The 57,671-nt window shown below is 41.1% G+C and carries 54 protein-coding genes and 1 pseudogene (2 of these 55 running past the window's edge); 18 read left to right on the forward strand and 37 right to left on the reverse strand.

What is annotated here, in order from left to right; genetic code table 11:
• The 17 genes from WA1_RS40750 to WA1_RS40825 form a co-directional block, all read right to left on the reverse strand.
• Window positions 1-2,092, reverse strand: the 5' portion of a protein-coding gene (locus WA1_RS40750) for a putative baseplate assembly protein (RefSeq protein WP_017742787.1). It extends 515 nt beyond the left edge of the window; only the first 2,092 of its 2,607 coding nucleotides appear in the window; its start codon is at window positions 2,090-2,092; its stop codon lies beyond the left edge, outside the window.
• An 84-nt stretch (window positions 2,093-2,176) separates the two neighbouring features.
• Window positions 2,177-4,963 (reverse strand): baseplate J/gp47 family protein, encoded by a 2,787-nt coding sequence (locus tag WA1_RS40755; protein WP_017742788.1) that lies wholly within the window; start codon window positions 4,961-4,963, stop codon window positions 2,177-2,179.
• Window positions 4,964-5,060: 97 nt separating this feature from the next.
• Window positions 5,061-5,456 carry a GPW/gp25 family protein gene (locus WA1_RS40760; protein ID WP_017742789.1) on the reverse strand — a complete coding sequence of 132 codons (396 nt, stop codon included), beginning with the start codon at window positions 5,454-5,456 and terminating at the stop codon, window positions 5,061-5,063.
• 37 nt (window positions 5,457-5,493) lie between these two features.
• Window positions 5,494-5,835, reverse strand: coding sequence for a hypothetical protein (locus WA1_RS40765; protein ID WP_017742790.1), 342 nt, complete (start codon window positions 5,833-5,835; stop codon window positions 5,494-5,496).
• Entirely contained in the window at window positions 5,832-7,022 is a 1,191-nt protein-coding gene (locus tag WA1_RS40770) for a phage late control D family protein (protein WP_066613192.1), read from the reverse strand. The genes WA1_RS40765 and WA1_RS40770 overlap by 4 nt, the downstream gene beginning before the upstream one ends.
• Window positions 7,023-7,026: 4 nt before the next feature.
• On the reverse strand, window positions 7,027-7,659 hold the full coding sequence (locus tag WA1_RS40775; RefSeq protein WP_017742791.1) for a CIS tube protein: 633 nt from the start codon (window positions 7,657-7,659) through the stop codon (window positions 7,027-7,029).
• A 15-nt stretch (window positions 7,660-7,674) separates the two neighbouring features.
• Window positions 7,675-10,140, reverse strand: coding sequence for a hypothetical protein (locus WA1_RS40780; RefSeq protein ID WP_017742792.1), 2,466 nt, complete (start codon window positions 10,138-10,140; stop codon window positions 7,675-7,677).
• Between the two features lie 17 nt (window positions 10,141-10,157).
• Window positions 10,158-10,592 (reverse strand): phage tail protein, encoded by a 435-nt coding sequence (locus WA1_RS40785; RefSeq protein WP_017742793.1) that lies wholly within the window; start codon window positions 10,590-10,592, stop codon window positions 10,158-10,160.
• Window positions 10,593-10,616: 24 nt separating this feature from the next.
• Entirely contained in the window at window positions 10,617-10,763 is a 147-nt protein-coding gene (locus WA1_RS61455) for a DUF6760 family protein (protein ID WP_336389827.1), read from the reverse strand.
• Window positions 10,764-10,783: 20 nt separating this feature from the next.
• The gene (locus WA1_RS40790) at window positions 10,784-11,149 is read right to left on the reverse strand and encodes a hypothetical protein (RefSeq protein WP_017742794.1); all 366 of its coding nucleotides are present in this window, start codon (window positions 11,147-11,149) and stop codon (window positions 10,784-10,786) included.
• Window positions 11,150-11,182: 33 nt separating this feature from the next.
• Entirely contained in the window at window positions 11,183-11,653 is a 471-nt protein-coding gene (locus tag WA1_RS40795) for a phage tail protein (protein ID WP_017742795.1), read from the reverse strand.
• 54 nt (window positions 11,654-11,707) lie between these two features.
• Entirely contained in the window at window positions 11,708-12,844 is a 1,137-nt protein-coding gene (locus WA1_RS40800; RefSeq protein WP_148663034.1) for a phage tail sheath family protein, read from the reverse strand.
• Window positions 12,845-12,909: 65 nt separating this feature from the next.
• A complete protein-coding gene (locus tag WA1_RS40805; RefSeq protein WP_017742797.1) occupies window positions 12,910-14,130 on the reverse strand; it encodes a phage tail sheath family protein in 1,221 nt (406 codons plus the stop codon).
• A 95-nt stretch (window positions 14,131-14,225) separates the two neighbouring features.
• Window positions 14,226-14,846, reverse strand: coding sequence for a carboxypeptidase-like regulatory domain-containing protein (locus WA1_RS40810; RefSeq protein WP_017742798.1), 621 nt, complete (start codon window positions 14,844-14,846; stop codon window positions 14,226-14,228).
• A gap of 3 nt (window positions 14,847-14,849) precedes the next feature.
• A complete protein-coding gene (locus WA1_RS40815) occupies window positions 14,850-15,422 on the reverse strand; it encodes a Pvc16 family protein (protein WP_017742799.1) in 573 nt (190 codons plus the stop codon).
• Window positions 15,419-16,426 (reverse strand): hypothetical protein, encoded by a 1,008-nt coding sequence (locus tag WA1_RS40820; protein ID WP_017742800.1) that lies wholly within the window; start codon window positions 16,424-16,426, stop codon window positions 15,419-15,421. Before WA1_RS40820 ends, WA1_RS40815 begins: the two co-directional genes overlap by 4 nt.
• A 683-nt stretch (window positions 16,427-17,109) precedes the next feature.
• On the reverse strand, window positions 17,110-17,466 hold the full coding sequence (locus tag WA1_RS40825; protein ID WP_017742801.1) for a hypothetical protein: 357 nt from the start codon (window positions 17,464-17,466) through the stop codon (window positions 17,110-17,112).
• A 278-nt stretch (window positions 17,467-17,744) separates the two neighbouring features.
• Between WA1_RS40825 and uvrB the strand changes: the two genes are divergently transcribed.
• From uvrB to WA1_RS40850, 5 genes and pseudogenes are all read left to right on the forward strand, one after another.
• Window positions 17,745-19,745, forward strand: coding sequence for an excinuclease ABC subunit UvrB (gene uvrB / locus WA1_RS40830; RefSeq protein WP_017742802.1), 2,001 nt, complete (start codon window positions 17,745-17,747; stop codon window positions 19,743-19,745).
• A gap of 184 nt (window positions 19,746-19,929) precedes the next feature.
• Window positions 19,930-20,391, forward strand: a pseudogene (locus WA1_RS40835) (Uma2 family endonuclease); the annotation flags it as partial.
• Window positions 20,392-20,395: 4 nt separating this feature from the next.
• Entirely contained in the window at window positions 20,396-20,650 is a 255-nt protein-coding gene (locus WA1_RS40840) for a UPF0175 family protein (RefSeq protein ID WP_017742804.1), read from the forward strand.
• Window positions 20,643-21,101 carry a PIN domain-containing protein gene (locus tag WA1_RS40845; protein WP_026134574.1) on the forward strand — a complete coding sequence of 153 codons (459 nt, stop codon included), beginning with the start codon at window positions 20,643-20,645 and terminating at the stop codon, window positions 21,099-21,101. The genes WA1_RS40840 and WA1_RS40845 overlap by 8 nt, the downstream gene beginning before the upstream one ends.
• 495 nt (window positions 21,102-21,596) lie before the next feature.
• Complete coding sequence (locus WA1_RS40850) at window positions 21,597-23,270, forward strand: GMC oxidoreductase (protein WP_017742806.1); 1,674 nt, start codon at window positions 21,597-21,599, stop codon at window positions 23,268-23,270.
• Window positions 23,271-23,363: 93 nt separating this feature from the next.
• On the opposite strand, the gene WA1_RS40855 is transcribed toward WA1_RS40850, so the two are convergent.
• The 4 genes from WA1_RS40855 to WA1_RS40870 all read right to left on the reverse strand — a co-directional run bounded on the left by WA1_RS40855 (window position 23,364) and on the right by WA1_RS40870 (window position 27,494).
• Window positions 23,364-24,404 (reverse strand): sensor histidine kinase, encoded by a 1,041-nt coding sequence (locus tag WA1_RS40855; protein WP_017742807.1) that lies wholly within the window; start codon window positions 24,402-24,404, stop codon window positions 23,364-23,366.
• A 251-nt stretch (window positions 24,405-24,655) separates the two neighbouring features.
• Window positions 24,656-25,522 carry a tetratricopeptide repeat protein gene (locus WA1_RS40860; protein WP_017742808.1) on the reverse strand — a complete coding sequence of 289 codons (867 nt, stop codon included), beginning with the start codon at window positions 25,520-25,522 and terminating at the stop codon, window positions 24,656-24,658.
• A gap of 203 nt (window positions 25,523-25,725) precedes the next feature.
• On the reverse strand, window positions 25,726-26,481 hold the full coding sequence (locus WA1_RS40865; protein WP_017742809.1) for a hypothetical protein: 756 nt from the start codon (window positions 26,479-26,481) through the stop codon (window positions 25,726-25,728).
• Between the two features lie 41 nt (window positions 26,482-26,522).
• Window positions 26,523-27,494 (reverse strand): TRAFAC clade GTPase domain-containing protein, encoded by a 972-nt coding sequence (locus tag WA1_RS40870; protein WP_017742810.1) that lies wholly within the window; start codon window positions 27,492-27,494, stop codon window positions 26,523-26,525.
• Window positions 27,495-27,765: 271 nt separating this feature from the next.
• On the opposite strand from WA1_RS40870, the gene WA1_RS40880 reads away from it, so the two are divergent.
• Complete coding sequence (locus WA1_RS40880; RefSeq protein WP_017742812.1) at window positions 27,766-28,038, forward strand: hypothetical protein; 273 nt, start codon at window positions 27,766-27,768, stop codon at window positions 28,036-28,038.
• Window positions 28,035-28,403 carry a clan AA aspartic protease gene (locus WA1_RS40885; protein ID WP_017742813.1) on the forward strand — a complete coding sequence of 123 codons (369 nt, stop codon included), beginning with the start codon at window positions 28,035-28,037 and terminating at the stop codon, window positions 28,401-28,403. Before WA1_RS40880 ends, WA1_RS40885 begins: the two co-directional genes overlap by 4 nt.
• Window positions 28,404-28,541: 138 nt before the next feature.
• On the opposite strand, the gene WA1_RS40890 is transcribed toward WA1_RS40885, so the two are convergent.
• The gene (locus WA1_RS40890; protein WP_017742814.1) at window positions 28,542-30,716 is read right to left on the reverse strand and encodes a BAR domain-containing protein; all 2,175 of its coding nucleotides are present in this window, start codon (window positions 30,714-30,716) and stop codon (window positions 28,542-28,544) included.
• A 202-nt stretch (window positions 30,717-30,918) separates the two neighbouring features.
• Between WA1_RS40890 and WA1_RS40895 the strand changes: the two genes are divergently transcribed.
• Window positions 30,919-31,719, forward strand: coding sequence for an SDR family oxidoreductase (locus WA1_RS40895; RefSeq protein ID WP_017742815.1), 801 nt, complete (start codon window positions 30,919-30,921; stop codon window positions 31,717-31,719).
• A gap of 393 nt (window positions 31,720-32,112) precedes the next feature.
• Here WA1_RS40895 and WA1_RS40900 read toward each other — a convergent pair whose 3' ends face one another.
• Window positions 32,113-32,856: a DUF4386 domain-containing protein gene (locus WA1_RS40900; RefSeq protein WP_017742816.1), complete on the reverse strand. Its 744-nt coding sequence runs from the start codon at window positions 32,854-32,856 to the stop codon at window positions 32,113-32,115.
• Between the two features lie 72 nt (window positions 32,857-32,928).
• Complete coding sequence (locus tag WA1_RS40905) at window positions 32,929-33,537, reverse strand: cupin domain-containing protein (protein ID WP_017742817.1); 609 nt, start codon at window positions 33,535-33,537, stop codon at window positions 32,929-32,931.
• A gap of 442 nt (window positions 33,538-33,979) precedes the next feature.
• Between WA1_RS40905 and WA1_RS56040 the strand changes: the two genes are divergently transcribed.
• Together WA1_RS56040 and WA1_RS61980 are read left to right on the forward strand one after the other, a co-directional pair.
• Window positions 33,980-34,153 carry a hypothetical protein gene (locus tag WA1_RS56040; RefSeq protein WP_272819334.1) on the forward strand — a complete coding sequence of 58 codons (174 nt, stop codon included), beginning with the start codon at window positions 33,980-33,982 and terminating at the stop codon, window positions 34,151-34,153.
• A gap of 286 nt (window positions 34,154-34,439) precedes the next feature.
• Window positions 34,440-34,562: a DUF4351 domain-containing protein gene (locus WA1_RS61980; RefSeq protein ID WP_081403036.1), complete on the forward strand. Its 123-nt coding sequence runs from the start codon at window positions 34,440-34,442 to the stop codon at window positions 34,560-34,562.
• Here WA1_RS61980 and WA1_RS40910 read toward each other — a convergent pair.
• The 9 genes from WA1_RS40910 to WA1_RS40950 form a co-directional block, all read right to left on the reverse strand.
• On the reverse strand, window positions 34,553-35,314 hold the full coding sequence (locus WA1_RS40910; protein ID WP_017742818.1) for a hypothetical protein: 762 nt from the start codon (window positions 35,312-35,314) through the stop codon (window positions 34,553-34,555). The genes WA1_RS61980 and WA1_RS40910 overlap by 10 nt on opposite strands.
• Before the next feature lie 265 nt (window positions 35,315-35,579).
• Window positions 35,580-35,822, reverse strand: a complete 243-nt coding sequence (locus tag WA1_RS40915; RefSeq protein WP_017742819.1) for a DUF4926 domain-containing protein — start codon at window positions 35,820-35,822, stop codon at window positions 35,580-35,582.
• 25 nt (window positions 35,823-35,847) lie between these two features.
• Window positions 35,848-36,228, reverse strand: a complete 381-nt coding sequence (locus tag WA1_RS40920; protein WP_017742820.1) for a DUF6883 domain-containing protein — start codon at window positions 36,226-36,228, stop codon at window positions 35,848-35,850.
• A gap of 36 nt (window positions 36,229-36,264) precedes the next feature.
• On the reverse strand, window positions 36,265-38,439 hold the full coding sequence (locus WA1_RS40925) for a hypothetical protein (protein WP_017742821.1): 2,175 nt from the start codon (window positions 38,437-38,439) through the stop codon (window positions 36,265-36,267).
• Window positions 38,440-38,515: 76 nt separating this feature from the next.
• Window positions 38,516-40,675 (reverse strand): GumC family protein, encoded by a 2,160-nt coding sequence (locus tag WA1_RS40930; protein ID WP_017742822.1) that lies wholly within the window; start codon window positions 40,673-40,675, stop codon window positions 38,516-38,518.
• Window positions 40,676-40,799: 124 nt separating this feature from the next.
• Complete coding sequence (locus WA1_RS40935; protein WP_017742823.1) at window positions 40,800-42,179, reverse strand: polysaccharide biosynthesis/export family protein; 1,380 nt, start codon at window positions 42,177-42,179, stop codon at window positions 40,800-40,802.
• Window positions 42,180-42,283: 104 nt separating this feature from the next.
• On the reverse strand, window positions 42,284-43,066 hold the full coding sequence (locus WA1_RS40940; RefSeq protein ID WP_017742824.1) for a cyanoexosortase B system-associated protein: 783 nt from the start codon (window positions 43,064-43,066) through the stop codon (window positions 42,284-42,286).
• 3 nt (window positions 43,067-43,069) lie between these two features.
• The gene (gene crtB / locus WA1_RS40945) at window positions 43,070-43,957 is read right to left on the reverse strand and encodes a cyanoexosortase B (protein ID WP_017742825.1); all 888 of its coding nucleotides are present in this window, start codon (window positions 43,955-43,957) and stop codon (window positions 43,070-43,072) included.
• Between the two features lie 71 nt (window positions 43,958-44,028).
• Window positions 44,029-45,156, reverse strand: coding sequence for a DegT/DnrJ/EryC1/StrS family aminotransferase (locus tag WA1_RS40950; protein ID WP_017742826.1), 1,128 nt, complete (start codon window positions 45,154-45,156; stop codon window positions 44,029-44,031).
• A 911-nt stretch (window positions 45,157-46,067) separates the two neighbouring features.
• Here WA1_RS40950 and WA1_RS40955 point away from each other — a divergent pair.
• Together WA1_RS40955 and WA1_RS40960 are read left to right on the forward strand one after the other, a co-directional pair.
• Window positions 46,068-47,645 (forward strand): GAF domain-containing sensor histidine kinase, encoded by a 1,578-nt coding sequence (locus WA1_RS40955; protein WP_017742827.1) that lies wholly within the window; start codon window positions 46,068-46,070, stop codon window positions 47,643-47,645.
• A 282-nt stretch (window positions 47,646-47,927) separates the two neighbouring features.
• Complete coding sequence (locus tag WA1_RS40960; RefSeq protein ID WP_017742828.1) at window positions 47,928-49,313, forward strand: IctB family putative bicarbonate transporter; 1,386 nt, start codon at window positions 47,928-47,930, stop codon at window positions 49,311-49,313.
• A 147-nt stretch (window positions 49,314-49,460) separates the two neighbouring features.
• Here the strand turns inward: WA1_RS40960 and WA1_RS40965 are convergent, their stop codons facing one another.
• A complete protein-coding gene (locus tag WA1_RS40965; protein ID WP_017742829.1) occupies window positions 49,461-49,757 on the reverse strand; it encodes a WGxxGxxG family protein in 297 nt (98 codons plus the stop codon).
• A 426-nt stretch (window positions 49,758-50,183) separates the two neighbouring features.
• Between WA1_RS40965 and smpB the strand changes: the two genes are divergently transcribed.
• The 4 genes from smpB (at window position 50,184) to WA1_RS40990 (ending at window position 53,634) form a co-directional block, all read left to right on the forward strand.
• The gene (gene smpB, locus WA1_RS40970; protein WP_017742830.1) at window positions 50,184-50,651 is read left to right on the forward strand and encodes an SsrA-binding protein SmpB; all 468 of its coding nucleotides are present in this window, start codon (window positions 50,184-50,186) and stop codon (window positions 50,649-50,651) included.
• A 162-nt stretch (window positions 50,652-50,813) separates the two neighbouring features.
• Window positions 50,814-51,527, forward strand: a complete 714-nt coding sequence (locus WA1_RS40975; protein WP_026134577.1) for a rhomboid family intramembrane serine protease — start codon at window positions 50,814-50,816, stop codon at window positions 51,525-51,527.
• 211 nt (window positions 51,528-51,738) lie between these two features.
• Window positions 51,739-52,437, forward strand: a complete 699-nt coding sequence (locus WA1_RS40985; RefSeq protein WP_017742833.1) for a rhomboid family intramembrane serine protease — start codon at window positions 51,739-51,741, stop codon at window positions 52,435-52,437.
• A 90-nt stretch (window positions 52,438-52,527) separates the two neighbouring features.
• Window positions 52,528-53,634 (forward strand): peptidylprolyl isomerase, encoded by a 1,107-nt coding sequence (locus WA1_RS40990; protein WP_017742834.1) that lies wholly within the window; start codon window positions 52,528-52,530, stop codon window positions 53,632-53,634.
• 84 nt (window positions 53,635-53,718) lie between these two features.
• Here the strand turns inward: WA1_RS40990 and WA1_RS40995 are convergent, their stop codons facing one another.
• Window positions 53,719-54,291 (reverse strand): Uma2 family endonuclease, encoded by a 573-nt coding sequence (locus WA1_RS40995; RefSeq protein ID WP_017742835.1) that lies wholly within the window; start codon window positions 54,289-54,291, stop codon window positions 53,719-53,721.
• A 42-nt stretch (window positions 54,292-54,333) separates the two neighbouring features.
• On the opposite strand from WA1_RS40995, the gene thiL reads away from it, so the two are divergent.
• Entirely contained in the window at window positions 54,334-55,371 is a 1,038-nt protein-coding gene (gene thiL / locus WA1_RS41000; RefSeq protein ID WP_017742836.1) for a thiamine-phosphate kinase, read from the forward strand.
• A gap of 70 nt (window positions 55,372-55,441) precedes the next feature.
• Here thiL and WA1_RS41005 read toward each other — a convergent pair whose 3' ends face one another.
• A complete protein-coding gene (locus WA1_RS41005) occupies window positions 55,442-56,458 on the reverse strand; it encodes a type I glyceraldehyde-3-phosphate dehydrogenase (protein ID WP_017742837.1) in 1,017 nt (338 codons plus the stop codon).
• Between the two features lie 122 nt (window positions 56,459-56,580).
• Window positions 56,581-57,201, reverse strand: a complete 621-nt coding sequence (gene nadD / locus WA1_RS41010) for a nicotinate (nicotinamide) nucleotide adenylyltransferase (RefSeq protein ID WP_017742838.1) — start codon at window positions 57,199-57,201, stop codon at window positions 56,581-56,583.
• Window positions 57,202-57,542: 341 nt separating this feature from the next.
• Here nadD and murC point away from each other — a divergent pair, with 341 nt between their 5' ends.
• A protein-coding gene (gene murC, locus WA1_RS41015) for a UDP-N-acetylmuramate--L-alanine ligase (RefSeq protein WP_017742839.1) crosses the window boundary here: on the forward strand, window positions 57,543-57,671 show its beginning. It continues 1,335 nt past the right edge of the window; 129 of the gene's 1,464 nt are visible here — the first part of the coding sequence; its start codon is at window positions 57,543-57,545; the stop codon falls past the right edge of the window.

A 57,671-nucleotide genomic window follows, 5' to 3' on the forward strand; every position in this document is an offset into this window, starting at 1 on the left:
TCGCTTTAACTCTAGCTATGCGAAGTCCAGGAGTTGAAAGAGCTAATAACTCGAAATCTTCAGAAGTCACAGCTTGATTTATTTGCTTCAAGTTTTTTCTAGCACGTAGCTTTGCTTTTTCTAGTGTTTCTAACGGCGCACCCCCAGAGGCAGTTTCTTGGTTTTCTACTGTTAATTTTGTAGAATATATAAATTCTGTGTTTACTGAAGTAGAAACAGGATTCAAAATTTGATTAATTTTTTTAGCTTCAACATTACCTTTTTCTCCATCACTTGTTTGGCAAGAAACTACACAGATACTATACTCATCATCATAATCTAAAACCTGAGGAATATCGCCATTAATACTATCACCAAAATAAATTTCACCCTTTTCAGCATCTAATACATAATGTGGATCTTCTGGACTAGAAGCATCAAAATCCTTAACTTGAGTCCACTCCCTCCAAAGGTAATCTTTCTGAATTTGCTCTTTAACTTGAATTTTAAAACTTTCTGAAACGACTACAAATTGTTTGAGTGAGAAACTTTGACCAGGCAATCCATTGCTTTTACCAATAAAGCGTTGTTCATCGAATTCTTCTAAATAAGATATGAGTCTGATATTGTTCTTCCCTTTCGGTGGAATTTTCCGCCGAAAAGTCACTGTTATTGTTCCTGTGACAGAATTTTTCTCTAACCGATAATTTTGCCAATCTTTCCAGTATCCATATTGCATCTCATATTCATAAGATAAGACAACGCCTAACCAGAAAATTGGCTGTAAAAGTTCTAAGCGTGAGTTAAAAAATAATAACGTCAGCGTTAAAGGAAATTGTTTGACTTGAATGATGTTCTCACCTATTAGCGCCAGATAGGAAGCTGTAAATGATTGAATGCGTTGATGATAGCTAGAGTGAATTGTTACTTCGCTCAATGTGTGTTTTTCAGTAACTGAAATAGTATTTAATAAGATGTTATTTATCTTGGGTGGTAGTTCATACCCAGCTTCCTTAACAATTGCTCGCAACCAGAAAAGTTGTTCTGTAAAAGGGAAAATATTACGCACAGACAAATCTTGTGGTGCTGTAAACCACAGCCGACCACTCTGGGATAAATTCAGAGTTTCATCACGATTTACATCAAGTTTTTTCCAGAGGCGATCGCTACCCCAATATTCCCAAGCAAGAGTAGCTGAGGGAATAACTTTTACGAGTTCTTCTCCATATTTACCTTGCTTAACAGCATAACCTTCAAAGAGGTTAAAAGTTAGGGCAATGGATTTATCTATAGGAAAAGGTTGACCATATATACGCCTGCGATTATCTTCATTAACGACAATCAAATAAATTTCATCTGTAGTATCTTCATTAAAGGTGAGCTTCACCTTATTGTTAAGTTCATCAAGTTCTAAAGTGAGCCGTTGCTCGCCATTATTAATAATAATTTGTTTTCCATCATCATTTTTATAAATAGCGTCATTATCTATATTTCTAACCCAACTAAATCCAAGATACAGGTCTAAAAACTGCTTGAGTCTTTCGCTATGTGTGTTCCACCCTATACTAGGAAAATTATTCCAGTCGAATATATATAATTTGAAACCAAGATAAAGACAACTACCAGCTTCAGCATTTTCACCAAAAGCAAAAAACGAAAGCCCTTGCCGATCAATTGCTTCCTTATTGTCCTTCCGCCCTGATTTAGAAGAACTAATCGCCTTTTGTAGACTATCTGGAACTACTAGTAAGGAAGCATTAGTCTCAAATATGACCTGTTCGTTAGTAGTTAGCTTTGTCCCTTGAGGAACCAAAATCGGTGCAAGTTCCTGGCGATCGATAAAGGAAAATTTCACATCAGTTGTAGCTGAGGCAATATCTTTGGGTTGAATGCCAACAAGTTTCAGGAATTTAAGAAAACTCTCATCCCTAACCTGGTCTAGATAGTAACGCTGGAGTTCGGTCAGCCAAGCAAACAATTCGAGAAAAGTAATACCGGGGTCATGAGTATTATGATCCGTCCATTCAGGTGCATAACGAGGAATTAATTTCCGTGCATCCTCCATCAGCTGGGCAAAAGTTTTGTCATCTAATCGGGGTGAAGGTAGTGTCATTTTTACTGCTTCCTAACTGTTTGTTCAACTTTAAAAACGGTTTCTTACAAATGATTTTTTGTCTAGAAACCTGTTTTTTTTGTCTTAATTGATGTTGGCTTTGACATCAATTTGATGTTTGCCGTTACAAACTAATGCAAATGCGTAGGAAATCCTGTTGTTAGGGACAGGACGATCGGGCATCACTTGCCAAACACGGTTAGTGTCTGTATCTCTAACAGTCATAGATAAAGAATCAACACGATCTAAGTCAGGGATGGAACCCAACAAAGTATAAAAATCAGACAAGCAAGGTAGACGTTCAAATTCCCAACCTCGACCAAAGTCACCGCCAGTTAACGGATGCAGAAACGCATTGAGCTTTTGCATTGCCATCTGCTCTACAAAAGGTACTGCATCAAATTCACCAACAAACAGCGTTGCTTGAATGCTAATCTCAAGGTAAATCGGACCACAAACATGAAGATGTTTGGGTGAAGTAACAACATTTGCAGCGTGGTTCCGTAAGTATTTCTCCACTGTTTGTCTTAGCTGTAATGATGGTTGCGGTTGTACTTTGCTGCTCCTAGGGATAACAATCACCGTCACCCAACCGACTTGACTCTTTTTTTCATCATTAAAATTAGGCAAGCATTTGACTCGTGCAATGCTGCGATAAGCTTGACTTATCAAGCGTTCAAAATCTTCTTTTGTGACGGCGCGGTTGCGATGTTTCAAAATTTGTGAACCACGCTCTAGAGCCTTTTCTAATAATTCGGTATCCGAACCACCTTCAGCAGCTTCTGGGTTAGTAACGCTATTTATATAAGCAATAGAACTTGTTAGGCTATTGATTTCAAAGCTGTCAACATTACCTCGTTCTCCACCACCAAATTGATAATTAGCTATAATATTATTAGATCCTATCGGTGGGATTGCTCCTTCTGTACCGTTGCCAAACTTAATCTCCCCAAAAGTCCGGTCAATTTCATAATGTCGATCGACAGCAGTGGATTCCAACAGCTCTTCCTGTGGCTGCCATTTAATCCAAAACCCTATGGTATTGCCTTCATTATCCTTAACTTCGTTAACAAAAGGCTTACCCAACAGTTCTCTTCGTTCATCCGCAGACAAAGTACTCAACTCATTTACCCAAATTTCTTCTGCAATGACAGGAGATTTAAATAACTTGAAAGTTTGTTCGGCTTTGCCATCGCTAGAACCAAGAATTTCATTGTTAATACTCTGCGTTTGAGAAGCCCATGTTGTATTTAAATAAATTCCTTTGATTTTAGGAGTAGGAGCAAAGCCCTTTAACTGGGTATCTTTAGCAGTTACTTTCTCCAGTGATTGGAATTTATCGTTGATATCGATAGCTCGAATCCAATAAAGTGATTTACCAAAGTGTAGAATCTGAGCAAAATCTTGCACTCCTAAAAACTCAACTATTCCACTTTGAGTCAGGTTGTTGGTTCCATCTCCAACATCTAGCCTAGCCCACTCACCCTTACCGTTTTGTCGTCTGTAATATTCCCAATTTATGCGGGGCATATTTACCTGAATATAAGCCTGTATTTCTAGCGAAAAGAAAATACTAATTAGACCTTTTAGAGGAGGCGCATCGAAGCCTAAATAAAGAGCTTGATGCTCATCATCACTTAGAGGCTGGAAGGGCTGGAAATCTATACTAGTTTTACTTTCTTCAGTTTTATCCTCATATTGTAAATTATTAAAAATGAGACAATGGTCTAAAGTAACTGCGGGAGCCGCTGGATCGGGAGATACTCCTGTGGTTGTTTCACCTTCTGTCAAGGGTGTAGATATTACTTTAATATCTTTGATTGTTGGTAAATTTCTTTCTGGTAATTCATTAACAGTAATACAACGAATCCAGCGGCTTTTAATACCATTAATTTCTATCTCCTGAATTTCATCATTATTTTTTTTATCTAAAATGAGATTGCCAGATTCAAAGGTACAACTATCAAATTCATACCACTCTAAGGGTTTATTTTCTTGACCTCCCCAGTATTCCCATTGAACTAAATTAGAATTAGAATCTAAAAGTTCTATTTGCGAACCTGTTATTTCTAGTGTTATCCGAACACTAGCTGTAATATTAAATATCTCTTGATGTCCTAAATATAAGATATGTTCCTGTTTATTACTGCCTGTAAATAGTTCAAAAATTAAAACTTTTTCTACTAAAGTATCTGTATAATACTTAGCACTAAGTTTGTTTTTAATAGTAACTTTTTTATCGAAAACTTCACCTACTTCTGCATACTCAAAACTCGATAATGTATGAGTTTCTCCAATTTTGAGTATATCTCCTACCTTTAACTCTGTTGTCCGATCTAAAAATAAGTTTGTATCTTTCTGCTGTGCATCCCGGACTAACCTAGCAGAGAAAGGAGTTCGTTTCTCGACTGCTAAAAAATCTGGAGGTGCGAGGAAAATATCATCCTCTTTGTTATTGACACTATAGAGATCAACTAGCTTAGCTGGAGTAGCTACAATATTCCTTTCAGTCTCAAAAACGATGGGGTCACCTCCTCCTCTTGATTGAGCAGTCATTTGAGTCTTAGCCGGAATTAAGACTGTTGTTCTCACACCATCACTCAGCTTAAAGGTTACAGGTGCGCGAGACTGTGCAGCTGGTAATAGTTTGACACCAAGCATATCCAGGAAAGCAATGAAATTTTTCTCAGGTACTAAGTTGAATTGGTGAAGTGTACCTGTAAACATATGAGCAAAAATTTTAAGTAGCGCCGAACCCGAATCTTTATCATCAGAGACTATCCATTCTGGAGTGTAAAAAGGTATTAACTTCCGAATTTCTTGGAGAATCGTTTCAAAATTTCTATTGTCAATTTTTGGTGATGCTGGCATTTTCTTACCTATGAGAGTTACTTTTTCTCTGTGACCTCAGCGCCTCTGCGGTTCAAAAATAGCTAAAGCGTTATCTTTGACAACTTGGTATTACAATTCATCCTCCTTGGAGATAAAATGGATAAACTAAATTAAATTCAGTATTTGTTTTGCGAACATGATAATTAATGTCAATCCAGATTTTCCCAGTTTCTTTTTTATCCAATGAAACCTTAACCTGATTCAGATCGATTCTAGGTTCCCAACGGGTTAAGCCTTCTCTTACACTTAATTCTATGAGTCCTAGAGTTGCCATACTTAAAGTTGCAAACACAAAATTGTGGATACCACAACCAAAATCGGGTTGCATAATTCTTTCGCCTTTTGCTGTAGCCAGAATTATCCAAATTGCTTCTTGAATGTCTTGGTCATACTCAGACATTAATATTTTTCCAGTTGGGGTATCTACATTAACCGGAAATTTCCAACCTATGCCTAAAAACTCTTTCGCCACTGCTACCTCAATAAAAACTCTAAAAAAATCTAAAATTTCAATCTGTTGTATCTTTTACGATCGGCCAAACAAAACCAATGATAAAAGGATATTCAAAAACACCTTGTTCAAAGGCAACTAATACGACATCGTGAACTTCTATTTGAGGACGAGTATCTTTGTTACTTGTAATTACCCCTGCCCATATTCCATCATTTGTCGGTTCCTGTTTTCCCCCTTCATCATTTGTCGGTCTCTGTTTTCTCCAATGAAATTTTACTTTTACTTTGCCCTTGTCTAGCGCTGATGTATCAGTTACAGTTGCGAGGGTTACACCTCTAATCAGTGCGCCGCTACCTCTGTCTTCAGTTTGGAGTGAATAATTAAATAAATTAGTCATGATAAATTTGTAGTTTCTGATTTAACGTCGATTTGTTTTTCATCAGGTACTCTATTAACATCAAAGGTCGTTTTGTAACCTGAATTACTAATACTATGATTTGTTTTTTGAAGGTAATATTTCTGACTAAATTTACTACCTAACCCTAGAAGATTAATGTTTGTACCTGCTAATATGTCAGGGATACCGATTGATTCTCCACTACCTTTGAGTATATTTTCGTGCTTCTTAAGCAAAATAGCTCTTGCCATATGCTCAGCGTGTTCTTTAGATGTTACAGGTTGTTTTACCTGTTCGGAAACAAGTTGATTTGTTACAGTTCTTCCTTGTTGTTCTGCCTCAGTTTTTCTCTGAAACATCTTTTTTATTTCATCATTATCTATTTTTGCAGTAGCCTCAATATTTATTTTTTTTTCGGTATTTTGCCCCATAACCTTTACTTCAAAAACTCGCTCAGCAATATCAAATTCAGGAGAAAAACTGACTAGGCTTTTATTCCATTCCAAAATGACAACTGGATCTGATTCACGAGCCGGTTTTCGAAAATAAAGCGTATTTCTAAACACAAAGAATTCGTAATAATTCCTTTCAGCTAATCGCTTTAAAAATTCAAAGTCATTCTCTTTTTCTTGCTTAACAATTTGTGGATGTATTACTCCAGTCTCTTCTACACTTGCTTGGTTAGGAAATGGGTCATCATTATCAGTGTTGTTAATTTGTAGTTTGTATTCCTCAGCAATCACCTTTACGACTTCACTATCTTTTTTATCATTCCAATTGCGCGGTTTCATTTGTTTCATCATCCGATGGGAGACATCGAAACCACCTACTTCTACCTGAGGAGCACCGCCAGAAGGAAAAGATATTTTAACTGTTACTAATATACCAATCATCAGAGTTTTGAGTAGGCTGCCATATCCGAACCTTATCTCAACTGGTGCGTCAAAAACTAGTATTTCATCGACAAACGTTAGCAGTTCTCGCCTTGCAAGATCGAAAGCATTATTAACGGTAAATGAAAAAGTATCTGCACCATCTAATGTATTGTCAATGGTAACGCTAGAAATTTCTAAACTTTCCTTGGTATTATCTTCCCCAAGTGTCATAATATCTTTGCCATTAACTTTAATCTGAAAGACAGGAGCATAGAAATTTCCGTATTTTTTTTCTAATTCAACAATATCCATAACATTATTTTAAAACTGGAACAACAAGCTCTGTACCAACAGCTAGAATTCTCGGATTGCTAATTTTGTTAGCTGTAGCAATGGGACGCCATAAACCCGGTTCTTCGTATTCTTGATCGGCAATATGCCAGAGACGATCGCTTTGTTTTACAGTTATTCGTTTTGTGCGATCTCTAGATTCTTTTTTCACATCTATTATCTGTTCGCTCAAGGTTCTATATTCTTTGAAAGTAACACTGAGAGTTGCTCTGACTGGAATTCCCGACTCTAAAAATAGCGTAAATTTATGTGTTACTTGTTCTACAGTTGCTTTAAACTGTAGGGCTGGACTCCAATGAAACTCACAAATTGGTGGAGCATGAAGAGCGGGATCTATATCTAGCAATTTTGTGATTTTATCAGTGTATGTTCTAACATTTTCTTTTGTTTCATAGGAATCAAAAAATAAATCCATTGTTAGAGTTTCAGTATTACCACTAACGAATTGAGTAACGGGTGTTGATGTTCCTGGTATTGCTGTACGTTGAAATTGATTACTCACTTCAAGAGAATACTCTGTAGGATTAAACGAAACATTAATAATTTCGTCTTTCCTACTTCCGGTTAATATTTTAATAAAAGCTTTTTCTAAAGCCATTTTTATTTCCTCTACTTACAGCATTCCTCTTCTTTGTCGCTCTATTTTGAGCTTTTTCTCAATCAACTGATATACTTGTTCTGCGATGCGATTAACATTTATTGTTGGTATATCAGTTTGTACCTGCTTTACTATGTCATTTTTCCCCTTTACTTTATTCTCTCGATCGTTTTGAACGGTAGAAATGTTTGCTTTCGGCTGAACGAATTCCATCGTAAGTGTATTAGGGTAATTTTGCTTTGGCTGATTTTTGATAGTAGTGCGATCAACCTGCTGGTGGAGAACAAGATCTTCGGAACTTTGTAAATGCGTACTCAAGCTTCTCGTGCGTGTATGATGCGGTGCTAAACTTAACTCCTCCTGAGAATTAGTATAATTAGTAGCAAGTTTTCTATACTGCGAGATAGTTTGTGTTTCGATGCTCTGTAGCCTTTGAATAAGCTGAGAAGTTTTTTCAACTGTTGATGTTATCTGATTCATATTTGATAAATGAATCAACACAGGTTTTTTATTCTCAGTTAGTAACGTAGAACTTTGCGATCGTGAGACAAAAATCTGGGCTTGAGAGGCAGGTATTTCTAACTGTAAATTCTGAGTTGGGGAAGTGTTACTTTCAGGCTGTTGTAAACCAAACGAGCTTGGTGACTCAACAGCTATAGCGTCAGATTTCTTTTGGAATGACAAAACAGCTTGATTAGACTGCTCTTTTTGACTCACTTCTATGTTTTCTAGTTGATTCAGTTGGGGTAGTGATGTTTGAGTAATCAGAATTGTGTTACTTTGCGAGAAAGTCCCCCCGCCTGATTGAGAAATCTGAGATTTGCTCTCTCTTGATACAATTTGTTGCCTCGATATATTGTTGAATACGTTTGTACTCTGCTGCGTTTGATAAGTGATATTTGCGATCTGAGATATCGATGATGCAGGTATTTTTCCTCTGGTAATTCTTGGACTCAATGTATTGTAGAATACGATAGAATGAGTAGCAAGTTTTCTATACTGCAAGATAGTTTGTGTTTCGGTGTTCTGTAGCCTTTGAATAAGCTGAGAAGTTCCTTCAACCGTTGATGTTATCTGATTCATATTTAGTAAATGAATCAATACAGGTTTTTTCTTCTCAGTCAGTAACGTAGGACTTTGCGATCGCGAAATGAAAATCTGAAATTGAGAGGCAGGTATTTCTAACTGTAAATTCTGAGTTGGGGGAGTGTTACTTTCAGACTGTTGTAAATCAAACGAGCTTGGTAACTTAACAGCTATAGCATCAGATTTCTTTTGGAATGACAAAACAGCTTGATTAGACTGCTCTTTTTGCCTCACTTCTATGTTTTCTAGTTGATTCAGTTGGGGTAGCGATGTTTGAGTAATCAGAATTGTGTTACTTTGCGAGAAAGTCCACTCGCCTGACTGAGAAATCTGAGATTTGCTCTCCCTTGATGCAATTTGTTGCCTCGATATATTGTTGAATACGTTTGTACTCTGCTGCGTTTGATAAGTGATATTTGCGATCTGAGATATTGATGATATAGGTATTTTTTCCCTAGTAATTCTTGGACTCAATGTATTGTAGAATACGATAGAATGAGTAGCAAGTTTTCTATACTGCAAGATAGTTTGTGTTTCAGTGTTCTGTAGCCTTTGAATAAGCTGAGAAGTTCTTTCAACCGTTGATGTTATCTGATTCATATTTAGTAAATGAATCAATACAGGTTTTTTCTTCTCAGTCAGTAACGTAGAACTTTGCGATCGCGAAATGAAAATCTGAAATTGAGAGGCAGGTATTTCTAACTGTAAATTCTGAGTTGGGGGAGTGTTACTTTCAGACTGTTGTAAATCAAACGAGCTTGGTAACTTAACAGCTATAGCATCAGATTTCTTTTGGAATGACAAAACAGCTTGATTAGACTGCTCTTTTTGCCTCACTTCTATGTTTTCTAGTTGATTCAGTTGGGGTAGCGATGTTTGAGTAATCAGAATTGTGTTACTTTGCGAGAAAGTCCACTCGCCTGACTGAGAAATTTGAGATTTGCTCTCCCTTGATGCAAAAAATTGCATCAATCTAGTGTGTACTTGCTGATAAAGTCGGGATAGCGAAGTTTTGGTAATAGAAACTGTGCTGTTGTTCGAGAAAGTAAATCTGGTTGAGTGTAAATCTTGAGGTTTGCTCTCTCCTCCCACAAATCTTTGAACAACTGTATTTAAAAATAAAAGTATGTTCAAATTCAAATTTAGTTGGGTTGTAGAAAGTGGCACAGAAATGACTTGATTTTTGAAGATATGAGTTATATTAAATACATTCCAGGATCTGCTAACTCTTGGAAGTAGAGTGAGAGTCGGAAACTTAAATTTTCCCAGTTCTGCACCACTATATTTATCAGCAATGTGTTTGCTGAAATCAGCCAGCCCAAAGCCACGCAATTCTAAAATTTGCTTCCCTAATCTCCCACTTGCTATTGGAATAAATGGTTGAGCGCATCTCATAACAAATTAATTCAAGTTTAAGGTTTCCATAAACCATTGTGAGCAAGCTCTAATGTCTCTATGGCAACAGCATTACCATCTGCTTTCAAATCAGGACCAACCCACTTAACTGGATAGGCATCAAAGAAATTCCAACGCCACTTTGCAGTGTAGGTATTGTCTAAGAGAATGACAGAACCGTTGTGTCGCTCAATTTGCCCAGCAATGACCCTTTGATGCCATACCCAAAGCTCAAATGAGTCAGTAATACCCCGTTTGAGGACAAGATTGGGAAATTTTGTCACCTTTGGCAGCCGATGTACAAAATGATTCACGCCTCCTTCACGATAGTCTTCTACTTCTGTTTCTGCTTGCAAACCGGAAACTTCAGAAAAGCCTCCAACAACTAGACCGCGCATTGTGACTACACTGTGGATTTCAACTAAAAAGTTGAAAGCTGCATAGGGACTCATAATTTTTTCCCTCTCCTCCAACCTTTATTGGTCGTTTCCATTGTTATTCAACTTGCGATTGATCTTGGATATTTCCTCACACCACCTTTGGCGATCGCGATGTTCCATTTGCATAATGTCGTTATAAGACCAGGGAAAATGATATGCAATGAAAGCTACCTCTTCATACACTTTGTCTAAGGGGTAGCCGACTATGCTTCCCCCAAGCTGCTAACCTCCACCTCATGCTTATGTCCGCATTGGGGACAGACAGTTTTTATATTGGCGGTACCATCTTCGTTAATGCGACGGTAAAAGTCTTGCAGAAAAGCCATGTCAGCCGCAAACAGCCCTTCAACCACTTTCGGATTGATTGACTCTAGAGAACCCAAGCGGGTAATTACCCTAGATAAAAGGATGATGACTAGATAGCTTGGGTTGTTCTGCACGCGGGGGTCTTTCATGGGCGCAATCTCGTCAAAAGCTGTAGCTAAGCGCATCACACCTTCTCGGTGGAGATTGCCATCCGAATCCACATAGCCACGAGATAAAGTAAAAGGAAACTCTGTTTGCAGCATTAGCTTATAGTGCCTTCAGTTGGAACAGATTTTTTAACGGGCAACAGATTCTAAACGAGATTCTAAACGAACCCCTTCATGAGCTAATTCTAAAGTTTCGATCGCGACTTCGTTGGCTGTAGCGTTAAAGCTAGCGCCTGTCCATTTGGTAGGCCAAGCATTCCTTAAAATCCAATGTTTTTTGCGAACACCCAGATCGTCTACAAGAAAAATTGAGACTTCTATGCGCTGTAAGTTGCCCTCTACAGCTCTGGTTCGCCAGTTCCAAAGAGCATGATCGTCAGTTATGCCCCATTTAAGGGAGACATTAGAATATTTCACCAAACCGGGTAACTTGCGAACTGTTAAGAATGGTTCGTTACCTTCACGATATTCAATTGGGTCTTGGGCAGAATCTAATCCGGAACACTCTCTAAAACCCGCACTTGTGACCCCTTGGATTTCTACTATGAAGTTATAACCATTATAGGGATCTCTACGTGGTGGATTATTGCGCTCTGCCATAATCAAAACTCCTGAATAAAATAGGTTGACATGAAAACCAAAGAACTTAATGCCCTAAATAGGACTTGTCGAAATGACGCCTTCAGCATCTTGAACGATCCGAACCACGATAAATTCACCAGGAACGGTGGCAGCAAGACCAATCTCGATGACGACTTGCCCAATATTTCTAACCTCCGGGGGATTAATTTCTTCGTCGCATTTAATGTAAAAGGCTTCTGTGGGTGAACGACCCTTGAACGCACCTCGTTGAAACAAGTCATTGAGAAAAACAGTTAACTCGCGTTTGATAGTCGCCCATAACCTGCTATTGTTTGGTTCAAAAACCATGTTTGCCATGTTCAGCTCGATCCATCGTCTGACTGTCAAAAACAGTCGTCGCACGTTGATATAAAGCCACTCTCGATCGAGACTGAGTGTCCTCGCCCCCCAGACTCGAATGCCGCGTCCGGGAAATGACCGCAGGCAGTTAATACTTTGCGGATTGAGTTCATCTTGTTGGGCATTGGTGAGGTTAACTTCTAGGTCAACAACATCCTGCAAAATTTCGTTAGCAGGTGCTTTGTGAACGCCAATTTGCCGATCGCTGCGGGCGTACACACCGGCGATATGACCGCAGGGCGGAACGAAATAATTGCTTTGTTCTGGACCTTCAGGGATGCGAATCCAAGGATAGTACAAAGCACCGTAGCTCTCTGTTAATCTTTGCCTTTGCGCCTGAATTTGTTCCAGGTTAGCTCTAGGTAGAGAGTCTAGAATCGCAAAGCGATCGCCCAAACGACTGCAATGATTTAACACAGCAGCCTGCATCAGCTGTACCTCTTCAGGGTCAGTTTTTTCCGGAGGCGATCGCATGATATCGGGCGCACATACCAAGTCAATGGTATCTAGTTCTGCCAGTGCAACCAGTCCTTCAGACAATGCTTTTAGATTAGCATCTCGAATGCGTACTACATAACACAAACTACCCCCATTCTGGAAAAAGCCCCGCACGGCATAAGCCAAGTAACTATTGAGCAAAGGTTCCCCAAAGAAGTACTTGAATTCAGACCACAGTGTCAATAGCTGGGGCTGATTAACAGCAATCTCCGTCTTTTCACAGAGCCCCAGAAATGCTGGTACACCTGTAGGAAGTATAACCTGAGGCTCTGAGATTATATACTTCTGATAGACACCTGGAGTTTTATACATGGCTTTCATGATTTGGGAGTTGCGATCGGCGGGGCGAATGTCTATGGTCTTGAGGACGCGCTAGGCTATTGTTCCGGTCGAGCGTTAGCGTTGGTGTTAGCTTGTGGTCCTGCCCACTGACTGATGCGGAAGATGACAAACTCTGCTGGTTTGACAACTGCTACACCAATCTCTGTGATAACTTGACCCAAATCTCTAACTTCCGGTGGATTGGTTTCTTCGTCACACTTGACGAAGAAAGCTTCTTGTGGGCTATTGCCAAATAAAGCTCCATCCCGCCAGACAGTAGTTAGAAAAGCCGAAACATTACGTCGAATTCTAGCCCACAGTATATAGTCATTAGGCTCAAAGACTGCCCACTGAGTACCTTCGTCAATCGATTCGCGCAGGAAAAGGAATAGACGACGGACATTGATGTATATCCACTCTGCGTCTTGCCCACTCGCCAGAGTGCGGGCACCCCAGATCAGAATATTGTTGTTGCCGGGGAATTTGCGAATCACATTGATCCCTTCTGGATTCAATCCTGCCTGATCCGCCTTGGTCACAGTAACCTCAAGTCCTTCAGCACCACGAATGACTTCGTTAGCAGGCGCTTTATGCACTCCACGTTCAGTATCAACACGAGCGTAAACTCCAGCAATGTGACCGCTGGGAGAAATGTAAATATTTTTTTTAGTTATTGGATCGAAAACCTGAATCCTGGGAAAATAGATAGCACCATAGTCACTATCTCTTACACCTCCTTGAATAGCCTCTTTGGTGAGATTGAGATTAGTAACTCCTTCGTACCGACCGTCTAGAATTGCAAAGCGATCTTGTAGATATTGATCCTCGCAATGATCCAGCACAACGTTTTGAACTTCATCACTGACTGCACCAGGTACAACAACTAAGGCAATTTCGTCAATAGGCTTGAAAGTGTCTAAAGCTGCTCTGACATTTTCTACATTCAGTTCATCGGTAACACGAGTTATCCAACAACGGGTACCACCATTATTGAAAAAGCCGTATACAGCGTGAGCCAAAATTGCATTCCCCTCGTGAAAATCACCAAATGCGGCTTTGAACCTTTCCCAATTGGTAATCAATTGTGGTTGATTGACAGGAGCTAGGGGGTACGTTTCTGGTATCTCAGTAGGCTGTCTTGTTGGTTTATCTGGCATTTTGACATTATCGGCTACGCGACCAATAAATCCAGCAATACTGGTGCCAACACCAGCAATAGGCATAATACCTGAGGGTTTTTCCTCAACGTATACTCCCGGCGCTTGATACACGGGCATTATTTTTACTCCTTAATTCTCAATAATTAAGTTAATAGGGATGGGACGAATGGCTCGTTAAAGTTGGGGCATAGAGAAGAAATAAGTCATGAACATCATCCTTGTAAGACAAAGTTCAAAGGAGGTTGTGAAGTACCAGGCTGGTTGATGACTACCGATTGGGAGGTTGGTTGATAGCTCTGTGCAGAAACCAGCACCAGGCGCTCGATTTCTGATGCTTCTATAGAAAAGAGCGAGTAATGACCTTGGTCATTACTAAATGTGCTTTCTGTGTTGCCAAACTGCACTTGTGCCATCAAAACAGGTTCCTCATTCTGGTTAAATATCTTGCCTTGAAGGACTGTGGTTGGCACAGCCATATCAGCAGCAGTCACAATGACTTTGCCCTCAACTTTGGTAGGTACTGTAACTGTTAACATGGCTTTGCCATAGCGCCTAGCAGCATTTGGGACTGATGCAGTCAAAGTATATTCGCCCTCCGGTAGCTCTAAGAAATGGAAGTAACCATCATCAGCGGTTCTAGTCCGGTCGGGACGCTCAACCATCAAGTTCCAGCGATCGCCATACTGTAAAGATTTGAGTTTGAGCCAGTTGGTAAAAGCGGATGGTGCATTAGTAACGATGACTTCGGCGTTGGGGATCGCTCTGTTAGTTTGGGCATTCGTTACTCGACCAGCGATCGCTACTTGATGTCGAATGAGTTCCCACTTGAGCATTGACTAACTCTCCCTTGAACCATGCATCAGACGGAACTGAGCGTCTGTAACCAGTGGTGCTTCTACAGGTTTAGATGCATCTACACCAATAGTTACGGTGTAATTCAGAGATGCCTTTGGCTTACCACCGAGCGCCTGCCAAAATTCCCCTAAACTCTGCAAGCGACCGGGTTGTAGACTACTAGTTGGCAATAATGGCTCTTGTCCTGCTAGACTGCCTTCGAGTACGCTCTCTGGAAGCTTCGGATGCCGCAATAGCACTTTCATCACTTCACCCAGTAAACTGTGTTCGCTCAAAACGTCACCCGACCAAGCAGTCACTAGATAAGAACAGTCCACTCGCACTAGAGGCGGTTGTTTGCGAGCTATACCGTTACTCTGCCGCTCTACCAACCAATCATTGCTGCGTAGTTCTAGGTTCTCCCGCACGTCATAGAGAAAGAAATCAACTGTTCTCTGATTGGGATGAAATTTATCATCAGGTGTATCGAAGACAACTGTAACTTCCTCCGAAAAAACTCCCATCAATTCAGCCTCAAGAAGTTTTTTCAGGCTATTATCCAAATCTTTGATCATGTCGATTCATTCGTGGTACGAGAAGCTCTTGTGGGAATTCTTTCTGGTTCCTCCGCTTTTACAGGCAATGGACTAGCCTTGTAATCATATTGTTCTTTTAGCTGTTTTAGCTCAATATCCTGTGCCTCCCGGATAAATTGATCTCTACGGTTCTGCCTAAATTTGTCATAACTCTCCCGAGCCTTCTTTTCCTTTTCTACAATTTCCAGTGCGTTTTTATACCAATAAAAATATTTAAACACTGCCAGAGCATATTGCCTCAGATATTCTGTCAATTCACTCTTTAGCCATTCATGGTCTTTGACTATTAAATTTTGTGGATGCAACTTTGTATCATCTTTTTTCAGTTGTCTGGCTTGATGCAAAAGAGCAGCAAATTCTAGACCGTAGGCGTACAGTGCCTTGTAATTTTCTGTCTCAAGAAGAGGTTCTGCCTTCTTATATAAATCATCAAGCTGCTTGAACCAATTGGTAACTGTGTCCTTAAATTTTTTATAATTTTCAAAATTTTCCCCTGTTCTCTTTTTAAGTGCCAGCGCTTCTTCGCGGCGACAATAGTAACCATTTTCTAATTCTTTCCAGGCACATTCCCACTGCTCCTCGAGATTAGCCTCCACTTCCTCGTAGGATTCTTTTCTTAGTTCACTTATAGCTTTCCGGATTTCTGTACCTGGGTTATCATTGTCATTAGTCCAATTATAGAGCTTTTTGTAGTTCTCTTCAGCCTTAGGTAATTGTACTCTTAAAAAAGACTGAAAATACTCTTTTTGATACTCATCAACAATCTTCGGAATTTCTTCTCTATATCCTTTCTCAAGGATGTCAACATCTTTTTTGAACTCCTTGGTCGCTTCTGAATCTGGGTTTTCATGTAGCTCCTGCTGAAGTCTCTTTTGCAGGCGGTGAAGCAGACGACCAACTGTGAGTTCTTTGTCGAGTTTCCTCGCTTCTTCAACTTCACAAGAGTCGTTGTCGTAAATCACGATAATTGTCTCGATTCCCATATTAAAACCTTCCTACATTAAACTGCGAGATGGCGATTGCCCAAGGGGTAGTGCCCAGGGCAATCGCATCTTGTCAACAAAAGCCTTTCAATGTCAATAAAGCCCAAAATAATCGCATTAATGCCCGCTTATTGACAAGATTTTAAGCGATTGCCCGAAGGGCGGTGGGCTGAGCGCAAAGCGCACGCTCCGCGAACGCCCAATCGCTTAACCCGTAAAAGACCTGATACCAATAGCGATTGCCCTTTGGGCACTGCGCTTCGCGCAATCGCAGTTAATTACCTTTGATATTAGTTTTTCTCTTAGTCTGTGCAACTCATAAAACTCATCCCAGAACTCATAGAAAAACCCATGAAAAATAACATTTATAAATAGAAATGGCACTAAAATATTGTCAGTAGATCGAAAAGTTTAGCGATCGCTCTGAAGAATAGAGTAAAAATCAAACACAATCTTACTTTTGTCACCTTTATGTATTATTTATTACTAAAGGATTAGATAATCTTCTAGGGGAAAGGGAGTATCATTTTTAAATAATGCTGTTTGTTGTTTTTTTGGGATAATTTATTTCTTGGAAGTCCCTAATTTGTGTGGTCATTTTTAAAACTCAAGAATCTATGAAAAAACTCGGTTTTGCAAAGAACCGAGTTCAGAAAATTATATGTAATATTACTTATCTTTGTTTAATCAAGAAAACCCATGAGTGTTTCAGTCTCGCCAACTTCATTTGGAGCTACCGGACGATTACCCATAACAGAGTAGGTTTGAGAAACAACTAGTTCGCTGGAGCCAATTGGACGCACTCCAGATAGATTAAGAGTGTCAACAATCTCAAATGTATGTGCGCCAATAGGACGTACACCCATCACATTTCTTGTTTCTACAACTTGTAAATTACTAGCAGATATAGGACGAATACCAGAAATCGCCAGTGTGTTACGTACCTCTAGTGTACCTGGAGATTCTAATTGCACTGGCTTATCACCATTTTTTTCAACTGGCTCTGCGTTCACACTTTGACCTTGACTATTGTCTTCCACAATTGTTTCCCCCTTTTGCTTGGTACGATGTATATTTTGAACTGACTGCTTGACCAGGACGGATAAATTTTTATCTTGTGTTACCTGGAATTATTAACTTATTTTACAATACTCAGGAAATTCCAAATTTTTCCTTAACGTTCCGAGTGTAGCCTTGATAAACCTGCTATGGGTAAAAATATTTTTAAAGTTACACATAACTAAAATATATTATTAATTTATGTAAAATATAGGTGAGTAGGGAGTAATCCCTACTCCCTACTCTCAAGAAAAGATTTATGAAAGAGTTTTGTCTTCAAGCTCCCTTTCAACCAACAGGCGATCAACCACAAGCCATCGCTCAACTTGTGAAGAGTGTCAATGACAATAATCGGTATCAAACTTTACTGGGAGCTACGGGGACAGGAAAAACATTTACCATTGCGTCCGTCATCGAAAAAGTGGGGAAACCTACCCTAGTCCTAGCTCACAACAAAACTCTTGCTGCCCAACTTTGTAACGAGTTGCGCGAATTCTTTCCCAATAATGCTGTTGAGTACTTTATCAGCTATTACGATTATTACCAACCGGAAGCTTATATTCCCGTTAGTGATACCTATATAGAAAAAACAGCTTCAATCAACGATGAGATAGATATGTTGCGTCACTCCGCAACACGATCGCTCTTTGAACGCCGAGATGTCATCGTTGTTGCTTCCATTAGCTGCATCTACGGTTTGGGAATTCCTTCAGAATACTTGAAAGCTGCCATTCCTTTTCAAGTGGGGATGGAAGTTGACCAACGGGAAATACTGAAAGACTTAGTATCAGTTCAGTATGGTCGTAACGATATAGAAATGGGTCGCGGACGTTTTCGAGTTCGGGGAGATGTTTTAGAAATCGGTCCGGCATATGAAGACCGAATCATTCGTGTAGAATTTTTTGGGGATGAAATTGACGCAATTCGTTACGTCGATCCAGTTACGGGTGAAATTCTCAAGAGCGTAGAATTCGTCAATATTTACCCCGCACGTCACTTTGTCACCCCAGAAGAAAGGTTAGATGCGGCGTGTGATGCGATCGCAACAGAACTTAAAGAGCGGAGAGCACAATTAGAGGAAGCCGGAAAATTACTAGAAGCGCAACGTATAGACCAACGGACTCGTTATGACTTGGAGATGTTGCGGGAAGTAGGTTACTGCAATGGTGTGGAAAACTATTCCCGTCACCTAGCAGGACGAGAAGCAGGCGCACCTCCGGAGTGTTTGATTGATTATTTTCCCAAAGATTGGCTGTTGGTGATAGACGAATCTCACGTCACCGTACCGCAGATACGTGGAATGTATAACGGTGACCAAGCACGAAAGCAAGTGTTAATCGAGCATGGCTTTCGTCTTCCAAGTGCTGCTGATAACCGTCCGTTGAAAGCAGAGGAATTTTGGACAAAAGTAGACCAGTGTATTTTTGTGTCTGCGACTCCAGGAAATTGGGAATTAGAAATTTCTGACTCTCATGTGGCGGAACAGATCATTAGACCAACTGGAGTGATTGATCCAGAAATCATAGTGCGTCCTACAGAAGGGCAAATTGATGATTTATTAGGTGAAATTAGAGAGAGAATTGACCGCAGCGAACGGGTGCTGATTACAACGTTAACCAAGCGCATGGCAGAAGATTTAACTGAGTATTTAGAAGATAATGGCGTTCGAGTCAGATATCTGCATTCAGAGATTAATTCCATTCAGCGAATTGAGATTTTGCAAGATTTGCGTGATGGGAATTTTGATGTCTTGGTAGGTGTAAACTTGCTGCGGGAAGGTTTAGATTTACCGGAAGTTTCTCTTGTGGTAATTTTGGATGCTGATAAAGAAGGATTTTTGCGTGCAGAGCGCTCTTTGATTCAAACTATTGGTAGAGCAGCACGTCACATTCGAGGACAAGCCATTTTATATGCCGATAACTTCACCGACAGCATGAGCAAAGCCATTTCGGAAACTGAGAGGCGTCGCAGCATTCAGATAGCTTACAACGAAAAACACGGGATTACACCCAAACCAATTGTTAAAAAATCTAAAAATGCAATTTTGTCTTTTTTGGAAGTCTCAAGACGATTGAATGCGGCTGAGTTAGAAACAATTGAACAAAATGTAGATGATTTACCGTTAGAAGAGATTCCACAGGTGATTACTCAGCTAGAAGAATTAATGAAAGAAGCAGCAAAGAAACTGGAGTTTGAAGAAGCAGCAAAGTTACGCGATCGCATTAAGCAATTGCGAGACAAATTGGTAGGACATTCGTAGGTTGGGTTGAGGAACGAAACCCAACATTTATAGGCATTTGTTGAGTTTCTCCACAGCGATCCCAACCCACAAAAATTCGAGATACCTTGTAGTATTGGAGTTGGGAGGATCTACAACGCGTGAAATACTTGAAATGCCATTTTGTTGTTGCGTAAGTCCTAAGTAATATTATAAAGGAAGCATTATGGTTCAAACTTTACCAAAACCAGTCACTGTTGAAGAATTTGCCGCCTGGTATCCAGAAAATTCAGAACAGCGTTATGAACTACATAATGCAGCGATTGTTAAAATGCCTCTGCCAGTTGGCGAACATGAAGAAGTTGTTGGATTTTTAGCTACAAAATTGTCTCTAGAATATAGTCGGCTCAATCTGCCATACTTTATTCCCAAAACAGTTTTCGTTCAACCACCTCAAAATGAATCTAGTTACTCACCAGATATTTTGATATTAAATCGACCTAATTTAGTTAATGAACCAATCTGGAAAAAGCAATCAATAATCACTTTGGTTAAGTCGATTCCTTTGGTAGTTGAGGTAGTGAGTACCAACTGGCGTGATGATTATCACAAAAAATACGCGGACTATGAAGAAATGGGAATACCTGAATACTGGATTGTTGATTATGCTGCATTAGGTAGTAGGCAAGTCTATGACTGTACAAATTAGCATTGATCTTCCAGAAGGAGCTTTTTCAGCCCTACGCAGTAGTCCAGAAACTTTTGTTCAAGAAATGCGCTTAGCTGCTGCTGTCAAATGGTATGAAGTTGGGACACTTTCCCAATCAAAAGCTGCTGAGATAGCAGGTGTCAGTCGTCAAAAGTTTCTGGAAGCTCTTTCACGTTATCACGTTTCTCCCTTTCAAGTAACTCCTGAAGAATTGGCTGAGGAGTTGATGCGTGAGTAGGCGATGGGTGATTAATGCCTCTCCACTGATAGTTCTCGCCAAGATTTCCCAGATAAATCTTATCTTACAACTTTGTGCAGAGGTTGTAATTCCAAGTGGAGTAGTCCAAGAGATTAACACAGGACCCAACGATGACCCAGCTAAAATTTGGCTTAGTAACGAAGCAATTTCTTGGATTAGAGAAATAGAACAAATCGATCCACTAATTGCTTCTTGGGATTTGGGATTGGAAGAAAGTCACGTTCTTTCATGGGTATATAGCAATCCCGGTTATGAGGCGATTTTGGATGATCGGGCTGCCAAAAATGCAGCATTAGCCCTGAGAGTTCCAGTGCGCGGTACTTTGGGTGTTATTTTACTAGCTAAGCAAGAAGGCATAGTACCTGCGGCTAAACCTATTTTTGAGCAACTAGTTCAAATTGGATTTAGCGTCATATGCCTCAACGAATAATGCTCGTATTATACTTGTAGGGGCGCAAGGCATTGCGCCCCTACGGTAGGTGATGTTGGTTCTTATTCGTTCAACAATTAAACATTGAGGCGTTGAACGATCGCTAGACTAATAAGTCGTTTACTTATATCTTATATTGAGATGTAGCTGCTACACAAAAACCTCATGTAGCTGTCATATTTTTGACATAAAAACTACATCTCTTTGTTAAGTCACCAGTGTAATTTGACATACATAAATCGAAAATTTACTTAAAAGACTGATACAGTGTTTTGCTGAAAACTCACTGAAAGTTCTCCAAGCGTTTATTTGGAGTGAGTCAGTACGAGCAAAACATGGTAGTCATATTTGAGTTGTGAAAGGCTCTTTTGAGTCGTTGTCATGTGTATTCAGAAAAAGGCAAATGACAACCTCAATGGAAAATTGCACGCTTCATTTACGATGTCCATACCAGTAAATTTACTGTGAGTGATTAGTTGTCAGGACTGGAAATAAATGTTAGTGGATAGCTGTAAATTACCCAGAGATGAAGTTATTGAGACTGAAGTTTGTATTGTTGGTGCGGGACCAGCAGGGATTACACTAGCAAGAGAATTTATTGGTCAAAAGTTTCGAGTGTGTTTGCTAGAAAGTGGCGAGATTAACTTCAATCATAAAACACGATCTCTGAGTGAATGTGAAAATATTGGCTATCCTCCTTTTCTAGGTTTAAAAGATATGCGTCACCGACAGTATGGTGGACAAGCTAATTTATGGAATATTCAAATAAATGACCAGCAAATTGGTTTAAGACACGTACCCTTCGATGAGATAGATTTTGAAAAACGAGATTGGGTTCCTTATAGTGGTTGGCCTTTTAGTAGATCGCACCTGAATCCTTTTTATGAACGAGCTCAGAGTATCTGTAAGCTAGGAATTTTTGCTTATGAAGCTGAGGCTTGGGAAGATGTAGAATCTCCTCGAGTCTGCTTTAGGGGTGACAAATTGACGACCACAATGTTTCAGTTTGGACCTAGCGATATTTTTACAAAAGAATATCGCCATGAAATCAGTCAGTCTCCTAACATTACCACTTATATCAATGCAAATGTAGTAGAACTTGAAACTGATGAAACAGCAAAGATTGTAACTCGTGTAAGAGTTGCTTGTTTGTCAGGAAATAAATTTTGGGTAGCGGCTAAAATATTTATTCTAGCTGCTGGTGCTATTGAAAATGCACGTTTATTATTAATGTCAAACCAAAATCAAAAAGCTGGATTGGGTAATCACAATGATGTTGTTGGTCGATTTTTTATGGATCATCCCCTCATTCGTTGTGGAATGTTATTTCCTAAAAGTCGAAAAATTTTTAATTCCATGGCATTATACGATTTACGCCAAGTCAATAATTGCTCAGTTATGGGTAAGTTTACTTTAACTCAACAGGTGATGCGTCAAGAGAAATTACTCAATATGAGTGCATTATTATTTCCGAGAGATGAAAAATTTCAATTTTCAGGAAATGAAAGGGCTAAATCGGAGACAATAGCTTCTGTAAAGATATTAGTTTCGGCTATAAAGTATAACAAAATACCAAAAAAGGCTCTTTGGCATTTTGGGATTGCGATCGCAAACATCAACCATCTTTTAAGTTTTGGGTACGAAAATTATTTCAACCGAAAACAACAGTATTTGTTTCCTAATTTGAGTCAAGGAGGGTGGTCGTACAACAAAGATAACGAACAGAAATACGTAAAGTTTGAAGTTTTGAGTCAAACAGAACAGGCTCCAAATCGCAATAATCGAGTCACTCTCAGCGATATCAAAGATAGACTGGGTTATCCTCAACCGCGATTAACTTTTTACTGGAACGACATAAACACTGACAGTATCAAGCGAACACAAAAGATTTTTGCAGAAGAATTTGCGAACGCGGCACTAGGTGAGTTGCAAATCGAACCATTGGAGGGAAATGTAAAAATCAGCACGCATCATAATATGGGAACAACACGTATGCATCTCGATCCTAAGCAAGGTGTTGTGGATGAAAATTGTCAAGTTCATAATGTTTCTAATTTATTTATAGCAGGTAGCTCCGTTTTTCCCACAGGAGGCTATGCTAATCCCACACTGACTATTGTCGCTTTAGCAGTCCGATTGGCAGATCGGGTAAAAACTCTGTTTTCTTGAGAGCGTCCGACGGGCGGCGATCGCTACCCGTCATGCATGGAAGAAACACTCTTTCCCCCACTCCCTACTCCCTACTCCCCACTCCCCATTCTTTTATACCAATGGCAACGAAAATCGAAACGTACTTCCTTTGTTAAATTCGCTTTCTACTTGAATCTCACCTCGCTGTAATTGAACAAGACGCTGGGAGATAGCCAAACCCATCCCAGTTCCAGCAGGATGGCGGATACGCGATCGCTCCGACCGCCAAAATCGATTAAAGACAAAGGGTAAATCTTCTGCTTTCAAGCCATGACCTGTATCGATAACTGCAATCCATAACTTGGAAGGTTCGCTCCAAACTCGCACTGTAATCGAACCTTGTACGGTGTAGCGCACTGCATTGCCAAGTAAGTTGACCAAAATCTGTTCTACTCGTTCGGGGTCGGCGGAGACTAAAGGAGGATTGGGAGGACATTCTAAACGCAACTCTGGACCTTCTTCTAAAAGTTGATCGGAGAATCTTTGAATGAGAGAGAGGAGTAGTGGACGTATATCGAAGGGTTGGATATTAATAGGTAAATATCCGGCTTCAGCTTTTGAAAGTTCTTGCGTATCATTAACCAACCGATGCAATCGAGTTGTTTCTCTGGCTAATCTTTGAAACACTTCTGTTGAAGGTTCAATAGTCCCATCTGCCAAACCCTCCAAATAACCTTCCAAGATTGTCAGTGGTGTCCGCAGTTCGTGAGTTAAGTCTCCTACAAGTTCCCGACGGCGATGTTCTACACCTTTAAGGTTTGATGCCATTTGGTTAAAGCTAATGGCAAGGCGATTTAACTCAGGGATTTCCGTTTCCGGTACACGTGCTTTCAAGTCTCCCTGACCAAACTTTTGGGTAATTTTTTCCATCTCAACAAGAGGTTTGAGGATGTGCTTGGCAATTACATAACTCAAACCACTTGCTACAGTAACACTCGTTAGTAATGACCACCAAGCTCCCCACATTGAGGTTGCTTCAAATTCCTCAACTAGCTCGTAGCGAATTTTACCAATGTCAAACCCTCGCCCTTCCAGACGTTGTAAATGCAAATCAAAAACATGGAATGAAAATAACTTACTAACTATGACTAAAGTACTTAGCCCAGCTAGCATCACAACAATATGGGAGAATAGCAATCGAGATCGCAGGCTCTGTTTACTCACAATTTGTCCTGAATGACCGAGTCTTCAAATTTATAACCGACTCCAATCACAGTTTTAACATACGCGTACACACCGTAAAAATTCACGTTGTCTAGATCCCCGACTTCTTTGAGAAGTCGGGGATCTAACTTTTCACGAATGATTTAGATTTGTTATGTGACTGACAAAACCCGAGCAGTATTGATATGGTGGGCAGAATGTCAAGGGTTCCACTCAGCTATTTTGCTGAGCAAATCTTCTACCTGTCTCCTATCTTGAATCAGTTCCAAGTCAGGGTCAGTTTTGACAAATAATTGAAAATTCGGATTGATTTTTAAAGCTATTTCTAGGCTTTCAATTGCTAACGCTTCGTTTCCTACTTGGGCTGCACAACAAGCCGTGTTATATAAGGAGTACTCATCATCTGGGTTGAGTTCTGTTGCTTTTTGATATTTCTCAAGTGCTTCTTCATATCGACCTAGATATCTGAGAGTGTCTCCTTGCTTGTAATATACCCAAAATTCATCTGGGCGAAAATATTGTGCTTCATCATAACTTTTAAGCGCTTCTTCGTAGCGACTTAAATGTCTCAAAGCATCTCCCCGCCGCAACCATGCCCAGTAATCGTTAGAACGTCTGGACAAAGCTTTATCATAATTGGAAATTGCATCTTCATAGCGATCCAAATGTCTCAAGGCTTCGGCTCGACGGAACCATGCCCAGTAGTCACGGGGACGGATTTCGAGTGCCTTATCAAAATTTGCGATCGCTTCCTCAAACAATTCCAAATCCTCTAGTGCAACATAGCCCCGGTTATACCATCCCCAGTAATCATCGGGACGAATAGAGAGCGCTTGATCGTAACTCACGATCGCCGCCTCATACTGACCCAATTCCCGTAAAGCACTGCCTCTGTCATACCATACCCAGTAGTTATCGGGGCAAGCTGCCAGAGCTTTATCGTAATACACAATTGCTTCTTCATAACGCTCTTGTTTGTCGAGCTGCTTGCCCTGCTGATACCAGTATTTGTAGTCTTCAGAGACGAGTGAAGATGTATTTGCCCCTATCCTGACCGCTTGACTCATCGTCGATTCCCCAAACAGTTACATACGTTACAGACAATCACACCTTATATATTATTTGCAGTTTGATAAATCCACTAAGGGACTTCCAAATAAAAAAATATCCCAAAATTTCTTGTGGTGCGGGCGTCCCCGCCCGCCACTAGCATAGGACGGGCGAGGACGCCCATCCCACAATCACCGGATAATTTATTTCTTGGAAGTCCCTAACGAATAAACAGAAATAAAATCATGAATACTGGGATGACAGCAATCAACAAGATAACGAACACTAGCGAATTGTTCTTTTGATGCGTTTGGCTGCTGCTTGCAAGCGCTGACTCTGACGGGTAACTTTTATAGGGTTCAAGCCATCCCTCCCCCTGTACTAAATTAGATAACCCACGCCAGACATTTGCCTGTTTTAAAGCATTTACTGATTTGATACCAGTGACGACGACAAGGGGAATGTTATTGAAGCTATTACCTTTTGGCAAACACCGTTCTTCTAGCTCATAAGCTATATCGTTTCGTAAATACTCGGAATTTTTGCCAATTTTACTTTCTAATTTGGCATTAAAAAGTTTGACTTCATCTACCTTGAAGTGGCTAATGGTATCAAAACACACCTCAAACCCAGAATCGCCGCCAAATTTCACGGCTTTGTCAAGGTCAGTATCCAACAACCCGCGTAAAGCATAAGCTGCGATCGCTCGTAGCTTTTGCTCGTTGGCTTCACTATCTTCACCAACCCATGCTACGGAATTACGAATTTTCCTTCCCTGAAAATCTGTCCTTTCACTAGCCTCAAGACCAGTCACCAGTAATAGCAATTTATTGTCATAGCGCCCTAAAACAACCGAAGGGGATTCACTTTGAATGAGATCGTTAATTCGGTATTGTCTTAGAATAGGCGGTACTTCTGGCAACCAGCAGTAATCATAGTCTTGTGAAAAACCGCGACTTTGTACGTAAATTTTCATAAGGGAGTGGGGAGTAGGGAATGGGGAGTAGGGATTTTCTGTTAGACTTTTAATAAGTCTTCTCCTTGTAAAATAGCAAATCCATGACTCGCTTTACACTCACTGGCGAACTGACGAATGGCTTCTTTCAGGTAATAATCTCTACCCAATAAATCGCGCAGAAAATTAAATACGCCCCAATGACGCGTATCTAAATGAAGTTTTAATAAAAATCTCAAGAGATACCGCAAAGGTTGCTCGCTATCCGTGGGACTATAGGCTGCATCATGACTCGTTTTCCGAAAGAGAAAATGGGGTATGTTACTATCTATTTCTACTCTGGAAAAAACAACGCTTCCCACGGTTTGTACGGGAGTGACAACAACTGCGACTTTGGGTAGTAATACTGCTGAATTAAACAGGTCTATTAATTTTGCATATCCTTCTTTAATACGTATTAACAGTTCTTGAGCCGTTTTTTCATCTTTTAAATACTTCTCACATTTCACAGGCGCAAATATCACCAATCTTGGTGATTCTAACTCTTGATAAGCTGTTTTAAATAAATCGGTCATTTGTTGTACTCTATTAATTTGCTCGTGCCATTTCCCTTTTTGTTCCATTAAAGCAGGCGCATCTATAGCAATTAATACGGCAACACATTCTGTCAGCATTTTCTTAACAAATTGCTTTTTTTCAGGAGTGGCTTTAGCCGCGTGGTAACCTCCTGGATAATCCTGAAAGTGGAGTTCTAAAGAAGGTTTTTTACCTTTCTTTCCCAAACCAAAAACAAAAGACCGAAGATGTTCGGGTTCTCCTTCTGTCCCGCTAACTCCTCCTCTTGGTTCAAAATCATTCAACAGACTTTTGAGTTCCATTAAACGTTCTTGCAAAATTGCCGAACTTTCTTCGTCAGGTGTCAGTTGTAAATCTGTTTTACCAATCGTGTTTTCAAATTGTTCGTAGAGAGCGGTTAAAAGAGTTGTTTTACCTACGCCACTCGGTCCAAGCATTGTAATTTTCAGTTCGTCCATGTTTCCTAATATGTTATTGCAAAAATTGCAGAGGAGCTATTTAGAGGAGACTGTTGGCGAATGTTGGGTCAGACTCCCCACTCATTCCCTGGCTCCGTCTTGGAATTCCTTTCTAGGAGGCGGAGCCTCCACGAACGAAGAGCACCAGGGTAATTTTGAGGAGCATCAACGCAATTTTGAACGACATCAAATCCATGTCTTGCTTATCCTTGGTAAAGTTTATTTATTAGCCTATAGAATGAAAGTGTAACAACTTGAGCAGAGCACATCTATGCCCTATCCTACTTTCAGTGACGAAGAAATTGCTCGACGTGGCAAAGAGATTTACGAGAAGCAAATCCGCGCCCAAGTAGAAACAACAGAAAACATTGGCAAAATTATTTCGATCGATATTGAATCGGGTGATTACGAAATTGACGATGATTTGCTTATAACGTGTCGCCGCTTGCAGGCTCGACATATCAACGCTGTCCTCTGGACAGAGAGAATTGGGTTTAACGCAGTTTATGCAATCGGCGGCACGTTGACAAGGACTGCATTGTGATACACGGAACTGTTGTTGGACTTCAGGCAAGAATCAATATTATTCTCCGTTCTTCGGGACGAGCGGATGTAGAAATAGAGTGTGTTGTCGATACAGGTTTTGAAGGAGCTTTAACCTTACCGCCTCATATGGTTACTGCTCTCGATCTGCCCTATGTCACTCGTATCAGTGCCAATCTTGCTAATGACATGAATGTCATGACACAGGTTTATCTAGCAACTATTATTTGGCATGGGGTAGAGCGTGAGGTTGTGGTGCTGGCAATGGGTCGCCGTCCACTGATTGGGACTGCACTAATCAAGGATTATCACCTCAGTGTAGACTTTTACGAAGGTGGTTCAGTTGTGATTGATGAAATTTTGTAAGTTTGGGCGTGTTTACTTATAACGCGATATTTAGTGGTAATAAGGTGCTAAAAATCACAGCTTCTCACAAAACTACTGTACTGACGGCAAGTTGTCAACTAAAGGTGTGAGATTTAGAGAAGTCAGAAATCTTTTTTCTCACAAAATATCGTTAGCTATCATTGCCTTATCTACTGAGTGAAGCCACTCCCGACGCAATCGAGTGCGATCGCCAAGCTGTTCAAATTCATCATGCCAAACAATGGCTCTAATTTCTTCTAAAAAGATGCGCCATTCTGTTTTTGCTCCCTCAGCACGCAGTACGCGATCTACAAACTCTTCTACTATGGCAAATGCAGCAAGGCTGGGTTCGCATAGCAAATCTTCTAAAGCTGTTTCACAACCATATAAAGCTTCTGCATGAAGGGTTTTCAAGTTAGTTAAGATTTCTTTTGCAGAGGGAGATTTTGACAATTGCAGTGAGGTTTCGTCGGGTGTCAAACCGTCTAAATGCTTGCGGATGCGATGCTGGATGAGTCCCCGGTAGGAAATATCAAATTCTGCGAGGATTTGAAATCCTAACTTTAATTTTGGTAAGGATTCGGGTAACTGATTGGCTATTTCATTCAAAAATTCATAACCTCTGGCTTCTGTTAATCCCTCCAATCGTCCTTCATTTACCAGCACTTCTACCACTTGAGATTTGACTTTAAAAAGCAATTGCTTCAATCCGCTATCTAGGGCGAGGAAATGTTGTGACAGGTGGGAGCGAAGTTCATTTAAGTATTCATAGTAGGCGTTGGGATACCCGCCAACGCGATCGCGTCTTTTCTCAATCTCTTCTAAACTAGGGATAGCAGTGTCTGCACGACAAGCTTCAACAGCCGCTTCTACTTGCTGTTTAAAATAAATGTCTTGAGCGTTTCTTTGTTGTTTGAGATGTCTCAGCAGTTTTTCCAAACCACTGGTTACATCATTCCAAAGCTCGTCAAATAGCTGTAAGAAGACGGGAAACCAATTGTCTTGTTGTGCTGCTTCACCTAAAGCTTTCCGTGCTTTTTCTAATTCTGCGATCGCACCATTTTGGAGTTGCATTAACCTGTCTTGACACGAAGAGGCATATTGCTCATCTAATGAGGTAATGTTTTCGGCTAAGTAATTAAGTACCATCACCAAAACTACACTTGCTGCCTCTATATTGGCACAGTTAGCAGTCAAACAATCAACCACCTTCAGATGTTTTTCCTTTAATGTATCTGCTAGGTCTTGACAGTTGTTGTAATTATCACCATTTTTTGACTCAGAATTTGTCCGATTGAGAATCATGAAAGACCATAACTCAATTGGTAAATCCACGAGGGAAGCACGTGCTGTATCATACAAACGTACATCCACATCTGCCCAGTAGTCACCAGATGACTTTGGCATCCGCACAAAGAGGATGCCATCAACATCTTGTCCCAAAGTTTTCATCAGTCGTTCTTCATCCCCAACACCAGTATCTCCCAATCCAGGCATATCTACCAAGGCAATTTGTCCAACATCAGTGTTAGGAAATTGACAAACAATTTTCACCTCCCGTACTGCTAAATAGTTGAAAAATACCCTTTGACCATCGGGGGTATCTTGAGCAACATACTCGCGAATTTCGTTACGAGAAATGAGACGGGGTGAAGGTTCTTGTAAAAGATGGCGATACTTTTCTAAATGGGTATAGTATCGACTTAAATGTTCGTACATCGCCCCCGGTTCGGCATATCCGGGAAGGTTGCTGGGTAGGGATGGCAAAGGATGAGCGGCAAATTCAGCAATTGTTATTGGTTTTGCACCTAAGTATAGCTTTTCGTAATAAGGAGCAATGACCTCATCTAAAAATGAGCGATGGTCATGAAACCAGACTTCACCATAAGTTTCTACATTAGGATTATGATGAATAATACTGCGGACACCCGTACAATGCTGCCTGTCTCCATCGGGAATTTCAGCAGCCGTAAGCCCTGTTAAGCTTTGTAGCAGACGACTTTTTCCTTGCCTTGCTCGTCCTACAACTCCAATATTGAGAGTGTCTCGGCAAAAACGTACTTTTAGCTTGTTTAATACTTCTAATTCAGCAGAAATGCTGAGTTGAAGCCGCCCCAAGTCAATTTCCTTTAAACGCCCCATCGCATTTGCGTCATCCACTCGCGTTAGCAATTCATTGCGATGGTTTTCAAGAGAACGAAGTGCAGAGGCGAGAGATTTTAAATTGGCTTCCACCTTTTCAATTTTCTGTGCTATGGGACGGCGTTTTTCAATAATGCTGATAATTTTTTCAGCCCGATTTGTTGCGTTCATATAAAAGCTTGTGTATATCAGTTGTTTTATTAAATGCCCTCACTCTAGAAGAGTGGGCTATACAAGCAAAGCCCGCCTGCGCGGGCTATAAGGATTTTAGCCCACGTAGGTGGGCTTCGTTTTTGAAGCCACAGACTGGAAGTCTGTAAGGTTTATTTGCGTTAGACTTTATTAATTATATGTAGTTAAAAGTTTTTTTAACGTGACAGAAGATTTAGTATTGGTTGCTGGCGCTACTGGTGGGGTAGGTCAGTTAGCGGTGAGCAAACTGTTAGAGAAAGGCTTGAAAGTTCGCGTTTTGACACGCAATTCTACAAAAGCAGAGAAAATGTTTGAGGGCAAAGTAGAAATTGCTATTGGTGACATACGCGATCCCAGTACACTCCCCACAGCAGTACAGGATGTTGCCTACATCATCTGCTGTACTGGGACGACCGCCTTTCCTTCCGAAAGATGGGATTTCGAGCCGAATCCTAACTTAATTGAGTGGATTCAGCTATTGCTTAATAGTAGCGATCGCGAAAGGAGGGCAAAAAATAGCCCTTCAAAAGTAGATGCACAAGGGGTCAGCAATTTGGTAGCAGCCGCACCCCACAATCTGAAACGTTTTGTCTTTGTGTCTTCCTGTGGAGTTCTCCACAAATCTCAATTTCCTTACAGCGTCCTCAATGGTTTTGGTATATTGGATGCCAAACTGAAGGGCGAGGAAGCTATTATCAATTCTGGATTGCCTTACACCATCATCCGCCCTGGGCGTTTGATTGATGGTCCCTATACTTCTTATGACCTGAACACCTTGTTGAAAGCGACAACAGCAGGCAAATATGGTGTGGTTTTGGGTACGGGAGACACGTTGACAGGGCAAACCAGCCGCATTGATGTAGCCGCAGTCTGTGTGGAGTGCATTCACAATCCTCGTTCTGAAAGGAAAGCGTTTGAAATCATCAACCAAGGACAAAGACCTTCTGCGATTGACTGGGAAACGCTTTTTGCTCAACTTTAGTGCTACCTTGCGGAAATTACTACTTTGGAGAGAGAATTTTCCGGAACTACTGAATGGGCAGTGGTAGATATTATCAGAGTAATCACTTATGTCTAACCCTATACTAGCCGAGGGCATCTAGCCCGACTATCTATATATTAAAAGCCCGGTCATTATAGATCGGGCTTTCGGCATTTCAATGCTACGCGCCTAGGGACTTCTATAAGGGACTTCCAAATAAAAAAATATCCCAAAATTTCTTGTGGTGCGGGCGTCCTCGCCCGCCCCTCCCCGCCACTACATAGAAGACGGGCGGGGACGCCCGTCCCACAATATGGGATAATTTATTTCCTGGAAATCCCTAAGACTGTTGGGCGAATTGGTGAGAGGAATGATTTGCATAGAGTTAATAGCTTAGAGTTTTAAATCTGTTCTAGTTTGAATAATCAGTCGTTTTTGAGGCACTCTCAGCAGCGATATGCCAACTATGAGCAACCAGATTTCCCACAAGATGAATCCTACGGGTGTAGCTTCTACTACAGGCATTGCGGGAATTACTGTTGCTAATAGTTCGCTTTGCCCTAGCAGCAACAGTGGTGTGGTGAGCAACCCCCACCAAGCGACCCAGGACTTGAATAGCGGCGATGGTCGCATTGCCATCCCAACTCCCAAAGTCCAGCCGATCAGTAAGAACTGTCCGAGATGCTCACCAATCACGACACCCCCATACTGATGCACTGCCTGGTAGACTACGCTCACCGCCTCACGTGTAGCTGTGCTGGCAGTTGTATCTGTATAAAGATTTGCCAGGATGGGAACGACAAACACCCAACGCATTAGCCCCACCGCCTGAAGGATACCGGAAATAGCACCCATAAATGTTGCAGTGGTAAGATAGAGCGTGTCTTCGCGGTCAAGAACTTTGTGCAGCAGAATACTGGTAGGGATAAATAGCAGTGCTGCTAAGCCAAAGACAAACCAGGTGAGAATCAACCTTGCTCCACCTGCATGAAATTGAGTCAGGACATAATCCACTGGCTTACGGAGAATATCGTCATATTCAAAGGTTTGAATCAGCAGGCTGTAAGGGACGTTCAAAAGCACGACCAGAAAAATTAATAGAATACCTGTGGTGCGAACGAGTTGTAAGCGGTTCATTAAAGATTCCTCCCCATAATGTGAGTGCAATTAGCAATAATCCCGTGTCAATCGCCCGGTGTAGAGGTGTCATCAAGCACCCAGCTTGTTGTGGTGCCAATATTTGAGGAGCGATCGCTCAACGTTGAGTAATTGAGCCACCCAAACCAATGTGTTGATGACTGAGTTGAAGAGGATTGGCGATAAACCTACCGGAACTGTGTCGGAATATTTTAGTAAGACAGCGAGTTGCAATAAATTAGTCGGCATTCCTTCAGCATTAACTTTGCCGTCAATCGCCAACCCATACAGCCCCCGGAGAAACCGCTCAAACCCTGCGGCGGGTCTGTTTTCCGTGGTAAATGTGACCCAATCATTCGAGGTGTTACAAAAGCTATGGTGCATCAGAGCCGGAACCTGTAAACTTTCGCCTGCTTGCAGACTGCGTCGATGGCCTTTCCGCCCCACCTCCATTTCCAGACACCCCTTCAGCACGGTAAAGGTTTCATCCATTGAGGTGTGGTAGTGTAGCGGGCTACCTTTGCCTCCAGGAGGTAAGTCAAAGCAAATTTTGGCATAAGCTCCATGATTTTGATGCGATGGGTGCAGAATGGTCATGCGATCGCCCGTTACTGGATTCACGATCGGTTCTGGCTTGTTTAAGAATGTTTCTTCACTTGTGGAAAAATCTGGGCTTGTCATTATAAATACCTCGGTTGGCTATGTAATTTCATGCAATTACTTATAGTCCAACGGTAAGGTTTTCTGCTCATGTATAAAATGACTTGCCGTGCCAAAAAATTGACAGATGACGCCAGTTGAAAAATCTTCTCTATTTTGTCTGAGATTTCTTAAACTAATCCGTTGAGTTCAGCCAACTTCACAATGGCTGCAATTAACTCAGTCGGGTCAACTGGTTTGGAAATATGTATTTGAAACCCAGCCGCAAGCGCACGAATGCGTTCGGATTCTCCAGCAAACGCCGATGTTACTAATCAAAACATTATTATCGTCCACAACCAGAATCCGTAAGCCATTAAGAGAAGGAAACTCATCTTAGTGCAATCTCCCAAAAAAAGTTACAATAAAGAGATTGTTCTCCAAACCTAATTATTTCTAATCTGGAAACAGACTGGAGACTCAAATGACCTCAGCAACGATCGCAACACCCAGAAAAGAATCGCCCCTACTGTTTGAGGGACTGACCTGGAGAGAGTTCAAAGCCGTTGAGCAATTATTAGACCGTCCAGGGTATCGGCTGTCTTTCCTGGGTGGAGTTCTGGAGATACGAGGTTCTTGCGTACAAAGCGCGTGCTAAATTTGTTAAAAAATAAGCTTGAGACCTTTGCTGGTCAAGCAGGATAGCCATTATTGACTGCATGAAGGTCAGATTGCTGAAATTTAGACTATAAGCGCCTGTAAGCCTTTCTGGTGCGATCTCTGCGCCTAGTAAGGTTTAAAAGTAATTTATTTAACCGCCGAGACGCAGAGTACGCAGAGGTAAGAGGTGAGGGAGCTATTGATTTTCTGAAGTTTTGATCCACCTTGACAAGGCTAGCATTGCCCACCCTAAGTATATTTCAAAAATTAAATAGGAGTCCTATATTGAAGACACGCTAGTTAAACGCTGCCGTTCTTTGTTAGTTAAGGAATTAGAAGTACTGGGTGAGGCGTTGTTAAATTTTACTTTGGTTAGGGATTTGCTCGTTTGGTTGGATCAACAGTAATTTTTATCTCGCTCAATAGCAATGCTTGATAAATCTATATATGGATGAAATAAAGACTTTATTGCGTCTTTTTCCTTCTCAAACCATTCTCTAATTTCCTTGCTTTTTTTGCAATTATATTTTAAGTCTTGAATATTCTGATTTTTGTCTGATTCTCCCTTTTCATCATTATACCAATCAGGATTTTCTTGTGACTGCTTTGTCCCATAGTCATTAAGTTCTTTAATATTTTCTTTATAGCTCATTAAATCGTAGGCTTTTGAATAAATTTCTTCGAGTTTTTTGTTAACATCTGCACCAAATAAAAATTGTGATTCGTAAAAGTGAGGCTCAAAATTAATGCATTTTTCTTTTATAAGTTCGGGGATATTTTTTATAGCAACAGCAACTAAAGTCATGGTGGATACATAAACTTGAAATCGCTTGTCAGATAAATTTTTTCTTAACTGTTGCCGATTCACTTGGTACTGTTGATACGCGATATAAGCTGCAATGCAAGTGATTGGAGTAAAAGCCTTTATCAAATCATCTGAATTGTTAAAAAAACTCTTAGACATGAACGTTAAAATAAATGGAGAACTTATAAAAAATAAAGAAGGAATGATAATTGGTCTGTGATTAAACCAATTCCTAACTTCCCTGACTATATCTAATTTATACGCAATTAACATAGCTTTATAAATAAGCCAAACGCCTGTAAAACCTAAACCTAGGATAGCTGGTACATTATCAAGTAAATTACTATATATCATATATATTTCTATTATTTAATCGTGGTGTCAAGAGGTTTCTCTCCTAAATCAAGCAAGCATTATTTAGTACTAGTACAGCACGGCGGAAATAAAGCAACCATTAGTAACAGACAAAAAGTTTTTATTGTAAGCTTTTGCGCCTTCTGCCCTCTGCCACCGTACTTCTGACTTTATGTACTAGCCCGCCGCAGGCATCGGTCTTCTCTTAAAAACTTTTTGCTTTACTGATAATAAATCTTGGCAGTGGGTGGCAATTATTTTCTAGTCAAAAAGTGGGGTTTGAGACTTGCTTTGACACTGCATTGAGACTTGATTCGTTGCAGGGTTTTACCTCATTTTGCTGGACTGCAAACCAAGCAATTGTTGTACCATCTTCACGGGAAAACTCAACTTCGTAAGCTTCATCACCATATACTTCTAGGATAATCCCGATTGCTCCAGTCTTGACTCCTCTATCCTGATAGCGATTTGTCACAAGTTGAATAACTGAATATTGTTCCAATAACATCACGAATCTCTCCTTAACGTTATGATTAGCGTGCAAATCCAGAAAATGGAGTTGCTAACTTTAGTGTACCATCTGTACTCAGAATCCATCCTGTTAAAAGTCGTTTACCTCGAATCTCAACGACTATGGTACATCTCTGTCCATATCGATCTTTCTCTCCAACAACGTAATCCTTTTGGTTAAATTTTGCTTGAGCTTGACTGATATAAGTTGATAAAAGTTCTTGTGCATCCTCATTACTATTAGGACGAAAACCTAAAGTATCGATAAATATTTTGTCCTTGCCAGTTTTATGGTTAGGTACTAAAACATAGTCTGAAAACTTTCGGAGATCGCCAGTGAAATGAGTGGCTTCCCACTCAGTAACTTGTTCCTCATTATCTGTTTCACCTCCTGGATTGTTCATAATGTATGAATGGTTAATCTAAGCCTTTATATAATACTACTTGACTGGTGCGGGTTGTACTAAATCGAGTACGTCGCGTGATGTCAAAGGACGATCGCTTTCTTGTGGAATTTCTGCTCGGCTTTCCTCTCTCCCATTTTGTAAAAAGATTCGCCACTCGCTTTCTATATTTGTTCTGCGAAGAATCGTGTCAAAAAACTCTTCTACAATGGCATAAGCTGCTTGATTTGGTTCGCTGAGCAACTGCTTCAAAGCATTTTCACACTTACTGAGAGTTTCCGCATGAGCAATTTTGAGATTTAAAAGTACTTGTTCGGCTGAAGTCGCTCCTGTTAGCTTGGGCGCGACAGGTTCGTTCGGAGTTAACCCATCAAGGGATTTACGAAGGCGATGCTGTATAAACCCTCGGTAAGAAAGCTGATATTCATCAAGTGTTTTGAATCCGTATTTTAACTGGCTTGGTATCCCTGGAATCAGTTCATCTGATATTTGAGTAGCAACTCCATGAATAAATTCAGCCCCTCGTTCTTGTGTCAAGCTTCCTAAATGTCCCTTGTCAATAAGTACTTTTGCTACTTGTGATTTGACTTTGTTGAGCGATCGCTTTAACCCTTCATCCAATAACAGAAGATGTTGTAAGAAACGGGCGCGGATTTCATGTAAATACTTTTCATAGACCCCACGGTAGCTTTTTTCCAGACTATACCAATGTTCTATTTCTTGAATTGAAGGAATTCCTGTATCACTTCGACACGCTTGTAAAGCAGTTTCAATTTGCTTTTTGAATTCCAAATCAACGGATTCTCGGTTTTTTCGCAGTTCTTGAAGCAGCTTCTCAAGACCATTTGTTAAATCCCGCACAACATCTTGGAACTTTATTTCAAATAATGCAAGTTCCCTAGCATCTTGAGTTGCTAAATCTAGAGCTTTTCCCACTTTATCTAACTCAGCATTAACTTTGCTTTGCACTATAGCTAATTTTTGCTGGCTCAACAAGATGTCTTTGTAACCTAAATCAAGATTTTTTTCCTCCATATGATTTAGTGACCTTTCTAAAAGTTTGTGGATTTCTTGGCTGTTTGCACAGTTAGCTATTATGTATTCATCAATATTTATACTTTTATTTGTAATGTCTAATACTAAATCTTGGCAAATTTTTGAGTTATCTCGATATGGTGAATGAGCTTCTGTACGATTCAGGACCATAAAAGACCATACATGAGATGGCAAATCAGCTATTACAGTCCGTACTTTTTCAGATAAACTAATATCTACCTCTTGCCAACTGTCCCCTATTGACTTTGGCATTCGTACAAACAAAATTGCATCAACTTCTTGTGCTATTTTTTTGATAAGGGAATCCTCGTTGCAAATACCTGTATTGCCAATACCAGGCATATCTACAAAGACAAATTTTTCAACATCAGTGTTAGGAAATTTACAAACAATCTTTGCTTCTTTAACAGCTAAGTAGTTAAAAAAGCTTTGCTGTCCGTAAGCAGTTTCTTGTGCAACATACTCTGGAATTTCATTTTTAGAAATGCGACGGGGAGAAGGTTGTCCTATGAGATGGCGGTACTTTTCTACATTGATGTGATATCTTACCAAGCGCAAATACATGGTTTCCTGGTCTGTTTCTGAAGAAAAAACACTTGGTAATAAAGGTAGAGGTTTAGCTACAAATTCATCTATGGTCCTAGGTTTTAGCCCCAAAGATAGTTTTTCATAGTAGGGATGAATGACTTCTGTAAGAAACGAATGTTCGGAATAAAACCACACTTCTGCATAAGTTTCCTCTAATAAATTATTATGGATACTACAGTAAACTCCTGTGCAATGCTGTCTGTGTCCATCTGGAATTTCAGCACTCGTTAACCCAGTTAAACTCTGTAATAATCGGCTCTTTCCTTGTTTAGGTCGTCCAACAACGCCAATTTTTATTGTTTCTCGACAAAAACGTTCTTTAATTTTATGCAGTTTTTCTAACTCATTCCTAATACTTTGTTGTAGTTGCGTTAGATCGAGCGCTGGCAAAACTTCAACTGTATTTGAGATATTAATGCGCGTTAATAACTGCTGGTGATTTTCTTCTAGACTTTGTATCACCGCTTCTAAAGATTTAAAATCAGCTTCTATACTTGTGATTTTTGAAGCCAGAGAACGGCGTTTTTCAAAAATATTGGTTATGCCCCCAGTCTTAATTGTGTTCATTTGTCATTTGTCATTTGTCATTTGTCATTTGTCACTGGTCACTGGTCACTGGTCACTGGTCACTGGTCACTGATTATTATCTTCTAGCTCCGATGGAAAGTTCTTCTTCTGGGGGAGTATTGGGTGGTTGTAGAGGTGGCTGAGGTGCGGTTACAACGATATCAGCACCATTGACAATTGTTCCTAACAGTGGCAATTCTGATTCTGTTAATTGGTCAATAGCTTCAGTTAGCATATTTTCCTGGGTATAGTTGGGTCGTGCTACAAGCACTATGGCGTCACTATAAGGCTGAATTAACAGAGCATCGTTCGATAAGCTCATAGAATGAGTATCTAATATGACAAAATCGAAGCGTTCGCGGACATCTTCCATCAACCGCCTAAATTCACTGGATTCCAGAACAGCAGCAGCTTGACGCACGGGACCTGCACTGGGCAAAATGTATAAATTTTCCACATCTGGTACTAAGCGGATACATTCGCTTAAACTAGCGTAGTAGCGTAATGGATCGACAATAGCGTCGGGGTCGGGGCTGACTCTCAACGATGACGCATGAGAGGGCGATCGCAAATCGGTTTCGATAATCAAAGTGCGTTTTCCAGCCAGGGCGGAGGCGACTCCAAGGTTATAAGCGCTCACGGTCTTACCTTCACTGCTGCTAGTACTGGCAATTAACACGACCTTTAAGGTTCTACCACCAATCCGGCGCAGATTGCTGCGGAACTTCTCATAAAATTCCAGGTAGGGGGACTCTGGAGATAAGACAACTGGCAATGCTCCAGGTGGCAAATCATCAACTGGTATCAAAGGCAATTCGCCCAAGAGAGGGATTTCGCGTTGTTTGAGAGTATCGCGGATATCTTCTTTGGTTTTGAAAGTTCCTTCGAGTGCTCCTAACAAAAATATGACTCCACCACCAACAACTAGTCCCAGTAAACTACCTACACCTAAGGTAATCGCTGCATTCTTGGGTGGTGTCACAACAGGGAGAGATACGGCTTGTCTGGCAACACCAAGGCTACTCACCGTTTCCGCTTCTGCTGTTTTAGCGTCAGTCAGCTTCACCTGCATTTGGTCGTACACCGCTTTTTTCAGTGCGACTTCCTGTTCTAGACGCGATCGCTCTAATTGCTTGTTTGGTATCAAAGCATACTCTTGCCGCAGTCGTGTCTCATCTCTCCCAAGGTCTATGAATTGCTGTCGCAGCGTTTCGCGTTGGGTTTGTAAAGCTACCATTTGATTTGCGAGGTTTTGCCTTGCGGGGTCTAGGTTGCTTCGAGCGCGAATGGATGCAGTCCTGTCCAAAGGTGCTGCACCATCTTGACCCCCTATCACCTCTCCACCGCGTTGGCGTAACAAGCTCTCATAAGCTTCTTTCTGACGCCGCAGCTGAACCATAGTTGGGTGATCGGGTCGGAGATCTTTCCGGAAAACTTCTATTTGAGATTCCGTTTGATAGATTTGTGCTCGCAAGTTGGCGATAATTGGGTCTGCGCTCAAAGCAGAAGAAACGTAGGCTTGATTGACATTTAAACCCAGTTTTTCTTGAATGCTCCGAATTTGAGCCTCAATTCCTGAAAGGGTGAGTTGAATTTGCCTTTGTTGAATTTGACTGCTAGTCACTGCATTGAGCAAACTCCCATTCTCAGCAGCCAATATTGCCGGTCTTTCTCTGCGATCGTACAGTTCTAGTTTGCGCTCGGCAACTTGTAAATCTCGTTTAGCGGCTGGTACACGTTCGTTGACTTTTGCAATAATTGAGTTTAATCGCCTTGTATTGATGTCAGAGCTTAAACGGATCATTGCCTCCATCAATTCTTCTAAGGTTTCCTTTGCTCGTTTGCGATCGCTATCTCTGTATCTTAATTCAATTGTTGTTGGTGGCTGTGGATCTGCTGCTTCTTTAGCTTTTACAGGTAGTGTCAGGCTAATACCTGTCGCAATTTTCTTGGGGTTGATGTTTAATTTTGTAGCTACAGATTCAACGATTTGATCTGATAGCAAAATTTCCTCACTGAGTTCTTGCCCTTGCAGGTTAATTTCAGTACCAGTTGCCGAAAAAGAAACTGGTGGACGAGCGTAGGTCAACGCACCATTCGCTATATAAGTAGGTGCTGGTTCTGGTTGCAAAGCTACCACAGTTGAACCCGCTACAACCAAACCAAAACTAGCAAGACCAATCCACTTGTACTTATCAAAAGCAATGAGGTAGCGTTTAACAATCGGTGGAGTCATAGCAACACTAAATAGGGAGTAGGGAGTGGGAGAGTGGGAGTAGGGAGTGACTGAAGTCACTGGTCACTGGTCACTGGTCACTGGTCACTGGTCACTGGTTACCCTACTATGTTATGCCAAACACTTAATCGCCACCAAAGTCGTTAAAGAAGTCGAGGAAAGCATTTATACTGATGAAAGGACGGGTAATAAGACTGATAGCATTTGTGATTCTACCTATCAAGTTCCGACCTACTACGATCACGTCGTTATCTTGAAGTGGCACATTTTGTGATGCATCGCCTGAGAGTGCCTTTCTTGCATTGAGGGTTTGAGCAATAGCTCTACCGCGTTCCGGATCGAAACGAAACAGTTTGATACCTTTAAGATTAGCAGTGTCAAGATTAACCCCTGCTAAGGCGTCTAGAAAATTACTACCATTAGGTAGCGGTATTGTGACAATCCCCCCAGAGGCATAATTTAACACCCTGACTCTAATTTGCTGTACAGCTAAAGTTGAGCGAGATACCAAGTTGCGATCGTAACCATCCTCCGAGGCAATTTCCCGACGGGGTATCACAATAGCATCGCCATCTTGCAAGCGTAAATTTGGTACCGAACCCCCATTTTGCAAAGGAGTGTACAGGTCAACATTTTGTGTAGCGACAGAACCATCAACCAAGCGTCTGCGTATTTGTACTTGTCGCAGGTCTGCCATCATAGAGGAACCACCAGCTACAAGTAAAGCATCCCCAACACGGGGTAGTCCAGCAGAAATCGAATAAATTCCCGGTCGTGTCACTTCTCCACTAATTGTGATTTGAACTGGTCGCTGTGCTGCTAGGGATACTGACACAACTGGATCGACATAGATGCGGCTTAAACTTAGACGAATTTTTTCTTGGGCTTCATCCAAAGTTAAACCTTGTAAAGATATTGTTCCCACTTGTGGCACAATAATGTTGCCTTCTGGGTTTAATTGAGCCGCAAAACTTAACTCCGGACGTTGCACAGTCAGAGCTAATGTCACAATAGGATCGACAACAAAACGATTTAAACCAACACGAATTTTTTCTTGGGCTTGTTCTAAGGTCAAGCCTTTAAGCGAAACTGTTCCCAATAAAGGAACTACAATATTCCCGTCAGGATTGATTAGGGCTTGAAAGCTTAAATCTGGAAAGCGTTGAACTGAAACAGCAACGCCATCTCCCGGTCCCAAACGGTACCTCTTACCAGAAGGGCGCTGAACTAAAATGTTGATACCATCGCCCGGTCCCAAAAGGTAACGGGTAAATTGAGGTGATATGCCATCGCCAAGAGATGGATCGACCTCCAGACCAGAAGGAGGTATAGGAGGTTGAATTTGTGTTGGTTCTTCTAGGATATTTGTTGGAGGCGTAGTAGATGATCCTGGTGGTAACTCTTGAGTTGGGACATTTTGGGCAGCAACAGGCTGAACAGTTGCTGCTATTAAATAGACGCCAACATGAAGACCTATAAAAGATAGGGCGCTAAATATACGCATAGGATACCAGGAGCTATATAATTTAGTATGAGTGCTGACGAATGTTTATTTTACTTCCATAAAAGACGGAATACCCTTTCTAAATAAAAATATAGTGTAAAATCTTATTTTGACTTTTGACTTTTGGCTTTTGAATCATTGAATGGTCCTGACATTAAAGCACCCTGAACTAATTGACCGATTGACTTAACCTCATTCCAAGTCTTTTCTACTTGCCCCAAAGGTTCCATTGGAAGAAGAACACAAACTGCTACCCATTGAGCGCGATACTTGTGCCACTGTGCTGATAAATCGGCCAAGAACCAAGTTACCTGTGATGCACTGCCACCAGTAGGCCAAGCATACCATTGCAAAACAGCAAAACTTTGTTTGTTTGCTGTTCCACGGAAAAAGTTGGCTTGTACCTTAATTTCGGTATTTGAAGAAGCCTCTGCTTGAGGTTGTTTAACAGCAAATTCAGCAGCACGATTTTGAGCAGTTTGCCACTGCCACAGACTATCAATTTCCGTCCACTCTACTTGAGGTTGATCTCTCGGCCCATTTTGTGGTAGCAATAACACAATTGCTTTAGTCTGCTGACCTTCTTTTTGAATGAGTTGGTATGACCACTTGTGAGCGCCAATTTCTTGCTCCCGTTGTTCCACAGTTTTCCAGCCAGGAATAGAGATTCCTGTTTGGCGTATCTGCTTCAATTCTTTAAGAGTGACGATTTTTGGTGGCTCGCGCCATTCCCAACGTCCTTTGAGATAACCTGGAATAGCTCCTAGAGCCAACAGTACTAGCAGCAGTAATAGCACCACTACCTGGGAAAACTGTTTTTCCTTAAAAAACGAAGTCATTTGATTTTGGATTTTGGATTTTGGATTGAGGGATTTTGGATTGGTCACTGGTCACTGGTCACTGGTCACTGCTCCCTCCTCATGAAAATATTGGTCGATCCAATTTAATGTGGGTACTAATGCTAGTAACATCAAGGCAGAGTAAAGGTCTCCACCCCAACTGTCATGTAACCAATGGAAAGCACCTTCTTGTCCAGTGCCGTGAAAGAAAGTCAGTAATGTATTGCGAATAATATTAGCGCTGACACTAATGACAACGGCTGTAGACAAAAACCAAACGGTTGTACGTCGAGAAGATAAAGCACCTGTCCAGTCCAGCAACATTAAGCCGACATAGAGAGTGGTGAATAACATTTTTAATCCCGCACAGTAGGGCGCAACCTCTACAATTCTTCCTCCCGTATATATATTGATACCATCGACAGTCACTGGTAACCCAAACTGACTCAATATAAAACCTGCAGTACCAGCGATAAAACTTTGGAGAGGTAAGGTATAAGGCGCAACGAGATACGGCAGTGCTGTTGGTGTCGCTAAAAACACTAGTAATAAAGGAAATCCTTGTAGTTTAAAGCCGGGAACTCCTTTTAACCACAGGCATATTCCTGCTAGTATCGTGGGGAACGAGATATTAACCCATTCGCTAACACCGCTAAGATAAAAAATTGCCCCCACTACTAATAAAAGAGCTCCCACAGGATGGGAAACATTGGGAAGTCTTTGCCATCGCGATCGGTTTTTCCAAGATAAGTAAGCAGCAAATGGAAGACCAATGATACCATGGCTAAAATATTCGTGCTCTGTACTTATATTTTTTTTGATCCAACCTTCCCACCAATGCAACAACACAGGAGCATACAGCAACACTAGGATAATCAGTATCGCTAGAATTACCAATTGTGAGGCATTTGTATTTTTTAGCTGACGTTGAATTTGCATTTTTATTTCTAGCAATTTATATTTGCTAATGGCTAATAGCCTACTAACCACTAACCACTAACCACTAACCACTAACAAAGTTCTGACACAACTTCTTTAACTTGAGTACTACTTAAACCAGGATACATGGGTAAGGATAATATTTGCTCTGACAGCATTTCGGCTTTAGGGAAATCTCCAACTTGATAACCTAGATAGGTAAAGGCTGGTTGAAGATGGCAGGGTATTGGGTAATGAATTCCCGTCTGAATTCCTGCTGCAGCTACTTTTTCTTGAATTTGCTGCCGTGTCATGGGACAAGAACTATCAACTTTGATAACGTAAAGATGATAAATGTGTCCCTCCTCGCTTTCATTTTGTATGGGAATAATGCCACTTGATGCTAATGGTGCTAGTTCGGCGTCGTACTGCTGTGCAGCATTCCAACGCTGACGGTTCCATTCTGGCAAATGTGGTAGCTTTTGCAACAGTACAGCAGCTTGCAACGTGTCTAAACGGCTGTTTGTACCCGGTTCAACGTGAACATATTTTTGCGCTGCACCGTAATTCCGCAAGCAGCGCATTTTCTGAGCTACATCTGGATCTTTTGTCAAGAGCATTCCTCCGTCTCCAAATGCCCCTAAATTTTTGCTGGGATAGAAACTAAAAGCTGCTGCTATCCCCACAGAACCTGCTCGATATCCTTCTCTTGTTGCTAAATGTGCCTGGGCTGCATCTTCAAAAATGATTAGTTTATATGTGTCAGCAAAGTCTAACAACTGCCGTGGCGATACCATCTGACCGTAAAGATGTACGGGAATAATGGCTTTGGTGTTAGGTGTAACGACCCGTGCTGCTGACTCTAAATCAATTAACGCTGTTTGTGGATCGCAATCCGCAAAAATCGGTTTTGCCCCTGCACGTAACACCCCAATTAATGTGGCTATAAAGGTGTTGGCTGGCAAAATCACTTCATCTCCAAGACCAATGTTACAGGCTTGTAAACCAAGAGCGATCGCATCAGTTCCCGAAGCAACACCAACACCATATTCTGTTCCTGATGCTGCGGCAAATGCTACCTCAAAATCTTTCAGGGCAAGTCCCAATACAAAATCCCCTCGTGCGATCGTAGATTGGATTGCCTGTTCTAATTGAGGTTGAATCGCTTGGTGTTGTATACTGAGGTCTACAAATGGAACTTTAACAGTTACGTTATTCATTGTTAGTTCAAATCTCACAAATTCAAATCTTGAAATATTGTTTCTTAGAGAATGTCTGAAAATGTTTGAGAGAATAGAGCATTGGCACATGAATCTCAAAAACCCGGTTTCTTCAAGTTGAGCATACGAGATATCAAGTTTTGCAGGAAAGAGAAACCGGGTTTTTTGCCTCCTTTTGGAATACTGTACCAATGCTATAGAATTCGCTACTATACAATCTAAGTTCACTAACGCTGACTGATGAATTTAACCCGCGTTGGTGGATTTTGCTTGTAGAGCCACGAATTCTATTCGTTGGTGCTGTTATGTCACTAGACTTCTCGAACATTCTCTTAAGCATCTGTTACATTCTTGACTGAATCCTAAAGTTTAAAACAATCAGCTTTGTAAAGGAAATGTATTTTTTTTATAAATTTTTGAGCTATCTTTTTTATTAATAAACTCTGTATTTAGTCATTAAAAAAATTGTATTTCATATCCAACCGCTTGCGTATACAGTGATGAGAAATCATTAACCATTCACTGGTCACTGGTCACTGGTCACTGGTCACTGTTTTAATCATACCCAAGTCGAATCTGAAACTAACGCCATCTATCTGGAATATAGGGAGTGGGGAGTGGGGAGTGGGGAGTAGGAAGTGGGGAAGAGTGATTTTTATTATTGGTTGTCAGCGATCACCAACCATACCCAATGCCCAAACGATTACCCGTATACTGAGATAAATCGTGTATTATTAGCAGAACATCAAGTTAGACAGCCTTTGTATAGCTAAAAACCTGTACTGAAAAAAAAATTACTCTCTAGTATGTTTGTCTGGCACAAAATTGGGGAATCTTAGGAATAGCAAATAACCAGACCGAGTGGTTATGTAAATTACAGTACCCTCGCTATTATCAAGGTAACGGTGGCAATGGTAGAGCCTGAAAACAAACTCTTTAGTCTCAAAGATGGTTGGGCTTCTCAAGAGACGAGAGAACAACAACGTCTTAAAGCATTAACTGATTTAGGTTTGCGTCAACCAGAGACAATTCCAGTTTTTGAAGAAGCGACTCAAACGGCTGCTCACTTTCTGGAAGCACAAATTTGTGTTTTGGGATTTATGGATCATGAGCGCCACTGGTTTAAGTCAGCTGTGGGCTTATCCAGACTTGGGCTGATGAACCAACTGGCGCAAAGCCGTCAACTCTCACGTCGAGAATCTTTTTGCACTAAAGTCGTAGAAAGTTCGCAAATTATTGTTATCGATGATACACACCTTCTAACTGGTGCAGAACGTTCTACTTATAGTAAGTTGTTGCAAGATTACGGTATTCGCGCATATTTAGGAGCACCGTTATTTGATGCTTCGGGATATTGCTTGGGTGCTTTGGCAGTCATGGATTTAGTACCGCGTAAATTTACAAACAGAGACCTGGAATTTTTACAAATCATAGCTCGCTGGAGTATGAGTGAATTTGAACGCAACCGACTGCTGCAAGCTAGCTCAAATAGCAGTATTCCCATAAATGTCTCTACTTGGTCATTCAAGGACGCGAACATCAGTGAGATTCGGCTCAACCCAACTGTTTTTCAAAAAGAATCAGTTCCAGTTCCTACCAATCAGCTGAAATTAGCACTGTTAGCGCAACTGACTCAAGAGTTACGTACTCCCTTAACATCTGTACTGGGTATGGCTGGTGTTTTAGGACGCGAGATTTACGGTCCTTTGACAACCAAACAGAGAGAGTATTTGGAGATTATTCAACACAGCGGTCGGTATTTACTGTCCTTAGTGAATGAAATTTCTGAACTTGGAACAATAGATGAAAACCCATTAACACTCAATTTAGCTCCTGTAGATATTGAAATGCTCTGTCAACAAGCTATCAATACCTTAGAAGAAGCAGCTAACAGACGCGAGCAAGAAATTCGTTTATCCATAGAACCAGGGCGCAGTCGCATCTTACCTTTAGATAAAGATAAAGTACGACAAATTTTATATCATCTGGTTTTTAATGTAATTCAAGTTTCTGCCACAGGAAGTGTTGTTCGCATTCACGTTTCCTACAAAGACAATCTGGTCAACATTACAGTTTGGGTCTCACATCCTTGGCTTGGTGACGGTATCACAGACGTAGAGCCTTACTTCCGCCTTAAGAGTTTAGCGCCAATGCTGGAGGTTACTGCTAGTGCTTCAACTTATAGTAATAATGGCAACGATCGTTCAGACTTATCTGAGGATGTCTCCGATTTGTCTGTAATGACCGAAGAGCCAACAGAGTTAAATCCTCCTGCTTCAGATGTCCTTGCTATCGTCACTAACTTAAATTCTACTAAATCATCTGGAAATGTAACTCGTGAGAGCTTGGGTTTAGAACTAAGCTGTCGTTTAGCACATCTACATGGCGGACAAATTTCGGCTCAAGGTTCATCAGAATCCGGGTATCGCTATGTGCTAAGTTTACCGTTGATAAGTTCAAGCACAGTAGAAGCTCCAGGCGAATTTTAATTTGGGGAGTGCAAAGTGACTGTGCTAGATTAGCATTGCAAATTGTCCAGATTATTGGGTACTTGGCTGACATATATATAGTTAGTGGTTAGTGGTTAGTGGTGTAGGACAGGCGTCTCGCCTGTCATGGTGAGTGGTTAGTATAAAACCTAGACCCAACAATAACTAGCGACTAAATTGGCGACTGACAATTTGCCATCTGCGTCATGAACTTCTAGAATCAGGGACTATCATGATTATCAAAGTTGTGCGCGGGCGTGCTATCTATTCACAGTGTTGTATATGAATTTAATTTGGCAACAATTCACTTTATCCTACTTACCGTTGAAAGAATATTTTGCTACCAGTTACCTGCATCGCTCTGTTGTGGGGTTACTTCACTCTTGGCGGCAAAGTAGTATTCTCATGCAGTGGGGAGAAACAATAGCAACAGCCTTGCTCAGCTTGATATACGGGCTTGCTCCTTTTGTGGCGAATGACCTATTAGGGTTAATAATGGCTGCTTGTGGTGGATTTTGGCTCCTATTAACCCTATCTGACGAAACTACTTCACCAAATGCCCCTAGTGTTACTCCCATTCACCTGCCGATATTGCTTTACTGGGGGGTTGCTGTTGTAGCTACAGCATTATCACCCGTTAAGAAAGCAGCGTTCACCGATTTAAGAAATTTTACGCTTTACTTGTTACTGTTCGCTCTTTGTGCACGAGTTCTTAAGTTTCCTCGCTTTCGTTCGTGGTTAATTGGTCTGTACTTACACGTATCTCTAATTGTAAGCGTGTATGGATTGCGACAATGGTTTTTTGGAGCACCAGCGTTGGCTACCTGGGTTGACCCAATGTCTTCTTTGTCAAAAACAACAAGGGTTTACAGTTATCTTGGCAATCCCAATTTATTAGCTGGGTATCTCTTACCTGCTGTCGCTTTAAGCGCAGTTGCAATTTTTGCATGGCGAAGTTGGTTAACGAAAGCGCTAGCATTAACAATGCTGATTGTTAATGGTGCTTGTTTAATTCTGACTTTTAGCCGTGGTGGCTGGATTGGATTGATTGTCTCTGTTCTGACTTTGCTAGGATTGTTGTACTTTTGGTTCAGCGTACATATGCCACCTTTCTGGCGCAAATGGTCTTTGTGGTTGATATTGGGTGGTTTAACAGGCGTATTACTGCTGGCAATTTTGTTTGTTGAACCAGTACGAGAACGTTTTTTAAGTATTTTTGCGGATAGAAATGATAGTAGTAACAACTTTCGTAAGAATGTTTGGACTGCTGTTTTTAAGATGATTGAGGATTACCCTCTGACTGGGATTGGACCCGGTCACAACGCTTTTAACAAAATATATCCTCTCTACCAACTTCCTCGTTACACCGCATTGAGTGCCTATTCCATTTTCTTAGAGATAGCTGTGGAAACTGGGTTTATTGGTTTAGCCAGCTTTTTGTGGCTGCTTATTGTCGTTTTTAATACAGGTTTTTTGCAGCTGCGACGTTTGCGAGAGTCAAGCAGTGTGGATGGCTTCTGGATTATTGGTGCGATCGCAGCGCTAATGGGAACACTTGGTCACAACACGGTTGATACTGTCTGGTTTCGTCCTGAAGTGAATACAGTTTGGTGGCTAATGGTCGCTTTGATTGCTAGCTACTACAAACCAGTGACCAGTAAACAGTGACCAGTGACCCATAACACTTTAACTGGATTATTAAATAAGCCTTAGATTCACTATATTCTAAGGCTTTTCTTTGAGTTGCTGGGTATTCAATTGAAAAAGCCTGTGTTCTATTCTTTGTTAGATAGCTGTGCCAAGCAAAAACTGAGATTATTCTCTGTAGGTAGAGCTACCAACTGCATTGGGGTCACGGTAACGAGATGGTTCTTCACGACGTCTACCAGCTAAACCACTTAACCCTAAAAGTCCAAGTAAACCCAACCAACCCCAATCAAAATCATTATCACCACGGTAAGTTGTTGTGTCGCTTGTGGTGTTGCCAGGAGTTGTTCCAGTACCAGGATCGGTATTATTGGTTTGGGCAGAAGCAGGTAAAGTTAGGGGCATAATAGCTAGGCTTAAACCGATAATGCTAGCGCCAATTGCTGTAGTCAATTTGCTTGTCATAGTTAAAATCCAAATTCCTTTCGCGTTCAATCACAAATTTATCCAGTCCCTCCTCAAACAAAATCATTCTGTGGCAGTAAAATAAACTCTGTTTGGACTCATCGGAAGATATACAAAATTTTTTTTAAGGAATAAAGGCTAAAGGGTGAATGCTTTCAAGGTATTCAAAAAACTATTTTTCCTGACTCTGCGTAGCGCCCCTTCGTTTGTGTAGGAGCCGATTCTATTCGCCCAATAGTTTCCAAACATCCCCGCAAAAAAAGATTAATTAACAATACAAACCACCAAAAACAGTGTAAAAAAGCTAAATTAGTAAAGATAAAGAATAATCAGACAAAGATTTATGTAAATTTTTCTTATCTGTAGACATTTACTGTCTTTTCCATATTAACTTTTTTAACACACTGTACGTAAATATTATCCTCAATGAGCGAAAAAAGCGAAGGTTACAAAGTTATTAGCGATAATCGTCAAGCTCGGTATTTATACGAGATTTTGGAAACATATGAAGCTGGTATTCAGCTTACAGGAACCGAGGTGAAGTCAATCCGTGCAGGTAAGGTCAATCTTCAAGATGGGTATGCTTTGCTTCGCGATGGAGAAGCATGGCTGATTAACGTCCATATTTCTCCTTACACGGCTAGCAGCCAGTATTTCAACCACGAACCCCGTCGCACGCGCAAGCTGCTGTTGCGTCGTGATGAACTTCGCAAGTTGATTGGCAAAGTCGAACAGCAAGGTTTAACATTGATACCTCTAAAGATGTATCTCAAGCGTGGCTGGGTAAAAATCAGTATTGCCCTGGCAAAAGGTAAAAAAATTCACGATAAACGTGAAGATATTAAGAAACGCCAAGATCAGCGCGAGATGCAACGGGCAATGAAAGTCTATTGAGGGATTTTGGATTTTGGATTTTGGATTTTGGATTGGGGAAATTTTCTTCCTCACTCCCTCACTCCCTCACTCCCCACTCCCTAGTTAGGTCATAGGTTAGAAGAAAGTTTTAAAAAAATTAGATATTCTGAGATGGTTCTTCAAAAATGGAGAAAAACTCCCGTGGTTCCAATCAGAGACGATAATCCCACGTCAATCACGCCCTACGTCACTTATGGGCTAATTGCTGCTAACATCATAGCTTTTCTTTTTGAAGCGAGTCTGCCCGCAAAAGAATTAGACGGATTTTTACACCTTGCTGCTGTTGTACCGCGAGAACTCACAGCTAGTTTTGCAGGGATTCCAGTTAATCAACCAGTGCCAGAGTGGTCAACGTTGATTACTTCTCAGTTCCTACATGGGGGGATACTGCACCTGGCTGGCAATATGTTGTTTTTATGGATTTTTGGTAACAACGTTGAAGATAAGTTGGGTCACTTTAAATATTTATTTTTCTATTTGACCTGCGGTATTTTAGCATCTTTGAGTCAGTGGTATTTTGCACAAAATTCCTCAATTCCTTCTTTGGGAGCAAGTGGTGCGATCGCAGGCGTTATGGGTGCTTACATTATTCGGTTTCCGAAAGCAGAAATTCTCGGTATCATTCCACTGGGATTTTTCTTTCCAACATTTCGCATCTCAGCATTCTATTTCTTAGGGTTTTGGTTTCTTCAACAAGCCATCTCCGGAGCTGCGAGTTTAGAAGCACCCACCAGCGTTGATACTGGCGGTATTGCCTACTGGGCGCATGCGGGTGGATTTCTTTTCGGCGCAGTTCTCGGTCCATTACTGGGGTTATTTAACGATAAACCTAAAGAAGAGCCTTGGTACAGGTAATTAGGGGATGAGGAGTAGGGAGTAAGGAGTGGGGAGTAGGGATAGACAAGGGAGAAGATTCTAGATCCCAATTCCCAATTCAAAATCCAAAATCCAAAATCCAAAATCCAAAATCCAAAATCCAAAATCCAAAATCCAAAATCCAAAATCCAAAATCCAAAATCCCCTAACAAGCTATATTTCAGGTAGTGGCTAATTAGGAAAAACACCTGTGTTTCCCCTTTACGACGAAAACCCGACGCGAATCACCCCATTTATTACCTATGGGTTGATTGGTATGAACGTATTACTTTTTCTTCATGAAGTAAGTCTGTCAGAGACGCAACTAGAGCAGTTTCTACAGTTATATGCCGTAGTACCACGACAGTTAACTGTTAGCTTTGCTGGTGCGTCAGTCAATCAATCCGTACCTGAGTGGGCTACTTTGTTTACGTCACAATTTTTGCATGGCGGTTGGTGGCATCTCATATCCAATATGGTATTTTTATGGGTTTTCGGTAACAATATTGAAGATCGTTTGGGTCATTTTAAATACCTAATTTTCTATCTAAGTTGTGGTGCTCTAGCCGCTTTGTGTCAATGGCTAGTTGGTGTAAACTCTACAATTCCTTCTTTGGGGGCAAGTGGTGCAATCTCAGGCATTTTGGGTGCTTACATTATTCGCTTTCCGCGCACGGGAGTCGTTTCATTAGTCTTCTTAGGATTTTTCATAACGACAATCAGAGTTCCTGCAATGATTTTGATAGGACTCTTTATTGTCCAAAATGTGATATCCGGTCTTGTTAGCTTGCAACCTGCTGCCATGAGTGTGGAGACAGGTGGAGTTGCGTATTGGGCGCATATAGGTGGTTTTGTGTTTGGTTTGATTCTCGGTCCTTTACTGGGCTTATTTAAGCAAGATTACGAGTGAAAGAAGGCAGAAGTAAGAAGTCAGACCTGTGGGAAGATTATTAGTGGGTTAAGTCTTGTTAACAATCTGATGTTGCATTGAAGCCATCCCATGTTCAAAATCTTGAAATCCTGGCTGAATAACAGTCTCATTGCACTGCTGCTGGTCACTCTATTTTTAGGAATAAGTACAGCTGGGTGGACACCATCTTGTAGTGCTGCACTGCCTGCAGGCAACGCCATTACTGATGGTACATCTCTTTTACGGTACGCACTTCCTGTAGATAATAAACCCGTGCGGGAACTGCAAGCGAGTTTAGAAGACATATCGAACCAATTGCGAGCAAATCGACGTTGGGGTGCTGTTTCTAAAGATCTCAGCAAAGCATCGCGTATTCTTGAAAAACCTGCCCAACTTTTAGCCACTGTCTCAGATGACCGAAAGCCTCAAGCTGAGGCTTGGATTTCTGAGTTAAAATCTGGCGTTAACACTTTGCAAGAAGTGGTTAAAACAAAAAACAAAGAACAAGTTAAGGAACAAAGGGCTAAACTACTCAGCTTGGTTGGTCTTTTAGAAGAGTCAATGGTGAAGGAATTTCCCTTTGAAGTACCAACTGAATATAGCAATTTACCTCAACTTAAAGGTCGTGCAACTGTAGAAGTAAAAACCAGTAAAGGTGACCTGACTATCGTTGTAGATGGCTACAGCGCCCCTGTGACCTCTGGGAATTTTGTTGATTTGGTACAACGGGGTTTTTATAATGGCTTGGAATTCACCCGTTCTGAAGAATCTTACGTTTTACAAACCGGAGATCCACCTGGTAAAGATGTAGGTTTTATTGACCCAAAAACAGGTAAATACCGTGCCATTCCTTTAGAAGTACTTGTAAAAGGCGATAAAAAACCTACTTACGGTATCACCTTAGAAGAAGCAGGTCGTTATACTGACTTACCTGTTCTTCCCTTCTCTGCCTTTGGTGCTTTAGCTTTAGCACGTCCCGAACGGGATGTGAATGGGGGTTCTTCACAAGTCTTCTTCTTTCTATTTGAACCAGAACTAACTCCAGCAGGACGCAACTTACTTGATGGTCGCTATGCTGTTTTTGGCTACGTTACTGAAGGAAAAGAAGTTTTGGACGAACTGAAAGCAGGTGACAAAATTGAATCTGCTAGAGTCATTCAAGGGATTGAGAATTTAGTAGAACCTAACGTTACTTAAACTACTACCCGTAGTAGGGCTAAAGCCCACCACACGACGTATATGGTGGGCTTTAGCCCTACCTACGTGAATTTTCTCGCAAAATTAACCAAGATTACCTGCAGCAAAAACCTGTTCAACAGTAATTAATAATTCAGGAAAAGTACGCGATACAATCTGCTGGTTGTCAGTCAAAACTTTCTCTTCATAGAGACCTTCTTCTAAGAACAAAACTGTAATTTTCGTATTCAATGGATCTACAATCCAATATTCCGGTACTTCTAATGCTGCATACTCAGACCGCTTGTAGCGATAATCTCGTTTAACAGATTCTGGGCTGACTACCTCAACTATTAGCATTGGAGGCGACTGAAATACTGCTGATGCATTCTTCAAGTCCTTAGCTTGCTCTTGTGTGACTACAGAAATATCAGTTAATCGAGATTTCTTTTTACCAGTTCTGACTCCAGTTTCTCTGAAACAGAGCCATGGCAAAGCTAAACGCTTAATTTCTGTATCTAACACTTGCTCGAGCAATTTAGCAACTAGGAAATGTTCAATACTCGGTGGATTCATCAGTTCTAACCTACCATCCACCAGTTCATAGTGAAAACCAGTCCCATCATCATAGGTTAAATACTCCTCAAAGGTGAGATCGATTGCTGGTATGGTTACCATACAAACAGACTCCAAAACAGTATTTTTATCGTAACTTAAAACGTGAATAGTGAATTTTCTTCGTTAGTTCAAGATATTGGCGAACAAGGTCTTTTAAAAAGATTGCAGCGTTATTGTCCTCCAGACGTTGTTGGAGATGATGCGGCTGTGCTCTCTACTGAACCGGGAAAATCTATAGTCGTCACAACCGATGTGTTAATTGATGGCGTACACTTCAGCGATATTACCACTTCTCCAGAGGATGTTGGTTGGCGAGCAGCAGCAGCCAATTTATCTGACATAGCAGCAATGGGAGCAACTCCATTGGGCATTACGGTTGGCTTGGGACTACCCGGTCATCTTGCTGTCAGTTGGGTTGAGAGATTATACCAGGGAATGTCACAATGCTTGCAAAAATACGATACACCTATTGTTGGCGGAGATATAGTCCGATCGCCCACCACAACCATAGCTATTACTGCACTCGGTCAAGTTAACCCACTGCAAACCATCCGTCGCGACAATGCCAAAGTAGGAGATGCGATCGTCGTGACAGGAATTCACGGTGCTTCCTCTGCTGGCTTACAATTACTTCTACATCCCGAACTAGGGAAAAATCTTAGTACTCGCGATCGCACAACCTTAATCAAAGCACATCAGCGTCCCCAACCGCGACTTGATGTCCTACCCATACTCTGGAAAATCTTAGCGACCCACTCCCCACTCCCCACTCCCTATTCCCCACTCCCTATTTCTGGAATGGACAGCAGTGATGGGTTAGCAGATGCTGTCATCCAAATTTGCCGCAACAGTAAAGTAGGTGCTGTTGTTGAGAGTACGCAAATTCCCCTCCCTGAAGCATTCCATTCTTGGTTAACCAAAGAACAAGCCCTAGAATATGCCTTATACGGCGGCGAAGATTTTGAACTTGTACTGTGTATGCCCGAGGAAGTAGCAGAAAAGTTTGTAGAAACACTTGAAAAAAATGCTGCGATCGTGGGGACAATTACCAATGAGTCAACAGTAATTTTACGCGACCAAGACAAAAAAAATCCCGACCAAGTTCTCACACTTAATCGGGGATTTCAGCATTTTGGTTAGTGGTTAGTTGATAGTTGATAGTGGTTTTGGCTACTAACCACTAACCACTAACTACTAACCACTAACAAATCTATTTAACCCATTTTTGAGCAACCAATTCTGCAAGATCGAGTACGCGCTGGCTGTAGCCCCATTCGTTGTCATACCAAGCCATAACCTTAACCAAGTCTCCGCCCATGACCATTGTTAAGCTGGAATCAACTATCGAAGATTCATCAGTACCTTGGTAATCAGAAGATACTAGTGCTTCCTCACTATAGGCAAGAATGCCTTTTAGTGAATTTTCAGAAGCTTCTTTGAGAGCTTGGTTAACTTCTTCCGTAATAGTAGATTTTTCGACTTGTACGACAAAATCCACCATAGAAACGTTTGGGGTGGGGACGCGGAGTGCAACGCCATTCAGCTTGCCCTTCAAGTCTGGCAATACCAATGCTACAGCTTTAGCTGCGCCTGTAGAGGTAGGCACAATATTGAGAGCTGCTGCACGCGCCCGCCGGACATCTCTGTGGGAAGCATCCAACAAACGCTGGTCACCCGTGTAGCTGTGAGTAGTAGTCATTGTACCTTTGATGATGTTGAATTTTTCATGCAACACCTTAGCAATAGGAGCCAAACAGTTTGTAGTACAACTAGCATTGCTGATAATATGGTGTTTTTCGTGGTCGTAGTCGTGATGATTCACGCCAACCACAAAAGTGCCATCATCGTTTTTTCCAGGAGCAGTAATAAGAACCTTTTTGGCTCCCGCATTGATATGCTTGGTTGCCCCTTCTCTACTCGTAAATACACCTGTGGATTCAATAATGAGGTCAATATCCCAATCTTTCCAGGGCAAGTTTTCTGGGTTACGGTCGGATACACACTTAATGGTTTTACCGTTAACAGTGATGGAGTTGTCATCAGCGCTAATGTCAACACCCTTTAACTTCCCTAGTATTGTGTCATACTTCAGCAGGTGCGCGTTAGTTCTGGGGTCTGAAGTATCGTTGATAGCAACTAGGTCAATATTGCTATTCTCTCTACCTATCCAGCAACGCGCAAAGTTACGTCCGATGCGCCCAAAACCATTTATTGCTACTCTAATCACAGCGTCTTGCCCTCTATGGTTATATACCTTATTAAAAGCTACTAATGACCCCGATCATACCGTAAAGGGGGGAGTATTTATAACTATAAAGTGTTAGCTCCACAAAAATAAATATTTTTTTCCTACCCATTTGTATACAGTTTATGGTTGTCGATGTAAGCTCTAACCGTTTCTGGCACTAAATAACGAATCGATCTGCCGTCATTATACATGTTACGGATTAGACTTGACGAAAGCCCTACAAACGGGATATTCAATAATTGCCAGTGTATGTTAAAAGTTTGTTTTGTAAGCTTTTGCACCACTTGCTTGCAGATTATCTCACTTTGAGTTATAGTCTCACCACTTAGGAGTCGGGGTGCGATCAACCACTCGCATAGTTGTGCTAATTCCTGTCCACGGTACCAGCGAGGCAAGGTCTGAAACGCATCCAAACCAATAATCCAGTACCAGTGTGTATCTGGGTGGTCTGCTGATAAATTTATCAGGGTGTTAATCGCAAACGAAGATACCGGATGACTTTGTTCAACTAGTGACACGGCAAACTTCGGATTGTCTGCGATCGCTTGTTGTACCATTTCCACTCTATGCTCAAAGGTCGCTGCTTGTTTATAAGGAGGATTGAATGACGGCACCCAAATGACTTGTTCTAAAGGGACTTGATGCAAAGCTGCCTCAGCTAGAATCAGGTGTCCCCAATGAACTGGATCGAAAGTGCCTCCAAAAATTGCCAATCGTCGCATTGACTCACTGAATAATGGCTTTATTTAGTTTTCACGCGAATTTACCAACAACCCCCTAATATAGCAAAATCTTGAAATCAAGGCAAAATTATGTATTTGGAATTACAATTAATTGTTTCCCGATTCACTAGAAATTTTAAGAATAAACATAATATCTGTTCAAACAGAGAAAAACTCACTATCAAGGGTAAAATCGATTTGAATCCACAGACGAAAAAGGGAATAATAAATTCCACAGGTATGCAACATATATAAAGGTAGTATCGGTAAAAATATCATTCCTGTTATGATACGCGTGTCATTTAATATTATTGTGTGGTGTGGTGTAAGAGGAAAAAACAATGCAGCAAAATTCAGTAGACTTTGGCGGTAGACCATTTCATTTTATTGGTGTGGGTGGCATAGGAATGTCCGCTTTAGCCCATGTTTTAGCCCAGCGTAATTTACCAGTGTCAGGATCAGATCTTCGT

The organism is Scytonema hofmannii PCC 7110 (assembly GCF_000346485.2).
GTDB lineage: Bacteria > Cyanobacteriota > Cyanobacteriia > Cyanobacteriales > Nostocaceae > Scytonema > Scytonema hofmannii.

Coding starts and splice junctions, on each gene's coding strand:
- WA1_RS40805 (WP_017742797.1), bottom strand. CDS start 14,130: ATGCCCGTGTATCAAGCGCCGGGAGTATACGTTGAGGAAAAACCCTCA.
- WA1_RS40930 (WP_017742822.1), bottom strand. CDS start 40,675: ATGACTCCACCGATTGTTAAACGCTACCTCATTGCTTTTGATAAGTAC.
- WA1_RS40785 (WP_017742793.1), bottom strand. CDS start 10,592: ATGAGTCCCTATGCAGCTTTCAACTTTTTAGTTGAAATCCACAGTGTA.
- WA1_RS40905 (WP_017742817.1), bottom strand. CDS start 33,537: ATGACAAGCCCAGATTTTTCCACAAGTGAAGAAACATTCTTAAACAAG.
- WA1_RS40820 (WP_017742800.1), bottom strand. CDS start 16,426: ATGGGAATCGAGACAATTATCGTGATTTACGACAACGACTCTTGTGAA.
- WA1_RS40795 (WP_017742795.1), bottom strand. CDS start 11,653: ATGGCAGAGCGCAATAATCCACCACGTAGAGATCCCTATAATGGTTAT.
- WA1_RS40865 (WP_017742809.1), bottom strand. CDS start 26,481: ATGAAAATTTACGTACAAAGTCGCGGTTTTTCACAAGACTATGATTAC.
- WA1_RS40915 (WP_017742819.1), bottom strand. CDS start 35,822: ATGTTATTGGAACAATATTCAGTTATTCAACTTGTGACAAATCGCTAT.
- smpB (WP_017742830.1), top strand. CDS start 50,184: ATGAGCGAAAAAAGCGAAGGTTACAAAGTTATTAGCGATAATCGTCAA.
- WA1_RS40790 (WP_017742794.1), bottom strand. CDS start 11,149: ATGCTGCAAACAGAGTTTCCTTTTACTTTATCTCGTGGCTATGTGGAT.
- WA1_RS40755 (WP_017742788.1), bottom strand. CDS start 4,963: ATGCCAGCATCACCAAAAATTGACAATAGAAATTTTGAAACGATTCTC.
- WA1_RS40770 (WP_066613192.1), bottom strand. CDS start 7,022: ATGGATATTGTTGAATTAGAAAAAAAATACGGAAATTTCTATGCTCCT.
- WA1_RS40860 (WP_017742808.1), bottom strand. CDS start 25,522: ATGAGTCAAGCGGTCAGGATAGGGGCAAATACATCTTCACTCGTCTCT.
- WA1_RS40855 (WP_017742807.1), bottom strand. CDS start 24,404: ATGCTAGCTGGGCTAAGTACTTTAGTCATAGTTAGTAAGTTATTTTCA.
- WA1_RS40925 (WP_017742821.1), bottom strand. CDS start 38,439: ATGAACACAATTAAGACTGGGGGCATAACCAATATTTTTGAAAAACGC.
- WA1_RS56040 (WP_272819334.1), top strand. CDS start 33,980: ATGACCTCAGCAACGATCGCAACACCCAGAAAAGAATCGCCCCTACTG.
- WA1_RS40870 (WP_017742810.1), bottom strand. CDS start 27,494: ATGGACGAACTGAAAATTACAATGCTTGGACCGAGTGGCGTAGGTAAA.
- WA1_RS40990 (WP_017742834.1), top strand. CDS start 52,528: ATGTTCAAAATCTTGAAATCCTGGCTGAATAACAGTCTCATTGCACTG.
- WA1_RS40840 (WP_017742804.1), top strand. CDS start 20,396: ATGACTGTACAAATTAGCATTGATCTTCCAGAAGGAGCTTTTTCAGCC.
- crtB (WP_017742825.1), bottom strand. CDS start 43,957: ATGCAAATTCAACGTCAGCTAAAAAATACAAATGCCTCACAATTGGTA.
- WA1_RS40765 (WP_017742790.1), bottom strand. CDS start 5,835: ATGACTAATTTATTTAATTATTCACTCCAAACTGAAGACAGAGGTAGC.
- WA1_RS40880 (WP_017742812.1), top strand. CDS start 27,766: ATGCCCTATCCTACTTTCAGTGACGAAGAAATTGCTCGACGTGGCAAA.
- WA1_RS40950 (WP_017742826.1), bottom strand. CDS start 45,156: ATGAATAACGTAACTGTTAAAGTTCCATTTGTAGACCTCAGTATACAA.
- WA1_RS40900 (WP_017742816.1), bottom strand. CDS start 32,856: ATGAACCGCTTACAACTCGTTCGCACCACAGGTATTCTATTAATTTTT.
- WA1_RS40965 (WP_017742829.1), bottom strand. CDS start 49,757: ATGACAAGCAAATTGACTACAGCAATTGGCGCTAGCATTATCGGTTTA.
- WA1_RS40800 (WP_148663034.1), bottom strand. CDS start 12,844: ATGTATAAAACTCCAGGTGTCTATCAGAAGTATATAATCTCAGAGCCT.
- WA1_RS40995 (WP_017742835.1), bottom strand. CDS start 54,291: ATGGTAACCATACCAGCAATCGATCTCACCTTTGAGGAGTATTTAACC.
- WA1_RS40920 (WP_017742820.1), bottom strand. CDS start 36,228: ATGAACAATCCAGGAGGTGAAACAGATAATGAGGAACAAGTTACTGAG.
- uvrB (WP_017742802.1), top strand. CDS start 17,745: ATGAAAGAGTTTTGTCTTCAAGCTCCCTTTCAACCAACAGGCGATCAA.
- WA1_RS40775 (WP_017742791.1), bottom strand. CDS start 7,659: ATGGCTTTAGAAAAAGCTTTTATTAAAATATTAACCGGAAGTAGGAAA.
- WA1_RS40850 (WP_017742806.1), top strand. CDS start 21,597: ATGTTAGTGGATAGCTGTAAATTACCCAGAGATGAAGTTATTGAGACT.
- WA1_RS40935 (WP_017742823.1), bottom strand. CDS start 42,179: ATGCGTATATTTAGCGCCCTATCTTTTATAGGTCTTCATGTTGGCGTC.
- WA1_RS40910 (WP_017742818.1), bottom strand. CDS start 35,314: ATGATATATAGTAATTTACTTGATAATGTACCAGCTATCCTAGGTTTA.
- WA1_RS40780 (WP_017742792.1), bottom strand. CDS start 10,140: ATGAGATGCGCTCAACCATTTATTCCAATAGCAAGTGGGAGATTAGGG.
- nadD (WP_017742838.1), bottom strand. CDS start 57,201: ATGCGACGATTGGCAATTTTTGGAGGCACTTTCGATCCAGTTCATTGG.
- WA1_RS40890 (WP_017742814.1), bottom strand. CDS start 30,716: ATGAACGCAACAAATCGGGCTGAAAAAATTATCAGCATTATTGAAAAA.
- WA1_RS40815 (WP_017742799.1), bottom strand. CDS start 15,422: ATGATCAAAGATTTGGATAATAGCCTGAAAAAACTTCTTGAGGCTGAA.
- WA1_RS40955 (WP_017742827.1), top strand. CDS start 46,068: ATGGTAGAGCCTGAAAACAAACTCTTTAGTCTCAAAGATGGTTGGGCT.
- WA1_RS40960 (WP_017742828.1), top strand. CDS start 47,928: ATGAATTTAATTTGGCAACAATTCACTTTATCCTACTTACCGTTGAAA.
- WA1_RS40810 (WP_017742798.1), bottom strand. CDS start 14,846: ATGCTCAAGTGGGAACTCATTCGACATCAAGTAGCGATCGCTGGTCGA.